Below are 56,447 nucleotides of genomic sequence, written 5' to 3' on the forward strand. Positions count from 1 at the left end.
GCGGCGCCGTGCTCAGGCCGGCCCGGGCCGCGGGCCTGCGAGGGGGCCTGAGCGTGGGGCTGGGAATGCGCTTCGGAGTGGGCCGGGCCGCTGCCCGGCGCGTCGCCGCGGATGTCGATGCGCCAGCCGGTGAGCCGCGCGGCCAGCCGGGCGTTCTGGCCCTCCTTGCCGATGGCCAGTGACAGCTGGAAATCGGGCACCACGACGCGGGCGGCGCGCGCGGCCTGATCGATGATCGACACGGAGACCACCTTCGCCGGCGACAGCGCGTTGGCGACGAACCGGGCCGGGTCGTCGTCGAAGTCGATGATGTCGATCTTCTCCCCGGACAGTTCGCTCATCACGTTGCGTACGCGCTGGCCCATCGGGCCGATGCACGCGCCTTTCGCGTTCAGGCCGGCGACGTTCGACTTCACCGCGATCTTGGAGCGGTGACCGGCCTCGCGGGCCACCGCCACGATCTCCACCGAGCCGTCCGCGATCTCCGGGACTTCGAGCGAGAACAACTTGCGTACCAGGTTGGGGTGGGTCCGCGACAGGGTGATCAGCGGCTCGCGGGTCCCGCGGGTCACCCCGACCACGTAGCAGCGCACGCGGTTGCCGTGTTCGTAGCTCTCACCGGGGACCTGTTCGGCCGCGGGAATCACGCCCTCGGAGGCCTTGGTCTCGGTACCCATCCGGACCACGATCAGACCGCGCGCGTTGGCCCGGCTGTCGCGCTGGATGACGCCCGCGACTATCTCGCCCTCGCGGGTGGAGAACTCGCCGTAGGTGCGTTCGTTCTCGGCGTCGCGGAACCGCTGAAGCATCACCTGGCGCGCGGTGGTCGCGGCGATCCGGCCGAAACCCTCGGGGGTGTCGTCCCATTCGCTGATGACATTGCCGTCTTCGTCGGTCTCCCGGGCGAGCACCCGGACGACTCCCGTCTTGCGATCGATGTCGATGGTCGCGTCGTTCTGGTGGCCTTCGGTGTGCCGGTAGGCGGTCAGCAGCGCCGATTTTATGGTCTCGAGCAACTCGGTGACCGAGATCCCCCGGTCGACCTCGATCGCGTGCAGCGCGGCCATGTCGATGTTCATGCTCCGGCCTCCGTCCTGTCGCCCGACTCCGCGGCCACCCCGGTCGCCAGCTGCAACTCGGCCTGAGATGGCGGCGAAAACTCAACTTGGACAACGGCTTTGGCAATCTCGGCCAGGGGGATCTCGCGGGTCTGCCAGCCCCGGCCCGCACGGACCACCAGCGTGACCGCACGCTCGCCGGTCTCGCCGACGCGGCCGGTGAGCTTCGCACCGTCGGACAACGCGATCTCCACCTTGCGCCCGCGGGCGCGGCGGAAGTGTTTGGTGCTGGTCAGCGGGCGGTCCACCCCCGGCGAGCTGACCTCCAGCACGTAGTCGTCGCGGATGCCGTCGAGGCCGTCGAGCAGGGCCGACGCGGAGCGGGACAGGGCCGCCACCGTATCGAGATCCAGAGCGTCGTCGCCGTCGGCGATCACCGTGATCCGGGGCGGACGGGCCCGGCCGTCGACGACCACGTCCTCGACTTCGTAGCCCGTGCGCGCGAACTCTCGACCGAGTAGCTCGATCACCTGCGTAGGTGAGGGTAGCCCGGTGGTCACGGCGAGCTCCTCATCTTGAGTTGTCCGGTCAGCTGTCGAGGATGTCGCCGCCCGCCCAAACATCCACCGGCTCCCGCGTCCCGGGCCGGAAGCAACAGCCGCTGTTCGGCGAGAGCCAGGTATTCACGATACGCCAGTAATCGCGCGTCACGAGGGGATCGCGTCCTGGCATCTGCGCCCGATGCGCCAATGGCAGGATGTGCTTGTGCTTAGCGCAGGACCCGTCACCAGCAGGCGGGGCGTGCTCGCCGGGGGCGCGGCTCTGGCCGCGTTGGGGGTGGTGGCTTCCGCCTGCGGCGAGGCCCCGCCCAAACCCCCGCAGGTCGAAGAGCTGCTGGGGCCGTTAGACCAGGCCAGACGCGACAGCGCGCTCGCCGGCGCGGCCGCGGCGGCCGTCGGCAACCCGCCGCAGGTCGCCGCCGCGCTGGCGGTCGTCGCGTCGCAACGCGCCGCCCATGCCCGCGCTCTGTCCACGGAGATCTCGCGGGCGGCGGGCAAGCTGACGTCGTCGTCGTCGAGCGAGACGACCACCCCTGCCCCCACCGAGTCGGGTCCGCCGCCACCTCCCCCGCCCCCGCCGCCGCTGGCGGACGTGATCGACGCGCTCCGGGTGTCCGCCGACAGCGCGAGCCGCCTGGTGGCGACCTCGTCGACCTATCGGGCGGGGCTGCTGGCGTCCATCGCCGCCTCCTGCACCGCGTCCTACACCGTCGCGCTGGTGCCCGGGGGCCCGTCGATATGACGTCCGGCAAGGACGCCGACAACGCCGCGTGGTGCGACGCGCTGGCCGTCGAGCACTCGACCATCTACGGGTACGGCATCGTGTCGGCGCTGTCGCCGCCCAGCGTCAACGACCTGGTGGTGGAGGCCCTCGACCAGCACCGCCAGCGCCGCGACGACGTCATCGCGATGCTGGCCGCCCGGAAAGTCACCCCGCCGCCCGCCGCCGCCGGCTACCAGCTGCCCATGCTGGTGGCCAGCCCTGCGGACGCGGCGCGCCTGGCCGCGCGAATGGAGAACGACGGTGCGGCCGCGTGGCGGGCCGTCGTCGAGCGTTCCGAGACCGGGCAGGACCGTTCGTTCGCCTCCACGGCGCTGACGCAGAGCGCGGTGATGGCCGCCCGGTGGAACCGGGTGCTGGGCGCGTGGCCGATCACGACGAGCTTTCCCGGCGGGAACGACTAGCCGCACTCAGCCGGCGAGCGCCGCCGCGACGTCGGTGGCCAGCGCCGGTCCGGCGGCCAGCTCGCGGGTCTCCGAAGTGAAACGGTCGCGCAGCTCGACGACGCCGTTGCCCCAGCCCCGCCCGATCACGACGATCCGCGGCACGCCGAGCAGCTCGGCGTCCTTGAACTTCACCCCGGGCGACGCCTGGCGGTCGTCGAGCAGCACCTCGACCCCCAGGCGGTCCAGGTCGTCGGCCAGCGCGAAAGCCCCGGCGCGGGCGTCGGAGTCCTTGTTGGCGATGACCAGGTGGACGTCGAACGGGGCGGCGGCCGACGGCCAGCGCAGGCCGAGCTCGTCGTGGTGCTGTTCGGCGATGACGGCGACCAGCCGCGACACCCCCAGGCCGTAGGAGCCCATGGTCAGGCGCACCGGCTTGCCGTCCTCGCCGAGCACGTCCACGGCGAACGCGTCGGTGTATTTGCGGCCGAGCTGAAAGATGTGGGCGACCTCGATGCCGCGCGCCGACACCAGCGGGCCCGCGCCGTCGGGCGAGGGGTCTCCGTCGCGCACCTCTGCGGCCTCGATGGTGCCGTCGGCGGTGAAGTCGCGGCCGGCCACCAGCCCCACGACGTGGCGGCCGGGCTGATCCGCCCCGGTGATCCAGCTGGTGCCGTCCACCACCCGCGGGTCGAGCAGGTAGCGCACGCCGTTGTCGCGCAGCGCTTTCGGACCGATGTAGCCCTTCACCAGGAAGGGGTGTCTGGCGAAGTCGGCGTCGTCGAGCATCGCGTATTCGGCCGGCTCCAGCGCCGCGCCCAGCCGCTTGTCGTCGACCTCGCGGTCGCCGGGCAGGCCGATGGCCAGCAGCTCCCAGTCCTTGCCGGGCTCCCGGACCTTGAGCAGGACGTTCTTCAACGTGTCGGCCGCCGTCACCGCGCGTCCCAGGCCCAGGTCCGCCGCGTTGGCCCAGTCGACCAGGGTGGCGATCGTCGGGGTGTCGCCGGTGTCGTGGACCTGGGCGGCCGGCAGCGCGACCACGACTTCCGCGGGCGGCCCCTGCGGGGGCGTGGTCACGACCGCCTCCACGTTGGCCGCGTAGCCGGACTGCAGGCAGCGCACGAAGGTGTCCTCACCGACCGGGCTCTCGGCCAGGAACTCCTCGGAGGCGCTGCCGCCCATGGCCCCCGACACCGCCGACACGATCACGTAGCGCACCCGGAGGCGATCGAAGATGCGCTGGTAGGCGTCGCGGTGCGCGTGATAGGCCGCCTTGAGTCCGGCGTCGTCGATGTCGAACGAGTAGGAGTCCTTCATCACGAATTCCCGGACGCGCAGGATTCCGGCCCGGGGGCGCGCCTCGTCGCGGTATTTGTTCTGGATCTGGAACAGCAGCAGCGGAAACTCCTTGTAGGAGCTGTATTCGCCCTTCACCGTCAAGGTGAACACTTCCTCGTGCGTCGGGCCCAGCAGGTAGTCGTTGCCGCGGCGGTCCTGCAGCTTGAACACGCCGTCGCCGTATTCGGCCCACCGGTTGGTGGTCTCGTACGGCGCGCGCGGCAGCAGCGCCGGGAACAGGATCTCCTGGCCGCCGATGGCGTTCATCTCTTCGCGCACGACGGCTTCGATCTTGCGCAGCACCCGCAGCCCGAGGGGCAGCCAGCTGTACAGTCCCGGCGCGACGGGCCGGATGTATCCGGCGCGGATCAGCAGCTTGTGGCTGGGCACTTCCGCGTCGGCGGGATCGTCGCGCAGGGTGCGCAGGAACAGCTGGGACATCCGGGTGATCACAGCGGGCCAGCCTAGCCGGGCGTCAGGAGCACACCGGGAGGCACGGGTGATTCGCGGATGCGCCGTGGCCGGCGCCGGTTGGTCGAGGGACGGGGCTTAAAGCTCCCCGGCGTCGATCGCTTCCTTGACCTCCTGGGCGTGGGCCACCTGCTCGGGGGTGTAGCCGATGAGCAGCGCCGCACCGCCGACGATGACGGCCACCCCGGCCACCCACAACAGCCCGTAGGTGTAGCCGTGGTCGAGCGCGTGCAGTTGCGCGGCGTTCATGAACTTCACCGGGCCGGTGGTGCCGCCCAGGTACAGCGTGCGCGAGGTGATCACCGCCTGGATGACGGCCAGCACCAGCGGACCGCCCAGGCTCTGCAGCATGAGCGCGATGGCCGACACCGGGCCGATCTGGTCGAATCCGACACCGGCGATCGCCGACAGGGTCAGCGGGACGACGCAGATGCCGATCCCGATTCCCCCGACGATGATCGGCAGCACCAGGTTGGGGAAGTAGGGCACGCCGCGCTGCATGAACAGCGAGCCGTAGATCATCGCCCAGAAGAGCAGGAGGCCGCCCCCGATGGTCAGCACCCGCGGGGAGAACCGCGACACCAGCTGAGACGACAGGCCGAGGCCGATCCCCATCGCGATCACGAACGGGATGAAGCCGACGCCGGCGCGCAGCGCGCTGTAGCCCAGGACGTCCTGCACGTACAGGCCGATGCACACCGTCAGGCTGAACATGAGCCCGCCCGCCAGGAAGATCGCGACGAACGTCACCAGCCGGTTGCGGTCCCGGAACAGCTCGAACGGGACGACGGGGTTCTCCGCGGTGCGCTCGACGATGACGAAGGCCAGGGCCGCACCCAGCGCCACCACCCCCGAGCCGATCGTGGTAACCGAGACCCAGCCCTTTTCCGGACCCATCGAGAAGGCGAACACGGCGGCGGTGCAGGCCAGTGTGGCGAGCATCGCCCCGGTGGCGTCCAGCTTCATCCGCTCGCGGTTGGTCTCACGCAGCGCGGTGCGGGCCAGGTAGATCATCACCAGGCCGATAGGGACGTTGACCAGGAAAGCCAGCCGCCAGGACAGCTCGGTCAGCGCGCCGCCGACCACCAGGCCCATGACCGACCCGATCGCGGTCATGGCCGCGAACACCGCCGTCGCGAAGTTGCGCGCCGGCCCCTTGGGGAACGTGGTCGCGACGAGGGCGAGCCCGGTCGGCGAGGCGATGGCCGACCCGATGCCCTGCAGCAGCCGGGCGGTGACCATGGTCGCGTCGTCCCAGGCGACCGCGCAGAGCACCGACGAGATGGTGAACAGCGTCACGCCGACGATGAAGGTGCGCTTGCGCCCGATGGTGTCGCCGAGGCGCCCACCCAGCAGCATCAGGCCGCCGAAGGTGAGCACGTAGGCGGTGATCACCCAGCTGCGGCCCGCGTCGGACAGGCTCAGCTCGTTCTGGATCTTGGGGAGCGCGACGATGGCCACGGTGCTGTCCATGGTCGCCAGGAGCTGCATGCCGCCGATGGCGATCACGGCCGCGATGAACCGCCGGGAAGGCAGCCACGTGGGGTAGTACTTGCTCAGACGTGTGGGGGCGGTCTCCACCGGGCGCGCCTGGCGCGCCGGGGCCGGACGATCGGGGCGCGCAGAGGTCCAGTTGTGGACCGCGCGCTCACTGTCGTTGAGAGCCGTCATAATGGGTTACCTTACAGTAATCTTAAGAATCGTTTAAAGCCCGAACGCGGCCACCGCCCCGATCACGATGATCGCGGGAGGTCGTATGCCCTCGGCGCGGATCTTCTCCGGCGTGTCGGCCAGCGTCGCCCGCAAAGTATGCTGTGCGGACGTCGTGCCGTGCTGCACCACGAGCACGGGCGTATCCGCAGGTCGGCCGCCTTTCAGTAGCACATCGGCGAACAGCTCGATGCGCTCCACGGCCATCAGCAAAACGATGGTGCCCGACATTGCTGCCAGCGCATCCCAATTCACTAACGATTCGGGATGATCGGGCGCCAGATGCCCGCTGACCACCACGAACTCGTGGTTCATGGCCCGGTGCGTGACCGGAACCCCGGCCAGCGCGGGCACGCCTATGGCACTCGTCACACCCGGCACCACCGTCACCGGGACGCCGGCGTCCGCGCACGCCAGCACCTCCTCGTAGCCGCGCGCGAACACGAACGGGTCGCCGCCCTTGAGGCGGACGACGAACTTTCCCGCCTTGGCGCGTTCGATCATGACGTCGTTGATGGCGTCCTGCGCCATCGCCCGGCCGTACGGGATCTTGGCGGCGTCGATGACCTCCACGTGCGGCGGCAGCTCGGCGAGCAGCTCGGCCGGCGCGAGCCGGTCGGCGACCACGACGTCGGCCTGGGCGAGCAGACGACGCCCACGCACGGTGATCAGTTCGGGGTCGCCGGGGCCGCCGCCGATCAGCGCCACCCCGCCGCGGGCGGCGTCGTGGCTCGCGGAACCCTCCGGGGTGATGAGGCCGGTCTGCAGGGCCTCCCGGATGGCCGAGCGGATGGCGGCCGACCGGCGATGCTCGCCGCCGGCGAGGACGCCGACCGCCAGACCCGCGTAGTTGAAGCTCGCCGGGGTCACCGCGGTTCCCTCCACGGCGACGTCGGCGCGCACGCAGAAGATGTGCCGGGTGTCGGCCTCGGCGACGATCGCCGCGTTCACCTGCGGGTCATCGGTGGCGGCTATGGCGTACCAGGCGCCGGCGAGGTCGCCCTCCCGGTAGTCGCGCAGCGACAACGTGATTCCGGCCATCGCCTCGACCGCGGGCGTGGCGGTGCGCGAGATCACGTGCACGTCGGCCCCGCTGGCGATGAGCAGGGGTAACCGGCGCTGGGCCACCGAGCCGCCGCCGACCACGACGACCTTTTTGCCGGCCAGGCGCAGTCCAACAAGGTAGGAGCTCTCGGTCACCCGGCAAGCCTAGCCGGGCGCCGCGGCCTAACCAGCGGGCCGGGCGGCGGCGTGCGCGACGAAGCGCGCGACCGCCCGAGGCGCCGCGGCCGGGTGGGTGTGCAGGTAAGACGCGTGCACCCCGGCGTGCACGGCCCCGTCCTGCGCCCGGTCTGGGCCGTCGCCCCGATACACCCACGCCGGCGGATAGCCATCGCTGAAGGTGACTGTGGTGCGGTGGAATTCGTGGCCCACCGCCCGCTGGCCGACCGAATACAGCGGCGAGTCGGCGACCGCGACGGCGTCGCGGTAGGCCAGTGTGAGCCGCGAGGTGAACCGGGCCGAGCCGGCCAGCACAGCGCACATCGGATGGCCGTCGAGTTCGGTGGCCAGGTAGATCAGCCCGGCGCATTCGGCGTGGACGGGCGCCCCGGCGGCGGCAAGGGCGTTGATCTGTCGGCGGACGACGTCGTTGGCCGACAGCTCTGCGGCGAACTGCTCGGGGAAGCCCCCGGGTAGCAGCACCGCGTCGGTGCCGTCGGGCAACGGGTCGGCGAGCGGGTCGAACTCGACCACCTCGGCGCCCGCGGCCCGCAGCAGCTCGGGATGTTCGGCGTAGCCGAAGCTGAAGGCCCTGCCGGCGGCCACGGCCACGGTGGCAGGCCCATGCGGCGGCTGCCCGATCGCGGTCGACGGGTCCCACGCCGGTCCGCCGTCGCGGCCCCCGGCCGTCGCGACGACGGCGGCCAGGTCGACGTGGCGGGCGACCAGGGCGGTCATCGCCTCGACCGCGAGCTCAGCGCGTCGCCCGTACTCGACGGCGGTCACCAGCCCGAGATGCCGTGAGGGCACCTCCAATTCGTCGATCCGGGGTATGGCGCCCAGCACCGGCACGCCGGCCTGCTCGCACGCCTGCCGCAGCACCTCCTCGTGCCGGGCCGAACCCACCCGGTTGAGGATCACGCCCGCCACCCGTGTCGCGGTGTCGAACGTCGAAAAGCCGTGCAGCAGTGCGGCCATGCTGTGGCTCTGACCGCGCGCATCGACGACGAGGATCACCGGCGCGCCCAGCAGGCCGGCGACGTGGGCGGTGGAGCCGGTGGCGGGTGCGGTTGCCGAAGAGCCGATTCGGCCGTCGAACAGGCCCATGACACCCTCGACCACCGCGATGTCCGCGCCGCGGGCGCCGTGGGCGTACAGCGGCCCGATCAGCTGCTCGCCCACCAGCACCGGGTCGAGATTGCGGCCGGGGCGCCCCGCCGCGAGGGCGTGATAGCCGGGGTCGATGAAGTCCGGGCCGACCTTGAACGGGGCGACCGCGTGGCCGGCCCGTCGCAACGCGCCGATCAGACCCGTTGCGATCGTGGTTTTTCCGCTGCCGGAGGCCGGCGCGGAGACGACGACGGCGGGAACGCTCACCGGCGGACCCGCGAACGTCCGCAGAATGACAGTGAACACGGCGTGTCGCCGTACAGACACGGGCGCTCGCGGGCGAATCGGGCGGCGTTCACCACTCGATGCCCTTCTGGCCCTTGCGGCCCGCGTCCATCGGGTGCTTGACCTTGGTCATCTCGGTGACCAGGTCGGCGGCCGCGACCAGCCGCGCGGGCGCGTCACGGCCGGTGATCACCACGTGCTGGTGACCGGGCCGCGCGAGCAGGGCGTCGACCACCTCGTCGACATCCATCCAGCCCCACTTCAGCGGGTAGGTGAACTCGTCGAGCACGTAGAAGTCGTGTTGCTGCGCCGAAAGCCGACGTGCGATCTCGGCCCAGCCCTCCGCGGCGGCCGCGGCGTGGTCGGCCTCGCTACCCGCCTTGCGCGACCACGACCAGCCCACTCCCATCTTGTGCCATTCGACGGGCCCGCCGACCCCGTGTTGCCGGTGCAACTCGCCGAGTTGGCGGAAGGCCGCCTCCTCGCCCACCTTCCACTTGGCGCTCTTGACGAACTGGAAGACCGCGACGTCGAGCCCGACGTTCCAGGCGCGCAACGCCATTCCGAACGCGGCCGTCGACTTCCCCTTGCCGGCGCCGGTGTGCACGGCCAGCACCGGGGCGTTGCGCCGGGCCCGGGTGGTCAAACCGTCGTCGGGGACTTGCAGCGGAGTTCCCTGCGGCATGAACGCTCACCTCCCTCCGCCATCAGGCCGCGTCGCGCACGGTCTGCGTCAACGACTCGGCATGCAACTGTTCGAGCCGCACGACCGGCGCGCCCAGCTGGCGCGCCAGCTGCCCGGCCAGCCCGAGGCGCACGTACGACGTCTCGCAGTCGACCACCACCGCGGCCGCCCCCTCGGCGACCAGCCGGGCGGCCGCGGAGCGGCTGCGGCCCAACGGGTCCGGCCCCGCGGTGGCCCGTCCGTCGGTGAGCACCACCACCAGGGGACGGCGGGCCCGGTCGCGCGACTTCTCCCGCACGATCAGCTCGCGCGCGGCGAGGAGGCCCTCGGCCAGCGGCGTCCTGCCGCCGGTGTCGAAGCCCTCCAGCCGCCGCGCGGCGATGTGCGCCGACGACGTCGGCGGCAGCAGCAGCCGAGCCTCCTGCCCGCGGAACGTGATGACCGCGACCTTGTCGCGCCGCTGGTAGGCGTCGCGCAGCAGCGACAGCGTGGCGCCGCCGACCGCGGCCATGCGGTCGCGGGCGGCCATCGAACCCGACGCGTCGACCACGAATATCACCAGGTTGCCTTCGCGCCCTTCGCGGATCGCCCGCCGCACGTCCTGCGGCGCGGGGCGCAGCGGACCGGCGCCGGCGCGGCCGGCGGCCGACAGCAGAGTGGCGAACAGATGCAGCCCGTGCGCGCCCGCGGCGGCCCCTTGGGCGCCGTCGGCGGCCGCCACCACGCTGCCGGAGCTGTTGCGGGCCCGCGACCGCCGCCCCGGGGCGCCGGCGCCCAGCCCGGGCACCGTCAGGGCGCGCGTGCGGAACACCTTCGACGGCGGGGCGCTGGGCCGCGGTGGCGCGGGCTGGCCGGCGGAATTCGAATTGCTCTGCGGGACACCGTCTTGTGCAGCCGGGTCGTGCGCTGATGGGCCGCCGCCCGGCGGATCGGGATCGGCGTCCGGGTCGGGCCCGGCGTCTGCGCGGGCCAGCGCGTCGTCGAGCTGGCCGCGGTCGAGGGCCGGGTCGTCGAACGGGTCGCGCCGGCGCCGGTGCGGCAGCGCCAACTCGGCCGCCACCCGGATGTCCTCCTGGGCAACGCGGTTCGCGCCGCGCCAGGCGGCGTGCGCGGCGGCGGTGCGCGCCACCACCAGGTCGGCTCGCATCCCGTCGACGTCGAAGGCCGCGCACACCGACGCGATCCGCCGTAACTCGTTGTCCGGCAGCACCACGTCGGCGGCGAGCGCCCGGGCCGCGGCGATCCGACCGGCCAGCTCGGCGTCCGCGTCGGCATAGCGGGCGGCGAACCCGTCGGGATCGGCCTCGTAAGCCATCCGCTGCCGGACGACTTCCATGCGCACCTCGACGTCCCGGGAGGCGCGCACCTCGACAGTGAGGCCGAACCGGTCCAGCAGCTGCGGACGCAGCTCTCCCTCCTCGGGATTCATGGTGCCGATGAGCACGAACCGGGCCTCGTGCGTGTGCGAGACCCCGTCACGCTCGACGTGCACCCGCCCCATCGCGGCGGCGTCGAGCAACACGTCGACCAGGTGATCGTGCAGCAGGTTGACCTCGTCGACGTAGAGCACGCCGCCGTGCGCCCGGGCCAACAGCCCGGGCGAGAAGGCGTGCTCGCCGTCGCGCAGCACCCGCTGCAGGTCCAACGACCCGATGACCCGGTCTTCGGTTGCGCCCAAAGGCATTTCGACGAGGCCGCTACCGTCGTTGCCGGTCGCGGCGGACAGCAGCGAGGCCAGCCCGCGCACGGCCGTCGACTTGGCCGTGCCCTTCTCGCCGCGGATCAGCGCGCCGCCGATCTCCGGGCGCACGGCGCACAGCAGCAGCGCGAGCCGCAGCGTGTCTTGCCCGACGATCGCGCTGAACGGGTACGGCCTCACGGCAGCTGCGCCAGACCCGAGCCGGGCCGCAGCATCGGCACGTGCGGGACGCCGCCGTCGAGGAAATCCTCGCCGTCGCGGATGAATCCGTGCTGGGCGTACATCTCGGCCAGATACGTCTGGGCGTCGATCCGGCACGGGCAATTGCCGACCTCGGCCAGCGCCGCCCGCAGCAGGCGGGTGGTGTGGCCCTGCCCGCGCGCGGCGCGCTTGGTGCACAACCGGCCGATCCGGAAGACTTTCTCGCCGCCGGGGTGCTCCTCCATCAGCCGCAGCGTGCAGATCACCTCGCCGTCGGACGTTTCCAGCCAAAAGTGCCGGGTTTCGGCGAGCAGGTCGCGCCCGTCCAGCTCGGGGTACGGCGCCGCCTGCTCGACCACGAACACCTCCACCCGCAGCTTCAGCAGCTCGTAAAGCGTCTTGGCGTCAAGGTCTTTGGCCCAGGCGCGTCGCAAAGCCTCGCTCATGACCGGACCATCCCCAATTGCAGCACCTTGCTCCCCCAAGCCCATACCTCGTCGTAAAGCCCCGGCTCCCGGGACAACTCAACCCCCAGCGACGGCACCATCTCCTTCAGGGCGGGCAGCCAGGAGCGGTAGCGGTCCGGGAAGCACATGCGTAACACGTCGAGCATCGCCGCGACCGACGTCGACGCCCCCGGGGACCCGCCGAGCAGTCCGGCGATGCTGCCGTCGGCGGCGCCCACCAGCGTGGTGTTGAAGTCGAGCACGCCGCCCCGGCGTTTGTCGCGCCGGATCACCTGCACCCGCTGACCGGCGACCGTCAGCTCCCAGTCGGCATCCGCTGCCCGGGGCGCGAATTCGCGCAGCACGTGCAGCCGGTCGGGCTCGGAGAGCCGCAGCTGGCCGATCAGGTAGCTCAGCAGCGTCAGTTGAGTGACGCCGACGCCCACCATCGACGCCAGATTGTGCGGCTTGATCGAGCGGGGCAGGTCGGTGACGCGGCCGTGCTTGAGGAACTTGGGTGACCACCCCGCGTAGGGCCCGAACACCAGCCACGACTTGCCGTTGACGAACCGCAGGTCGAGGTGCAGCGCGCCCAGCGGCGGCGCTCCCGGCGCCGGCATTCCGTAGACCTTGGCCCGGTGCGCGGCGACCAGCGCCGGGTTGTCAGCCCGCAGGAACCGGCCCCCGATCGGGAAACCGGCGAAGCCCCTGACCTCTTCGATGCCGGACTTCTGTAGCAGCGGCAGGGCGTCCCCGCCCGCGCCGACGAACACAAACCGGGCGTTCAGCCGCCGCTTCACGCCGGTGCGCCGATTGCCGATCAACAGCGTCCAGCGGCCGTCGGAGTCCCGCGTGAGGTTGCGGACTTCGTGCCCGAACAGCGCCGTGGCGCCGTGGCGCACGCAGTAGCCGACGAGCTGACGAGACAGCGCGCCGAAATCGACGTCGGTGCCGTGCGGGGCCCAGTTGAGTGCGGTCGGCTCGGACCAGTCGCGCCCGGCGGCCATCAGCGGCAGCCGGCGGACGAACTCGTCGGCGTCGTCGATGAGTTCCGTGCCCGCAAACAGCGGGTTGGCCGCCAGCGCTTGCTGCCGCCGTCGCAGGTAGTCGACGCGGTGGGCGCCGCGCACGAAGCTCACGTGCGGGATCGGGCTGACGAATCCGGCGTCGGTGAGGATGCCATTCTCGACGGCATAGGCCCAGAACTGACGGCTCACCTGGAACTGCTCGTTGATACGCACCGCTTTGGTGATGTCGATGGAGCCGTCGGCGTTCTGCGGGGTGTAGTTCAGCTCGCACAGCGCGGAATGCCCGGTGCCGGCGTTGTTCCAGGGACTGCTGCTCTCGGCGGCGACGGCGTCGAGCCGCTCGATGACGGTGATGGACCAGTCCGGCTGCAGCCGGCGCAGCAGGGCACCGAGCGTGGCGCTCATGATGCCCGCGCCGACCAGCGCGACGTCCGTCCGCGCGGTTTCCGCCACCGATGACACGGGTTTCGTCGGTCCTTCCTGACGTCGTTCGGCGATCCCGCCCGTTTCTCAGGTTATCCCGACGCGACCTGCTCCAACGACCTGTGCCTCCCGGTGATGGGACGCCGCTAAGCTGGCGTCGTGACTGGCTGGCAGCCCGATGTCCTGCCGGGCTACTGGCAGCGCACCATCCCGCTGGGGTCCGACCCGGCCGGCGAGGGCGAGATCGTCGCGACACTGGTGCGGCGAGGCCGCGAGCAGGCGGCGGCTCGCCCCGCCCACGCCGTCCTGGCGGTGCACGGCTACACCGACTACTTCTTCCACACCGCGCTGGCCGACCACTTCGCCGAGCGCGGGTTCGCGTTCTACGCGCTGGACCTGCAAAAGTGCGGCCGGTCGCACCGCGAGGGCCAGACGCCGCACTTCGTCACCGACCTCGCCAACTACGACGCCGAGCTCACCCACGCCCTGCGGATGGTCGCCGAGCAGACCGGTCCGGGCCGGGTGATGGTGTACGGCCATTCCGCCGGCGGGCTCATCGTCTCGCTGTGGCTGGACCGGCTGCGACGACGGGATGCGGCTACGCACGCCTGCATCGGCGGCCTGGTGCTCAACAGCCCGTTTCTGGATCTGCACGGACCGGCGATCCTGCGCCACTGGGTGACCTCGGCGCTGCTGGCCGGGCTGTCGCGGGCGCGATCCAAGGGCGTGGCGCGCACGCCCGGCGTGGGCGGATACGGCACCACTTTGCATCGGGACTACTCCGGCGAGTTCGACTACAACCTGCAGTGGAAACCCGTGGGCGGCTTCCCGATCACGTTCGGCTGGCTGCACGCCGTGCGCCGTGGCCAGGCCCGGCTGCACCGCGGGCTCGACGTCGGCGTACCCAACCTGATCCTGCGGTCGGACCACAGCGTGCGCGAGAGCACCGACCCGGCGGCGATGCAGCGCGGTGATGCGGTGCTCGACGTCACCCAGATCGCCCGGTGGGCGGGCTGCATCGGGAATCGCAGCACCGTCGTCCCGGTCGCCGACGCCAAACACGACGTGTTCCTGTCACTGCCGTGGCCGCGCCGACTGGCCTACCGGCAACTCGACCTCTGGCTGGATCATCACCTCGGCGCCCAGACCGACGCCCCGGCGTTGTCCGAGGACGGGTGACGGGCCGCGCGGGATGCGCGGGATGCAAACCTCAACACCCTGAGCGCTTGAGCGAGCGCGGCCCACGCTGCGCGGCCTGGCACCGCGGGCACAGCCCGTGCAGCGTCAGACCGGCCGCCTCCGACAGCGCGAAGGAACTGCCCGCCATCGCGTGCTCGAGCGCCGCGCTGAGCTGGCGCGCGGGCACCTCGATGATCGACTCGCACTGGGTGCACACCGCATGGTGGTGCGGCGCGATCGCCAGCCCGTAGGTGCAGACGCCACCGTCGAGCGTCAGCGCGTGCAGCACCCCCTGCTCGACCAGCGTGGTCACCGTGCGGTAGATGGTCGCCACGTCGGGCGGCGCGGCGCCCGGCGGCATGCAAGCGCGCACCCGCTGGTGGATCTCCGCCACCGGAAGGTGACCGTTGACCGGCTCGAGCACCGCCAACACCTGGATGCGCGAAGCCATTCGCCGCAGCCCGCGGGAGCGCAGGAATTCGCCGATCCGGTCGGTGACGGCGGGGTCGAGGACCACCGGCTTTGGCTTCACGTGTTCAGTGTTGCTCCCGACCACGGGCGGCGCCAGTTTTCACCGATTCCCGGCGCGGCCATCATGCGACCGAGTTGCATCGGGCCCGGGCCGAACATACAGTCGTCCCGGCCGTCTTCTGCCCGATGCCGGAGGGACCCCAGTGGCCAGTGCCGATCTCGACCGGCGGCTGCCGTTCGTCACGAAGCTGCACGGCGCGCTCACCGCCGCGGAGTGGTGGCGGCTCGCGTCGATGGCGGCGTTCGTCGCCGCGCTGCACGTCGTCGGTTGGTGCACGCTGGTCTTGGTCGTCGAACCCGCGCAGCTGACGGTGGGCGGCAAGGCGTTCGGCGTCGGGATCGGGCTCACCGCCTACACCCTGGGCTTGCGGCACGCGTTCGACGCCGACCACATCGCCGCCATCGACAACACCACGCGCAAGCTGATGAACGACGGGCGGCGGCCCCTGGCCGTCGGGTTCTTCTTCTCCCTGGGCCATTCGACGGTGGTGTTCGGCCTGGCGGTGTTGCTGGCGACGGGCGTCAAGGCGGTCGTCGGGCCGGTCGAAGACGACTCCTCGACGCTGCATCACTACACGGGCCTGATCGGCACGGGCGTCTCTGGCCTCTTCCTCTATCTGATCGCCATTTTCAACGTCGTCGTGCTGGTGGGGATCCTGCGCGTGTTCGCGCGGCTGCGCCGCGGCGAGTTCGATGAGGCGGAGCTGGAGCGGCAGTTGGACAACCGCGGGCTGATGAACCGGTTCCTCGGCCGCCTCACCAAGTCGATCACCCGGTCCTGGCACTGCTACCCCATCGGGTTGTTGTTCGGGCTCGGCTTCGACACCGCCACCGAGATCGCGCTGCTGGTGCTGGCGGGCACCAGCGCCGCGGCCGGGTTGCCGTGGTACGCCATCCTGTGCCTGCCGGTGCTGTTCACCGCCGGCATGTGCCTGTTGGACACCATCGACGGCTCGTTCATGAACTTCGCCTACGGTTGGGCGTTCTCCAACCCGGTGCGAAAGATCTACTACAACATCACCATCACCGCGTTGTCGGTGGCGGTGGCTCTGCTGATCGGCAGCGTGGAGCTGCTGGGGTTGTTCGCCGGGCAGTTCGGCTGGCGGGGCGGATTCTGGGACTGGGTCAGCGGTCTGAACCTCAACGCGGTCGGCTATTTCGTCGTCGGCATGTTCGTCGCCACCTGGGTGGTGGCGCTGCTCGTCTGGCGCTACGGGCGCATCGAGGAGAAGTGGAAGGCGACCGAAACGGCGACCTAGTTCTCACCGCCGGCGATCGGGTGTAGAACAGTGCTCATGCACGAGCTGTCGCTGTGCGAAGCCATCGCCGGTGTGGTCAGGACGCACGCCGACGGCCGGCACGTCGAGGTGGTGCGGGTGCGGATCGGCGCTTTGCGCCAGGTGGTGCCGGAATCGCTGTCCTTCTGCTGGAGCCTCGTGCGGGATTCCGAGGACATGCCGGACGCCGAGCTGGAACTCGAGTGCGTCGGCGCCGAGGTCGGGTGCCGCGCGTGCGGGCGGCGATCGGACATCACCTCGGCGTGGTCGATCTGGTGCCCGCAGTGCGACAGCACCGACGTCGAGGTGCTGCGCGGTAACGAATTCCTGGTGACGTCGCTGGACGTGTCGTGAAAGGCGTTGACCATGGGTAGGTTCCACCGCCACGACGACCAGACGGTGCACGCGCACGACCACGATCACCCCGGTCACCAGCACGGCGACCACGATCGCTACCAGACGGGCAGGCAGCGGGTCGACGTGCTGGAGGCCATCTTCGCCGAGAACGACACCCTGGCCGAAGCCAACCGGGAAGCGTTCGCGACCAACGGCATTCGCGCCCTGAACCTGATGAGCTCACCGGGATCGGGCAAGACGACCATCCTGCAGGCCACACTCGACGAACTCGCGGGTGACCTCTCGATCGGCGTGGTCGAAGGCGACATCGCCACCGACCTGGATGCCGCCAAGCTCCGCGGTCGCGGTGCCCAGATCTCGTTGCTGAACACCAGCAACGGTTTTGGCGGCGAATGCCATCTTGACGCGCCCATGGTCAGCCGCGCGCTGCCCGGCCTCGACCTGCCGGGCCTGGACCTGGTGATCATCGAAAACGTCGGCAACCTGGTCTGTCCGGCCGAGTTCGACGTCGGCGAGCACGCCAAGGCCATGGTGTACTCGGTCACCGAGGGCGAGGACAAGCCGCTCAAGTACCCGGTGATGTTTCGGGCGGTGGATGTGGTGCTGCTCAACAAGATTGACCTGGTGCCCCACCTCGACGTCGACGTCGACACCTACATCGCGAATGTACGCGAGGTGAACGCCGCGGCGCCCATCCTGCCGGTCAGCGCGCGCACCGGTGCGGGCATGGAGGCCTGGTACGGCTGGCTGCGGCGCTTCGCGGGCGGCGCGCAGAACTGAGATTTTGCAACCGATTTGCATGACGATCCGGTCCGGTCGGCCCAACCCGCAACGGGATGCGGCCAAAACCAGTGCAATGCGACGCATGTGCAACTACTGAGGTCGGCCGCAACCGTTGACATTGCACGACGGCGGGAGTAGACCCGGAAATTAGCGCTGCGCAAGTGGGCCGACGGTCGACTCCGGTGGCGCAGGAGCCATTCAGCCCGGCTCCGGAAAGCTGCAGCATGCCAACCGACGCAGCAGTCAAAGCAGAACAAACGTTGATTCATGTTCTCTGGATCAATGCGGGGCTCAGTTGTGACGGCGATTCGGTGGCGTTGACTGCCGCCACCCAGCCCAGCGTCGAGGAGATCGCCCTCGGCGCGCTTCCGGGCCTCCCCCAGGTCGCCGTGCACTGGCCGCTGATCGACTTCGAGTGCGGACCCAACGGTGGGGCCGACGACTTCCTCGAGTGGTTCTTCAAGGCCGATCGTGGTGAATTGGAACCCTTCGTTCTGGTCGTCGAGGGGTCGATCCCCAACGAGAAGATCAAGGACGAGGGCTACTGGTGCGGGTTCGGCAACGACCCGGCCACCGGCCAGCCGATGACCACCAGCGAGTGGCTCGACCGGTTGGCGCCCAAGGCGACCGCGATAGTCGCGGTCGGCACCTGTGCCACCTACGGCGGCATCCACGCCATGGCCGGCAACCCGACCGGCGCGATGGGAGTGCCGGATTACCTGGGCTGGGACTGGAAGAGCAAGGCCGGGATACCGATCGTGTGCGTGCCCGGATGCCCCATCCACCCCGACAACCTCTCGGAGACGCTGACCTACCTGCTGTACATGGCCACCGGCCAGGCACCGATGATTCCGCTCGACGACGCGCTGCGTCCCCAGTGGTTGTTCGGCAAGACCGTGCACGAGGGGTGTGACCGGGCCGGCTATTACGAGCAGGGCGATTTCGCCACCGAGTACGGGTCACCGAAATGCATTGTGAAGCTGGGCTGTTGGGGTCCGGTCGTCAAGTGCAACGTGCCCAAGCGCGGATGGATCAACGGCGTCGGCGGCTGCCCCAACGTGGGCGGGATCTGCATCGGCTGCACCATGCCGGGCTTCCCGGACAAGTTCATGCCGTTCATGGACGAGCCCCCGGGCGGCAGGGTGTCCACCGCCGCGTCGGGCCTGTACGGGAGCGTGATCCGCAACCTGAGGGCCATCACCGGGCGCACCGTCGACAAGGAGCCGCGGTGGCGCCACAACGGCAACCAACTCACCACCGGAGCGCGCCGCACCTGGTAGGTGCCGGCGCGCTTCATTCCTTTTAGCCGTCCAGGCGGAGAGCGGTATCTGCTATGACAACCACCATTCCCGAACCCACCCAAGCCGGGCGCAAACCCGGCCAGCTCGTCGACATGGCCTGGGACCCGATCACCAGGATCGTCGGCAGCCTCGGCATCTACACCAAGATCGACTTCGAGAACAGAGAGGTCGTCGAGTGCCACAGCACCTCGTCGATCTTCCGCGGCTACTCGATCTTCATGAAGGGCAAGGATCCGCGCGACGCCCACTTCATCACCAGCCGGATCTGCGGCATCTGCGGCGACAACCACGCCACCTGCTCGTGCTACGCGCAGAACATGGCCTATCGCGTCAAGCCTCCGCACCTCGGCGAGTGGATCGTCAACCTCGGCGAGGCCGCGGAATACATGTTCGACCACAACATCTTCCAGGAGAACCTGGTCGGGGTGGACTTCTGCGAGAAGATGGTCTCCGAGACCAACCCGAGCGTGCTGTCCCTGGCGGAGAAGACTCAGGCGCCGCACGCCGACGCGCACGGGTATCGCACCATCGCCGACATCATGCGCTCGCTCAACCCGTTCAGCGGCGAGTTCTACCGCGAGGCGCTGGTGGTCAGCCGCTGGACGCGGGAGATGTTCTGCCTCATGGAGGGTCGCCACGTGCACCCGTCCACGCTGTACCCCGGCGGGGTGGGCACCGTCGCGACCATCCAGCTGATGACCGACTACATGACCCGGCTGATGCGCTACGTCGAGTTCATGAAGAAGGTCGTGCCCATGCACGACGACCTGTTCGACTTCTTCTATGACGCACTGCCCGGCTACGAGAAGGTCGGCCTGCGCCGCACCCTGCTGGGCTGCTGGGGCTCCTTCCAGGACCCCGAGGTGTGCAACTTCGAGTACAAGGACATGGAGCGCTGGGGTAACGCGATGTTCGTGACCCCGGGCGTGGTGGTCGACGGCAAGCTGGTCACCCACTCGCTGGTGGACATCAACCTGGGCATCCGAATCCTTTTGGGCAGTTCGTATTACGACGACTGGACCGACCAGGAGATGTTCGTGCAACGCGATCCGCTGGGCAACGCCGTCGACCGCCGGCATCCGTGGAATCAGCACACCAACCCGCACCCGCAGAAGCGGGACATGGAAGGTGGCAAGTACAGCTGGGTGATGTCGCCGCGCTGGTTCGACGGAAAGGACCACCTCGCGCTGGACACCGGCGGCGGCCCGCTCGCGCGGCTGTGGTCCACGGCGCTGGCCGGGCTGGTCGACATCGGCTACGTCAAGGCGACCGGCAACAGCGTCAAGATCAACCTCCCCAAGACCGCCCTGAAGGGTCCGGTGGAGTTCGAGTGGAAGGTGCCCAAGTACGGCAGCAACACGATCGAACGCGACCGTGCGCGCACCTACTTCCAGGCCTATGCGGCCGCGTGCGCGCTGCACTTCGCCGAGAAGGCCCTCGAGGAGATCCGCGCCGGGCGCACCAAGACGTGGGAAAAGTTCGAGGTGCCCGACGAGGCCATCGGCTGCGGCTTCACCGAGGCGGTGCGCGGCGTGCTCAGCCACCACCTGGTGATCCGGGACGGCAAGATCGCCAACTACCACCCGTACCCGCCCACCCCGTGGAACGCCAACCCGCGCGACAGCTACGGAACGCCGGGCCCCTACGAAGACGCGGTGCAGGGCCAACCGATCTTCGAGGAGAACGGCCGGGACAACTTCAAGGGCATCGACGTGATGCGCACGGTGCGCAGCTTCGATCCGTGCCTGCCCTGCGGTGTGCACATGTACCTGGGGAAGGGAAAGACCCTGGACAGATTGCACACACCCACCCAGTCACCCGCCGAGTGACGATCGCAAGCGCGGCGCAGCCGGGCGCAGCGGGTCGTCACACTAAGGGAGGACGCACGGTGGATCGCCCGGAAACCCTTGAGACACAGACGCAGTGGCGTACGGCGGGCGATCGGATCCAGACTCTTCTGGATTCCTGCGCGGCGAGCGGGCCGGCCGCGTACGAACGGGCCCGGCAGCTGGTCGCCGAGGTGGTCGGGCTCTACGGAGCCGGGCTGGAACGGATCGTCGAGATCGGGGAGGGGGGTCTGGCCGAGCGGCTGGCCACCGACGACCTGGTGGCCAGCCTGCTCCTGGTTCACGGCCTGCACCCGCACGACGTGCACCGCCGGGTCTCCGACGCGCTGGAACGGGTGCGTCCCTACCTGGGTTCGCACGGCGGGGACGTCGACCTGCTGGAGGTCCGCGGCGACACGGTGCGGCTCGCTTTCGAAGGCAGCTGCAAGAGTTGCCCCTCGTCGGCGGTGACGCTGGAGCTGGCGGTCGAGGACGCGATCCGCGCGGCCGCGCCGGAGATCGGCTCGATCGAGGTGGTCACCACCGAGCGGACCGGCATGATTCCCGCCGAATCGCTGATGGCACACCTGCATTCGGATGGCCACGGGCCCACCGAGTGGCATCCGGCGCCGGAGCTCGGTGAGCTGAGGGCGGGCGAGGTCGCCGGGTTCGTCATCGGCGGGACCGCGCTGCTGGCCTGCCGGGCCGGTGACCAGACGTTCGTCTACCGGGACCACTGCCCGGTCTGCGACGACACCCTGGCCGGGGCGACGCTGCTGGGCACGCTGCTGCGTTGCCCGCGCTGCGGGGTGGATTTCGACGTCGCGCGCGCCGGCGCCGCCGCCACCGCGGCACCCCTGGTCCCGGTGCCGCTGCTGAGTCGCGACGGTGTGCCTTCGCTGGCTCTGCGCGAAGCGCTGGGGGCGGACGCATGACCACCCCCTTCGACGTGCTCACCCGCATCCGCAGCAACCGGCCGCCGCCCGAACCGGAGTACGAGCGGTGTGAGATGTGCTCGGAGTCGATCGCCGACGAGCACCAGCACGTGGTGAATGTGGGTGCCCGGCAACTGATGTGCGTCTGCCGCGCCTGCTATCTGCTGTTCACCGATCCGCACGCCGAGCTGCGCTACCGCGCGGTGCCCGACCGTTATCTCGCCTTCGCGGACTTCGCGCTGGACCGCCGCGCGTGGGAGTCCCTGCAGATCCCGGTCGGGGTCGCGTTCTTCTTCGCCAACTCGGCGCTGGGCCGCACCGTCGCCTTCTACCCCGGCCCCGCCGGGGCGTGCGAGTCCGAGTTGGACCTCGACGCCTGGGGAGCCATCAGCGACGCCGACCCGCGGGTGAGCCTGCTGGCCGAGGACGTGGAGGCCCTGCTGATCCGGGTTCCCGAGGACTCCGATTCGTCGCCGCCGCAATGCTTCCTGGTCCCGATCGACGCCTGCTACGAATTCGTCGGGCGGTTGCGGATGCTGTGGCGGGGCTTCGACGGCGGCCAGCAGGCGCGCGCGTTCATCGACGACTTCTTCACCCGGGTCGCGGCCCGGGCCGTTCGGACGCTGCCATGACCGACCGGCCACTGGACGTGGACTTCACGGTCACCGACGTGGCGCCCGAGCCCTACACCGTCACCCCCATGCTCACCGCGCGTGTCGGCGTCACGGTCGCAGGTCCCGGTGCCGCGGACCCGGTGCACGCCATCGCGCTGCGCTGCCAGGTCCGCATCGAGCCGCTGCGGCGCTCGTACTCCGACGACGAGGCGGCGGGCCTGACCGATCTGTTCGGACCCCGCGAACGCTGGGCGACCACCCAGCGCACGTTTCTGTGGCAGCACTGCACCGCGATGGTCCCGGGCTTCTCCGGCCACACGTCCGTGGCCCTGCCGCTGGACTGCACCTACGATTTCGAGGTCGCCGCGGCCAAATACCTGCATGCGCTGCGCGGCGGCGCGTTGCCCCTGCAATTCCTGTTCAGCGGAACGATCTTCGTGAAATCGCCGCGCGGGTTCTCGGTCCAGCAGGTGTCATGGGACTGCGAGTCCCGCTACGACATGCCGGTCGCGGCCTGGCGGGATCTGATCGCTCAGCACTATCCGAACAGTGGCTGGGTGCGGCTGAACCACGAGACCATCGCCGCGCTGGCCGGCTACAAGTCGGCGCGCGGGCTGCTCGACCTCGACCACGCGGTCACCTCCCTGCTGGACGCCGAACGGCAGGCTGCTCGATGACGCAGACCCCGAGCCGGGACCGGGCCCGCGCCGTCGCCGACGCGGTGCTCTACGAGGGCTACCTGCTCTACCCCTACCGGGGAACCTCGAGCAAGAATCAATCGCGTTGGCAGTTCGGCGTTCTGGGGCCCGCCGGCGCGGCGGCCGCGGGCCTGGGCGAGGACGACCGCCTGGCCGCGGAGTTCCTGGTCGACCGCGCCGGCGCGGTCACCCTGGTGGTCCGGTTCTTGCAGTTGCAGCGCCGCCGGGCCGAGCGTGCGAGCGCCACCGGTGAGTTCGAGACCGTTCCCGAGCTGACCACACCGGCCGGCTCGTGGCTGACGTGGGACGAGGCCGTCGAATTCGAGAGGTCCTTCGGCCCTATCGCCCTGGACGGTCGGGCAAGGACGCTGTCGATGGTGGCAGAGGCGGCGACCGACATCGAAATGCTCGACGGCGGACGCCTGGTGCGCCAACGAGAGGAGGTTCGGGGCGTGCTGACGGTCGCCAGTGAGAGCGATGGCGACCTTGTCCGGGTGTCGGTGCGGGTCTGCAACCTCAGCGCGCCGGCCGCCGACAAGGACGAGGCGATCGCACGGTCCATGATCGGCACGCATGTGATCGCCGAGGCGGTTGACGGCCGGTTCGTCTCACTGCTCGAGCCCCCACCACCCGCGACCGGGGCGGCAGCGCGGTGCACCCGGCACCGCTGCTTCCCGGTGCTGGCGGGCCCGCCGGGAACCCACGACGTGCTGTTGATCTCCCCGATCATCCTCTACGACCACCCCGAGGTGGCCGAACAGAGCAACACCGCGCTCTACGACTGCACCGAGATCGACGAGATCCTCACCCTGCGCGTGATGACGATGACGGACGAGGAGAAGGCGCAGGCCCGCGCCACCGACCCGCGGGCGGCCCGCATCGTCGACCAGTGCGACGCCATGTCGCCCGAAGCGATGGCCGCGCTGCACGGCGTGCTGCGCGATCCGCACGCTCTCGACGCCTCGGCCGCGCTGATCCCCGAGATCCCCGAGGGCGTCGATTGGTGGGACCCGTTGGCCGACAACGCCGTTCGTCCGGAGATCGACGCGGTCCTGGTGAACGGGGTCAGGGTGGCCCGGGGCAGCCGCGTCCGGTTGCACCCGCGGCGCAACGCCGATGCGCAGGACATCTTCGTCGCCGGCAAGACCGCGCGGGTCACCTCCGTGCACGAGGACGTCGAGGGCGACAAGCACGTCGGGGTGGTCGTCGACGACGACCCCGCGGCCGATCTGCACGACTGGTACGGCCGCTACCTCTACTTCTCCCCCGACGAGGTCGAACCTCTGGAAGACCAACACAGTCCGTTGTGAAAGGAGATCGAAATGGAAGTGATGGGTTGGATATTCGCGGCCATCCTCGCGCTGGTGTTCGCGGTGGGCCTGGTGCTCGGCGTGGCGTCCCTGCCCGATGCGCGCCGCTACCTGAGACTGAGGCGGATGTAGGTCTTCGGGCACCGGCAATGGCAGCACGCATCCTGGTCGCCGGGATCGGCAACATCTTCCTCGGCGACGACGGGTTCGGTTCGGAAGTCGTTCGCAACGCGGATCTCTCGCCGGACGATTCGGGCGTCCGCGTCACCGACTACGGCATCCGCGGCATGCACCTGGCCTACGATCTTCTCGAGGACTGGGACGCGCTGGTGCTCGTCGACGCCGTCCCCAGCCGCGGCAACCCGGGCGCCCTGCACGTCTTCCAGGCCGAACACGACGACCCTGACCATGACTCCGGCTGCGACGCAATGGGAGTGGACGCGCACAGCATGGACCCGCAGGCGGTGTTCGCCAGCCTGCGGGCCTTGGGCGGCAGGCTGCCCTACACGGTCGTCGTGGGATGCGAAGCCGGCAGCGTCGAGGAGGGCATGGGCCTCACCGACCCGGTGGCCAGGGCCGTTCCCCGGGCCGCGCGGGCGGTCGAGGAGATCGTCGCGGCCTTGCGGATTCCGATGGGGCGCGAGCTTTCCCGAGAGGACGGCTAAGCGATGTGCCTTGGCATACCCGGGCAGGTGATCCGGATGCTGGACGGTTACGAGGGGCAGCTGGCGCTGGTCGACGTCACCGGGGAGCCGCGCAGGATCAACGTCGGGATGTTGCCCGAGGAAACGTTCGCGCCCGGGGACTGGGTCATCATCCACATGGGTTTCGCCGTCGAGAGAACGGACCGCGCCGGGGCCGAGCAGGCGATGGCCGGTCTCGAGCTGATGGGTCGGGGCCGCGTCGACTCGGAGGGCGGTTGAGGTGACCGAGTCCCCGCTGACGCTGCTGCGGTCGCGTGAAGTCTTCCGCCGTCGCTTCACCGTGACCGGTGTCGTCCAGGGGGTCGGTTTTCGTCCTTTCGTGCACCGGCTCGCCGGTGAGCTGGGCCTGGCCGGATTCGTCGGCAACGATTCCGGGGCGGTCTTTCTCGAGGTGCAGGGCGAGCGGGCGGCCGTCGGTGAGTTCGGGCGCCGGTTGCGCGCCGAGGCCCCGCCCCTGGCGCGGATCGGCGCGGTCAGCGTGGCCGACGTCGACGCCGTGGACGGCGAGCGCGACTTCCGGATCGTGGCGAGCGAGACCGTCACGGGTGCGCGCACACCGATCCCGCCCGACATCGCGGTCTGCGACGACTGCGTCGCCGAACTGTTCGACCCGCGCGACCGGCGCTACCGGCACCCGTTCGTCACCTGCACCAACTGCGGGCCGCGGTTCACCATCATTCGTGAGCTGCCCTACGACCGGCCCGCGACCACCATGGCGGGGTTCGCCATGTGCCGGCTGTGCGCCGCCGAATACCACGATCCCGCGGACCGCCGGTTCCACGCCCAGCCCATCGCGTGCCCCGATTGCGGTCCGTCGCTGTGGTTTGCCTCGGCCGCCGGGCGGGTGGACGGGCCGGATGCCGCGCTGGCGGCCACCCAACGCGCGCTGGCCGCCGGCGCGGTGGTCGCGATCAAGGGAATCGGTGGTTACCACCTGGCCTGCGCCGTCGACGACGATCGGGCGGTCGGCGCCCTGCGGGCGCGAAAGGCCCGCGGCGCCAAACCCTTCGCCCTGCTCGTCCGCGACCTCGACGTCGCGCGCCGCTACGCGCACATCGACGACGCCGAGGCCGCGGTGCTGGCGGGCCCGGCGCGCCCCATCGTGCTGCTGCACCGCCGCCCCGGCGCCCCGGTCGCCGACGCCGTCGCCCCCGGCAGCCCGCTGCTCGGGCTGATGCTGCCGTACTCAGCCGTGCACCACCTGCTGCTGGCACCGGTGCCCGGCGCGGGTGGGCAGGTGCCTGACGCGCTGGTGCTGACCAGCGCGAACCGTTCCGACGAACCCATCTGCTTCACCGCCGACGATGCGGCGCAACGACTCCCGGCTTTGTGCGACGCGGTCCTCGACCACGACCGGCCCATCCACGTGCCGTGCGACGACTCGGTGGTGCGCGTGCTGGACGGCGGGCAGCTGCCGATCCGCCGCTCGCGCGGCTACGCGCCGCTGCCGGTCGACCTGCCGCTCGCCGGGCCGGCCGTGCTGGCCGTGGGCGGCGAACTGAAGAACACCTTCTGCCTCACCGACGGCCCGCGCGCCTACCTCTCCGGGCACATCGGCGACATGGGCACGCTGGAGACGCTGCGCGCGTTCGAGCGCGCGGTCGGGCAGCTCGGCGGGATCCGCGGCCGGGCGGCACGACTGGCGGCGGACCGCCATCCGGGGTATCACACCAGGAACTGGGCCGAGCGCCACGCGGGCGGCCGGCCCCTGGACCTCGTCCAGCACCACCACGCCCACGTGGTGTCGCTGCTGGCCGAGCACGGTCGCATCGGTGAACCCGTCGTCGGCGTCTCGTTCGACGGCACCGGCTACGGCTGCGACCAGACCATCTGGGGTGGCGAGATTCTCACGCTCGGGACCGACAGCCATCGCTTCGTCCGGGCCGGCCACCTGCGGCCGGTGCCATTGCCGGGCGGGGACGCCGCGGTGCGCAATCCGTGGCGGACGGCCCTGGCCCAGTTGTGGCTGGCCGACATCGACTGGACCCGCGGCCTGGCTCCGGTGGCCGCGGCCAGTCCCGATGAATTGCGTTGCTTGCGTTCGCAATTGGAGTCCGGCACGGGGTGTGTGCCATGTTCGAGCATGGGCCGGCTGTTCGACGCGGTCGCCTCGCTGCTGGGCGTGCGACACCGGATCGGCTACGAAGGCCAGGCCGCCATCGAACTCGAGGCGCTGGCCGAATCGGCCGGCGACTCGCCCGGCCCGTCGCTGCCGCTGGCCGTGCGCGCCGGCGGCGTGATCGACCCGGTCCCCATGGTGCGGGCGCTGGCCTCGGCGCTGGCCGCCGCGACGCCGCCGGCGCTACTCGCCGCGGCCTTCCACCGCGCCGTCGCCGTCGCCGTCGCCGAGGTGGTCGCTCAGGTCGCCGGCCCGGTCCGGCTGGTCGGCCTCACCGGCGGGGTGTTCCAGAACGTGCTGTTGCTCCGCGACTGCCGGGACCGTTTGCGGCGAAACGGTTTCGAGGTGCTGACCCACCGCGTCGTGCCGCCCAACGACGGCGGACTGGCGCTGGGTCAGGCCGCGATCTCGATGCTCACCGCGGCCGAGGGGGACCGCCGATGAGCACCACCACCGCGATCGACCGCGGCCTGGGCGCCGAACTGGCCGAGGACCTCGCCGCCACCGCCTTGACACTGGCCAGGCGGTTCGCCGCCGGTGCGACCATGTGGTCCATCGCGCCGGAGTGGGAACCGCACGCCCAGCACATCGCGGTCGAGTTCGTGCACCCCGTCATCGTGGGCAAACGCGCGCTGCCGGCGGTGGCGCTGACCGGACCCGACGTGGTCGACCTGGCGCGGGTGTCGGTGCGGCCCGGCGACATCGTGATCGCCGTCTCCGGGGCGCACGACGCCGGCGTGCGCTCGGTGATGCGCCGCGGCCCGGCGTGGGGCGCCACCACGATCTGGATCGGCAGCGGCGAGCGCCCCCCGGCCGGCGCGGCCGACCACGTGCTCTGGCTCGACGACCCCGACCCCCGAGTGCCCGCCACCGGCGGCTTCGTCTTGTTCTACCACCTGTTGTGGGAACTGACCCACGTGTGCTTCGAGCACTCCGGTCTGCTCAAACCGCAACGCGCCGAGACGGTTTGCCTCACCTGCAGCGACGAGGGCCGGCTGGGCGAGGTGGTCGCGCCGTCGACCGGCGGGCAGGCCGCGGTGCGCACCGCGCAGGGCGTCGAAAACGTGGTGACCGCACTCGTCGACCCGGTCGGGGCCGGGGACCTGGTGTTGGTGCACGCGGGCACGGCGATAAGCCGCGTCGCCGATGAGGGGGACCCCCGATGACCGACGAGCCGACCAACTTCCTGTATCCGTTCATCGACGCGCAGGAAGACCTCGACGGCCAAGGGGCCACGGCCCTGCTCGCCGACCTGGCCGCGTCGGCGCAGGCGAAGGCCGCCGAGAGCCTGACGCTGCGGCGGCGCACGCTGGAGGCCAACGCCGAACTGCTGGGGGCGGCGGCCGCCGAGATGGCGCGCCGATTTTCCGCGGGTGGCCGGATGTTCACGTTCGGAAACGGTGGCAGCTGCACCGATTCGGCGACACTGGCCGCGCTCTTCGCCCGCCCGCCGCTCGGCAGGCCCCTGCCGGCGTGGTCGTTGACCGCCGATCAGGCCATCCTGACGGCGCTGGGCAACGACGTCGGCTTCGAGCTGGTGTTCGCGCGCCAACTGATCGCCCGGGCCAGAGCCGGCGATATCGCGATCGCCATGTCGACCAGCGGCAATTCGCCCAACCTGCTGACCGCGCTGGCCGAGGCGCGCCGAGGCGGCCTGTACACCGTCGGTTTCGCCGGATACGACGGCGGCGCCTTCGCCACCGACCCCGACGTGGACACCTGCTTCGTCGTCGGTTCCCAGAGTGTGCACCGGATCCAGGAGTCACAGGCACTGCTGGGCTATCGGCTGTGGGTGGCCGTGCACGACCGGTTGAGCGGACAAGGCCGGGGGGCCGCATGAGCACGTCAGCGGGCGACTACCTGTCGTCGGGGCCGCGCTTCGCCGAGGGCGAGGTGATCGAGCGGATCGAGTCGTTCCGCCGGCGCCGGCCCCGCCTGCTCGACGACCACGTGACCCTGGCCCACGGGGCGGGCGGCAAGGCGTCGGCGGCGCTCATCGACGCGGTGTTCGTCGAGGCGTTCCGCAACCCGCTGCTCGAGACGCTGGGTGACGCCGCCGTCCTGACGCTGCCCGGCGGTGAGCGCCTGGCGATGTCCACCGACTCGTTCGTGGTGGCGCCCAGGCGTTTTCCCGGAGGGTCCATCGGCCGGCTCGCCGTGCACGGAACCTGCAACGACCTGGCCATGGCCGGCGCCGTGCCCGCGTGGCTGTCGGCGGCGTTCGTCCTGGAAGAGGGCTTTGCGATCGGCGAACTGAAGGAGATCGTCGCCGACATGGCGGCCGCGGCCGCGGAGGCGGGCGTGCAGATCGCCACCGGCGACACCAAGGTGGTGCCCAGGGGCGCGGCCGACGGCCTGTTCATCAACACCACCGGCGCCGGCGTGATCCCCGCGGGCCGTGCGCTCCGGGCGCACTCGGTGCGCGCCGGCGACAAAGTCCTGTTGTCGGGCTCGATGGGCGACCACGGCATGGCGGTCATGCTCGCGCGCGGCGACCTGGACATCGAGGCCGACATCCGTTCCGACACGGCGTCATTGAGCCCGCTGGTCGAGTTGCTGCTGGCGGCCGCGCCGTCGACCCGCTGGTTGCGCGACGCCACCCGCGGCGGGGTGGGCACGGTGTGCAACGAACTGGCCCAGGCCTGCGGGCTGGGGGTGCTGCTCACCGAGGACCGGCTGCCGGTGGCGCCCATGGTGAACGGGGCGTGCGAGCTGCTCGGCATCGACCCGCTCTACGTGGCCAACGAGGGCAAGTTCGTCGCGGTCGTCGGGCCCGACGAAGCACCGGCGGGACTGGCCGCGCTGCGCTCACATCCGTTGGGCGCGCGGGCGGCCGAGGTCGGGGAGATCGTCACCGAGCCGGCCGAAACCGTGGTGCTGCGAACCGGTTTCGGCGGCACCCGGATTGTCGACATGCTCGTCGGCGACCCGCTGCCACGGATCTGTTGAGCTGGATCGAGGACGGAGGGAACGCACATGTGTCTGGGGATTCCGGGGCGGATCGTCGAGATCACCGACGCGGCCAACTACCTGGCGAGGGTGGACGTCAGCGGGGTGCAGCGCACCATCAGCGTGCGGCTTCTCGAGGACGACCTGCCCCAACCCGACGACTGGGTGCTGGTCCACGTCGGGTTCGCGATGGCCAAGATCGACGAGACCGAGGCCCTGCTCACGCTGGCCGCCATTCAGAAACTCGGGGAAGCCTACACCAGCGAGCTGGCCGCGTTCGACTCCTCGGCGATACTCTGAAAGGAGTTGACGCATAATGAAATTCGTTGACGAGTTCCGCGACCCCGCCGCTGCCCGCAGACTGCTCGGCGCGATCGAGCACCTGGCCGGCGACCCGGACCGTTCGGGGGACCACTTCAAGTTCATGGAGGTGTGCGGCGGGCACACCCACACCATCTACCGGCACGGCATCGAACACCTGCTGCCCGACAATGTCGAACTGGTGCACGGGCCCGGCTGCCCGGTCTGCGTGATCCCGATGGGCCGCATCGACGACGCCATGTGGCTGGCCGCCCAACCCGGCGTGATCTTCACGTGCTTCGGCGACATGATGCGCGTGCCCGGCTCGAACGGCAGCCTGCTCGACGCCAAGGCCAAGGGCGCCGACGTGCGGTTCGTCTACTCCCCGCTGGACGCGCTCAAGATCGCGGTGGAAAACCCCGACAAGCAGGTGGTGTTCTTCGCGATCGGCTTCGAGACGACCGCACCCTCGACGGCGGTGACCCTCGTGCGCGCCCGCGACCTCGGGCTGGCCAACTTCAGCGTGTTCTGCAACCACGTGACGATCGTGCCACCGATCAAGGCCATCCTGGAATCACCCGATCTGCGCCTGTCGGGCTTCATCGGCCCGGGCCACGTCTCCACCGTCGTCGGCAACCGGCCCTACCGCTTCGTTCCGGACGTGTACCGAAAGCCGTTGGTCGTGGCCGGGTTCGAGCCGCTGGACATCCTCGCGGCCGTCGCGATGCTGCTACGCCAGATCCGCGAGGGCCGCTGCGAGGTGGAGAACCAGTACAAGCGGGTGGTGCCCGAGCACGGCAACCCCGCCGCGCTGGCGCTGATGGGCAGGGTGTTCGCGCTGCGGCCTCACTTCGAGTGGCGCGGCCTGGGATTCATCTCCCAAAGCGCGTTGCGGTTGCACGACGACTACGCCGGGTTCGACGCCGAGCTGCGGTTCGCGATGCCCGGCGTTCGGGTCGCCGACCCGAAGGCCTGCCAGTGCGGCGAGGTGCTCAAGGGCGTGCTGAAGCCCTGGGAGTGCAAGGTGTTCGGCACCGCGTGCACGCCCGAGACCCCGATCGGAACCTGCATGGTCTCCCCCGAGGGCGCCTGCGCCGCGTACTACAACTTCGGCCGGATGCACCGCGACGCGGCCAAACTGGTGTCGCGCACTTGACCGTCAGCGACACCGCCGGTGTCGAGATGTTCGCGCGCTACGCGTATGCCCCCAACGCGCTGGGCTATTGCGGTCCGCCGCTGGGCGCCACCCTGCGGGACGGGTCGGTCGACGAGGTGCGCCGCGCGGCGGCGGGGTTCTCCGGGGCCTGGCCCTACCTGCGGGTGCTGTCGCGGCTGACGGGGATCGACGACCCGCTCGATTACCGCCTGGTCGAATCGTACTGGCTGGGCACCGGTCTCGGTGCCGACCTGGACCCCCACGAGTTCTACGACGCGTTGCTGGCCATCATCGGCCCGCAGGCGGGGCGCTACTGGTCGCATTTGACGGCGGACCTGGCCGGCGAGGCGGCCGGAAATCACTGCTTCCACGTCTTCGGTGTCTACCCGTGGACGCGGTTCCTCGGTCGCGGGATGGACGAACACCCGCTGAGCGTGCTGGACAATTGCCGGATCTCCTGGGCGACGGTCGTCTCCCGGGCCGGCGACGACGTCGAGGTGCGCGGCAGCCGGCTGGCCTGGGATGGCCGGGCGCTCACGCTGGCGGCGCCCTCGGCGCGGGTGCTGGACGTCTGGGCCGACGGATACAGCGCGGTACCCGATGCGACCCCCGGCGACCGCGTCGCGGTGCACTGGGGGCGGTTGTGCGGGCGGCTGTCCCCGCCGCAGGTGCGTGGGCTCGCGGAATGCACGAACCGTCAGCTCCGGGTGACGAGTCAACGGCTCGCGCAGACTTTTTCGGGCTAGCTCGTGTCAGACTGGTCGCGTGGCCGGTTCCCTGTGCGACGTGTTGCCGGCCGCGGCCGCGTTGCTCGGCGCGCCCGCAGCCGCCGACAGGCTGGGGGTGACCCGCGGGGCGGGTGACGTCGACCGCGTCGCCGTCGTGCTGGTCGACGGCATGGGCTGGCACCTGCTGCCCGAGCTGGCCGGCAGCGCGCCGCTGCTCGCCTCCGTGCTGGCCGGCGCGACCGGAACGCTGACCGAACTGGCCTGCACCTTTCCGTCGACCACACCCACCAGCCTGGTGTCGCTGGCCACCGGCGCGCGACCCGGTGAGCACGGCATCCTGGGCTTCACCCTCAACATCCCCGGCACCGACCGGGTGCTCAACCACATCCACTGGCGCGGCGACCCGCCGCACACCGTTTGGCAACCGCTGCCGACGTGGTTCGAGCGGCTGCAGCGCGCCGGCATCCGTGCGCGCGCGGTGCTGCCCGCGGCGTTCTTGGGCAGCGGGCTGACCGGCGCGGCATACCGCGGCGCCGAGATCCGTCCGACCCACCCGACCGACGACTATGCGCGACTGTTCGCCGACGAGCTGGGGGCGGCGCCCGGCCTGGTGTACGGCTACACCCCCGGGCTGGACAGCGCGGCGCACCTGTTCGGCATCGGGTCACCCGAGTGGCACGCGGCGGCGGCCGCCGTCGACGCGCTGCTGACGCGCCTGGTCGATACGTTGCCCCGCACCGCGGCTTTGCTGGTGACCGCGGATCACGGCGGCCTGAACGTCCCGCCTGCGGCGCGCATCGACCTGGACACCGCACCGCCGCTGGGCGAAGGGGTGCGCGTCGTCGCGGGTGAGGCGCGGGTGCGCTACCTGCATACCGAGCCCGGGGCCGCCGCGGATGTGCAGGCCACCTGGAGCGGGGCGCTGGACGGCCGCGCAACCGTCCACACCCGCGAGCAGGCGGTCGCTACGGGGATGTTCGGGCCGGTCGATGAGAGGTTCATGGCGAGGATCGGCGACGTCGTGGTCACCTGCACCGGTGACGCGGCCGTGCTGGCGACGGCCCACGAACCACCGGAAACGGCCGGGCTCATCGCATTTCACGGTGCGGCCACCGCCGCCGAGATGGCCATCCCCCTGATCGTCTTTCCGTAGCGCCGGGGTGACTGAACGCGAACGCACACCGGACTTTGACCGTACTCACAGGTCGCTCAGGGTGCGGGCCCCGTTTGGTGTTGTACGGTCGGGGCACTGTGAACCTTCTGGGCAGCGGTGCACCGCGGCGATGGCCCCCGGCCGTCGGGATCGTGGCCGCGCTCAGCGTGTTCGTGGCCCTGATCGCGGGTTCCTCGCTGCGGCCCAAGTATTCCGCGGCCGAGCTCCCGGAGCCGGCCGCGTGGTCGCAGGCGACGACGGGTTCCGGCGCAACCGGCGCCGTCGGCTACCAACTCCGCCCCCAAGCGGCGGCCCGCAACGACCACGGCCTGCTGTCGGGCGCAACACCGTTGTCCGCGAAGCCGTTTCACAGCATGTGGATGACGCACGACCGGCCCGCGATGTGGCCCCGCCTGCCGGGCGACCACGCCTGGCCGGCGCCACCGGCTTCGTTCACCTCATCGGCCCGTCGACCGGGGATTGCCGTCTCGGCTTGGCCCCCGAGCGGAGCCGCCCGGGACCCGTTGAGCCGGTTCTGCGTAGCGCGCTGCTGAGTTCTGCCCGATCCGACGTCCGATCGGACCCGCATCATCGGCCGCCCAGGCGCCGTATCGGCGCACGAGCCGGGTCCTCGAGCACAATTCGCACCGTCTTCGAATGAGATAGCAATGCAATTCGCGACACTGCCGCCGGAGGTCAACTCCGGGCGCATCTACGCCGGCGCGGGAGCCGGGCCACTGCAATCGGCCGGGGTGGCCTGGGGGGCGCTCGCCGCCCGATTGCGCGACGCGGCGGCGCACTACCGGTCGGCGATCGCGGAATCCGGCGATCGTGACGCCGCGGCGCCGGCCCGGATCCAGTGGCTCAACGGCGTCGCCGCCGGGGCCGAGCGCGCCGCCATCCAGGCCGCCGCGGCCGCTGCCGCTGCGCGAACCGCGCTGGCCGCCGTGGTGCCGCCACCGGTCATCGACGCGAACCGCGCGCGACTCATGGCGTTGACCGGCGAGAACCACCTCGGCCAGGCGGCTCCGGCGATCGCGGGCACCGAGGCCGAGTACGAACGGATGTGGGCCGAGGATGTCCGGGCCATGTACACCTATGCCGAGGCCGCGGCGGGTGCCGCACGGCTGACACCCTTCGCGTCGCCGCCCTCGGACGGCCGGACCGCGTCGGGCGGTTGGAAGGTGACCGCGGCGCCGGAGGTGCTGGATGCGGGTCGTCAGGTGGTGTCGACCATCCCGCAAGCGTTGCTCGCGATGGCGTCCTCGCCGGTGGCGTCCCTGGCCGATTGCCTGGCGTCGCTGACGGCGTCGCTGTCCAAGCTCAGTTCGCTCAGTGCGCCGTCGGACCGCGCCATCAGGCATCTGAGTTCGCTGAACAAGAGGGCGTCGCTGGCGGCGTTCGCCCAGGCACCACGTCGCGCCTCCGGCACATCGATCACCGCCCGGATGGGCCGGTCTGCGCCGGTCGGCAGACTGTCGGCGCCGCCGGCGTGGGCCGGCGGCACAGCGCCCCAACCCGGCGCCGCCGATACAATTCCCGCCTGCTGGGGGTACGGGCCGATTCGGCTCGTCACAGCGGCGTCACGTACGCCGAGCTGATGCCGCCGTCGACCAGGAACGTGGACCCGGTGATGAACGACGCGTCGTCGCTCGCCAAAAACGCGACTGCCGCGGCGATTTCATCCGGCTCGGCGAACCGCCCCATTGGCACGTGCACCAGCCGGCGGGCGGCCCGCTCGGGATCCTTGGCGAACAGCTCCCGCAGCAGCGGCGTGTTCACCGGCCCTGGGCACAGCGCGTTGACCCTGATGCCCTGCCGCGCGAACTGCACGCCCAGCTCGCGCGACATCGCCAGCACCCCGCCCTTGGAGGCGGTGTAGGAGATCTGCGAGGTGGCCGACCCCAGCACCGCGACGAACGACGCCGTGTTGATGATCGATCCCCTCCCGGCGGGCACCATGTGCCGCAGCGCGGCCCGGCAGCACAGGTACACCGAGGTGAGGTTGACGTCCTGAACGCGTTGCCATGCGGGCAGTTCGGTGTTCTCGATCAGGTCGTCGTCGGGTGGCGAGATGCCCGCGTTGTTGAACGCGATATCCACCGAGCCGTAGGACCGCGCCGCGGCGTCGAACAGCGCGTTGACCGCATCCTCGTCTGAGACGTCGGTCGGCACGAACAGGCCGCGGAGTTCCTCGGCCGCCGCGGCGCCCGCGTCGGCGTCGACGTCGCCGACGACGACGGTCGCGCCTTCGGCGTACATCCGCCGGCCCGCGGCCAGTCCGATGCCGCCGCCGCCGCCGGTGACGACTGCCACGCGGCCGGCCAGCCGCCGGGTGAGGTCGATCACGGAGCCTCCTTGATCGCGATGAACACGTTCTTGGTTTCGGTGAAACTCAGCGGCGCGTCCGGGCCGAGCTCACGGCCCAGGCCGGACTGTTTGAAGCCGCCGAACGGTGTGCTGTAGCGGACGGACGAGTGCGAGTTCACCGACAGGTTGCCGGCTTCGATCGCGCGGGTGACGCGCAGCGCGCGGGACAGGTCGTCGGTCCAGACCGATCCCGACAGGCCGTAGGCGGTGTCGTTGGCCAGCGTGACGGCGTCGTGCTCGTCGTCGAACGCCAGCACCGTGACCACCGGACCGAAGATCTCGTCGGTCACGGCGCGATCGGTGCGCTGCGGGGTCAAAACGGTTGGCGGGAACCAGAATCCGCGCCCGGTGGGCGCGGTTCCCCGAAACGCCACGGGCGCGTCGTCGGGCACGTAGGACGCGACCTTGTCGCGGTGCGCGGCCGACACCAGCGGGCCCATCTCGGTGTCGCGGGCTGCCGGGTCGCCGACGACGACCCGGCGCACGGCCGGCTCGAGCAGCTCCATGAAACGGTCGAAGACGTTGCGCTGCACCAGGATCCGGCTTCGGGCACAACAGTCCTGCCCGGCGTTGTCGAAAACCCCGGCCGGCGCGGTCGCCGCCGCGAGCTCCAGGTCGCAGTCGTCGAAGACGATGTTGGCGCTCTTGCCGCCGAGCTCGAGCGTCACCCGCTTGACGTGGCCGGCCGCGCCGGCCATCACCTTCCTGCCGGTCGCGGTGGAGCCGGTGAACACGACCTTGCGGACGCCCGGGTGGCTGACGAACCTCTCCCCGACCACCGCCCCCTCGCCCGGCAGCACCTGCAGCAGGTCCTCGTCGAATCCCGCCTCCACCGCGAGTTCGGCGAGCCGCAGCGTGGTCAGCGGCGTCCACTCGGCGGGCTTGACCAGCACGGCGTTTCCCGCCGCCAGCGCGGGGGCGATCCCCCACGACGCGATCATCATCGGGAAGTTCCACGGCGTGATCACGCCCACCACGCCCAGGGGCTCGTTGAACGTGACGTCGAGTCCACCCGCGACCGGAATCTGCTTGCCGGACAAGCGCTCCGGACCGGCGGCGTAGTAGTGCAGGACGTCGCGGACGTGGCCCGCCTCCCATTCGGCAGAGGAGATCGGGTGCCCCGAATTGGCCACCTCGAGCGCGGCGAGTTCGCCCGCGTGGGCGTCGACGACGGCCGCGAAAGCCCGCAGGGCCGCCGCGCGCTCGGCCGGGGCCAGCGCCGCCCACCGCCGCTGGGCCGCTTGCGCGCGCCGCACCGCGTCGTCGACGGCCGCGGCGTCGAGGTGGTCGACCGAGCGCAGCACCTCCTCGGTCGCGGGGTTGATCAGTTCGGTCATCGGGTGGCCGCGTAAGACCGGGCGGCGTCGACGATCGCGGCGAACAGCCGCAGATCGTCCAGAGACTGTTCCGGATGCCATTGCACCGCAAGGGCGAACCCGTCCCCGGGCAGCTCCAGCGCCTCCACCACGCCGTCGGGGTCCCGGGCGCTGACCACGAGGCCCTCGCCGACCCTGTCGATGGCCTGGTGGTGGTAGCAGGGCGCATTCGCGGACTCCCCCAGCAACCCGGCCAGCCGCGTGCCCGCCACGGTGCGCACCGGCAACCGCGTGAACACGCCGTTGCCCGCCCGGTGCCCGTTGTGCCCGAGCACGTCGGGCAGGTGCTGGTGCAGGGTGCCCCCGCAGGCGACGTTGAGCACCTGGGCGCCCCGGCAGATTCCCAGCACCGGCAGGCCCCGCCGCAGGGCCGCGCGCAGCAGCGCCAATTCCCATGCGTCGCGATCGGTGCGGGGCTGATCGGTCATCGGATGCGGTTGCTGGCCGTACGCGGCGGGGTCGAGATCGTATCCCCCGGTGATCACCAGGGCGTGCAGGCTGTTCAGCGCGGAGTCGACAGCGCCGGGGTCCGCGGGCTGCGGGGGCAGCAGCACCGCGGTGCCGCCGGCGTTGATCACGCCCCGGAAGTAGTCGGCCGGCAGATAGGCCGCGGGCATGTCCCAGATCCCGGTCTGGATCCGCTCCAGGTACGTCGTCAGGCCGACCACCGGCCTCGCGGGCAGACCGTCAGACCTACAGCCGTTCAAAGCCGCGTATCCTCTCCCAGTCGGTGACCGCCGCGTTGAACGCCGCCAGCTCGACGCGCGCGTTGTTCAGGTAGTGCGCGACCACGTCGTCGCCGAACGCCTCCCGCGCGAGCGCCGAGCGGCCGAACAACGCGGCGGCCTCGGCGAGCGTGGCGGGCAGCCGCTCGACATCGGTTGCCGCGTAAGCGTTCCCCACGCACGCATCGGGAAGCGGCAATCCCTTTTCGACACCGTACAGGCCGCCGGCGATCAGCGCCGCCACGCCCAGGTAGGGGTTGACGTCGCCGCCGGGCACCCGGCACTCGACCCGGGTGCCGGGCCCGTGCCCCACTACCCGCAGCGCACAGGTGCGGTTGTCCGGCCCCCAGGCCACGGCCGTGGGCGCGAAGCTGCCGTCGGCAAAACGCTTGTAGGAGTTGATGTTCGGCGCGTAGAACAGCGTGTACTCGCGCAGGGTGGCCAGCACGCCGGCGACGAAGCTGCCGAACAACGCCGACATGCCGCGCGGCCGGGACCCGTCGGCGAACACCGCCGCGCCGTCGGCGTCGCGCAGCGACAGGTGAATGTGGCAGCTGTTGCCTTCGCGCGCATCGTATTTCGCCATGAACGTCAGGCTCTTACCGTGCCGGTCGGCGATCTCCTTGGCGCCGTTCTTGTAGATGGCGTGGTTGTCGCAGGTGACCAGCGCCTCGGCGTAGCGGAAACCGATCTCCTGCTGTCCCCGGTTGCATTCGCCCTTGACGGCCTCGAAGTGCAGGCCCGCACCAGCCATCCCGTGCCGGATGTCGCGCAGCAGCGGCTCCATGCGCGACGACGCCAGGATCGCGTAGTCGATGTTGTAGTCGCTGGCCGGGGTCAGTCCGCGATAGCCCAGGGCCCACGCCTGACGGTAGGGCTCGTCGAACACGATGAACTCCAGCTCGGTGGCAACGTCGGCGAACAGGCCGCGCTCGGCGAGCCGGTCGAGCTGGCGGCGCAGCACCGCGCGCGGCGCGACGGCGACCGCGGTGGCGCCGGCGGCCAGGTCGGCCAGCACCAGCGCCGTGCCGGGATGCCACGGGACGAGCCGCAGGGTGGACAGGTCGGGCACCATCACCATGTCGCCGTAGCCGGTGTCCCAACTCGACATCGCGTAACCGTCGACCGTGTTCATGTCGACGTCGACCGCGAGCAGATAGTTGCAGCACTCGGCCCCGTGGGCGGCCACCTCCTCGAGGAAGACCCGCGCCGCGACCCGTTTGCCCACGAGCCGGCCCTGCATGTCGGCGAACGCCACGATGACGGTGTCGACGCGGCCGATTCCCACGAGTTGTTCCAGCGCGGCCGGCGACAGCATCGGCGATTCCGGCTCGGTCACAGCGCTTCCTCGACTGCCATGGCCGCTAGTCAACCAGGCCTTACCAGGTGCTGGCGCGCAATACGATCTCGGCGGCCAGCTGAGCCGTCGACTCCTGCACCGCGCGGCGTCCCAGCGGGACGACGCGGTACTCGGCGTAGACGAACCGCTGGGTGTCACGAGCCACGGCGCGGGCGGACGGGGAGCTGACCAGCATCGTGGTGCCGATCTCCACCGGCGGGCAGTGTTCGTCGGGGGCCGCGCCGTCGGGCCCGGCGACCCGGGGGTGCCCGCGGTCGATCACGACCAGGCCGGTGAACCGGCCCAACCGGGTGGCCGCCAGTTCCCAGGCGAGCGCCCCGCCGGCCCGGTCGCCGACCACCACGGCCCACGCGATGCCCAGCGCGTCGAGGATGCCGACCACCGACTTGGCCGTCAGCCGCGGGTCGAAGCCGATCACCACCGTCCGCAGCGACGCGGTGTGCAGGCGCTCGCAGATGGCGTCGTAGGCGGCCGGCGAACGCTGCTCGTCGCCGATCATGAGGACGACGACGCCCTTGTCCGCTCCGGTGACGGCAACCGGGACGGGAAACCCGTCCAGCGTGGTCATCATTGAGGTCACCTCCGCACGCTACAGCGGATCGGCCCCCGTGCGCGATGCCCTGTCCGCATGTCCCGGGCTGGTTATGGGCGCAGCGCGCTGGCGATGCGCGGTCGCTTCGGCGGCGGGCCGTCGAGCAGGCCGCAGACGGCTTCGAGGTCGAGGTGGGCGGCCAGCAGATCGGCGATCACGTCGAGTTGGGCGTCCCGCCGCGCCGCGACGTCGGTCTCGGCGGCGACGAAGCCGCCGCGGCCGGCCGCGGCCGCCACGTGGGCGAGCCAGGCGCGGCGGAAGTCGTCGTTGTCCAGCAGGCCGTGCCAGTGCGTGCCGAAGACGGCGCCGCGCACGACGCCCTGCGGCTCGGCGTCGGTCCCCGCGCCGAACCACGTCTGCTCGGCGCACCGGGACAGCTGCCCGTGATGGATCTCGTAACCGGCGAGTGGCCCGTCGCGCGGGGCTTGCCAGCGGCGCAGCGTCTTGGCGTCGGCGAATGCGATGTCGGCGTCCAGCAACCCCAAACCGGCGACCTCCCCCGCGCCGGACTCGACCGGGTCGTCGATGCGCCGGCACAGCATCTGGAAGCCCCCGCAGATGCCCAGCACCGGCCGGCCGGCCGCCGCATGCCCGGCTATCGCGGCGGCCAGGCCGCGCTCACGCAGCCAGGCCAGGTCGGCGACGGTGGCCTTGCTGCCCGGGATGACGACCAGGTCGGTGTCGGCCAGGTCGGCCGGGTCGGTGACCCAGCGGACCAGCACGCCCGGCTCGCACGCGAGGGCCTCGACGTCGGTGGAGTTGGAGATCCGCGGTAGCCGGACCGCGGCGACCCGCAGCCACTCGTCCCCGCGCGGGGGCGCGGGCGTGCCGACCACGCGGTGCGCGACCACCGACAGCGAGTCCTCGGCGTCCAGCCAGAGTTCGTCGGCGAAGGGCAGCACGCCGTAGGTGGGCCGGCCCGTCAGCGCGCGCAGCTGCTCTATGCCCGGCGCCAGCAGCCCGGGGTCGCCGCGGAACTTGTTGACGACGAAGCCGGCGATCAGCGCCTGGTCGTCCGGCTTGAGCACCGCGACCGTCCCGAACAGGTGGGCGAGCAGGCCGCCGCGGTCGATGTCACCGACCAGGATCACCGGCAGGCCCGCGGCCCTGGCCAGGCCCATGTTGGCCAGATCGGTCGCCCGCAGGTTGATCTCGGCGGGGGAACCGGCCCCCTCACAGATTACCGCGTCGAATTCGCTTCGCAGGCAATTCAATTCGTCGAGGACGATGCCGGCGAGCCGGTCGCGGTGCCGCATGTAGCCGGTCGCCGTCACCGAGTCGGCGACCCGGCCGCGGATCACCAGCTGCGAGGTCCGGTCGCTGCCCGGCTTGAGCAGGATGGGGTTGAACCGGACGCTGGGCTCCAGCCCCGCCGCCCGCGCCTGCGTCGCCTGCGCCCGGCCGATTTCGCCGCCCTCGACGGTGACCACCGAGTTGTTGGACATGTTCTGCGCCTTGAACGGCGCCACCCGGACCCCGCGGCGCGCCAGCAACCGGCACAGGCCGGCTACCACCACCGATTTGCCGGCGTCGGAACTGGTGCCGGCGACCAGCAGGGCGCCGCTCACCGGCGGGCCGCGAACCTCATGGGAGGGTGAGGATCTCGGCGCCGGTCTCGGTGACCAGCAGGGTGTGCTCGAACTGCGCGGTCCACTTGCGGTCCTTGGTGACCACCGTCCAGCCGTCGTCCCAGATCTCGTAGTCCAGGCCGCCGAGGTTGATCATCGGCTCGATGGTGAACGTCATGCCCGTCTGGATGACGGTCTCGACGGCGGGCTGGTCGTAGTGGAGCACGACGAGCCCGTTGTGGAAGGTGGTGCCGATGCCGTGCCCGGTGAAGTCGCGAACGACGTTGTAGCCGAACCGGTGCGCGTACGCCTCGATGACGCGGCCGACGACCGAGAGCGCGCGGCCCGGTTTGACGGCGTTGATCGCCCGCATCGTCGCCTCGCGGGTCCGCTCGACCAGCAGCCGGTGCTCCTCGGAGACGTCACCGGCGAGAAAGGTCGCGTTGGTGTCGCCGTGCACCCCGTCGATGTAGGCGGTCACGTCGATGTTGACGATGTCGCCGTCGGCGATCAGCGTGGAGTCCGGGATGCCGTGGCAGATGACCTCGTTGAGCGACGTGCAGCACGACTTCGGGAAGCCCCGGTAGCCCAGCGTCGACGGATAGGCGCCGTGGTCGATCATGTACTCGTGGGCGATCTTGTCCAGCTCGTCGGTGCTGACCCCGGGGGCGACGGCCTTGCCCGCCTCGGCCAGAGCGCCCGCGGCGATCCGGCCGGCGACGCGCATCTTCTCGATCACCTCGGGCGTCTGCACCCACGGCTCGCTGCCCTCCTGGGCCGTCGGCCTGCCGACGTACTCCGGCCGCGGGATGCGGCCGGGCACCGCCAGCGTCGGGGACAACACTCCGGGGGAAAGGGCACTGCGAACAGGCATAGAGCCAGCTTAATCAAGCCCGCCCGCGGCAGGCGTGCCGCGCCGGGGTGAGGTCAGGCACCGCGCCTGCGCCACAGCGAGCGGCGCGGCCCGCGGATCCTGACCGAGCCGCACACCACGCGGCCGGTCAGCACGACGTGGGGCCGGCCCTCCCCCGGCGCGTCCCTGCGACGGTCGCTGGCGCTGCCGCCATAGACCGCGACGTCGTCGATCGAGGCGCTGGCGCCCTCGGGCAACCGGATCTCCACCGAGCCGAACCGCATGTCCAGCTCGACGACCACCACCGGCCCGGCAAAGCGGGCCCGGGTGAGGTCGAGTTGCACCGAACCAAGGCGGCGCACCAGCGCCAGCCGGGTGGGCACGGTCCACTCGCCGTGGCGTTTCAGCGAGCCGGCCCATCCCCGAAGTTCCACCCGGTCGGCGGCCGACGTGACGATGGCCCCCGGACCGGGCAGGTCGCCGACCAGCCCGTCCAGCTCGCCGCGGGTGCGCGCGTAGGACACCTGCGAGGAGCGCTGCTCGAACTCGTGGATGTCGATGAGCCCGAGCGCGACGGCGTTGTGCAGTCGCCGCATCGTGCCGTTGCGGTCGGCGTCGGACACGCGTAGCGCCGGCATGTCTGCGCCGGTCTGGTCCACCCTCGCAACTTACCGCCGCGGACGGCGGAAAGGCTCAGGCCAGGTATCCCGGCGGCATCGACTCGAACATGACCTTGGTCATCCGGACGGCGTATTCCGAGCTGCCGCCCCCGACGATCAGCGACGCGAACGCCAGGTCGCCGCGGTAGCCGGCGAACCAGGAGTGCGAGCCGCCGGGGAACTCGGCCTCACCGGTCTTGCCGTAGACCTCGCCGCAGCCGTTGATCTCCTTGGCCGTGCCGTTGGTGACCACCAGCCGCATCATCGGCCGCAGCGCGTCGACCATTTTCGGGGAGATCGGCGTGCCGTCGCCGTCGACCATCGTCGGCTTCCCGGCGATCAGCTGCGGCACCGGGGTCTTACCCGCGGCCACGGTCGCCGCGACCAGCGCCATCCCGAACGGGCTGGCCAGCACCTTGCCCTGGCCGAACCCGTCCTCGGTGCGCTCGGCGAGGTCGACCGTCGGCGGCACCGAGCCGGTCACCGTGGTGATGCCCTCGACCTGATAGTCGAGCCCGATCCCGTACTCCGAGGCCGCCTGGGTCAGCCCGCGCGGCGGCAACTTGCTGCTGAGCTCTGCGAACGTGGTGTTGCAGGAGCTGGCGAACGCGCGCGACATCGACACCACGCCCAGGTCGAAGCCCCCGTAGTTGGGGATGGTGCGATGCCCGATGTCGAGGTGACCCGGGCAGCCCAGCATCGTGTTGGGCGTGGCCATGTCGCGGTCGACGGCGGCGCCCGCGGTGACCATCTTGAAGGTCGACCCGGGCGGATACAGGCCGGTGGTGGCAAGCAGGCCGTCGGCGTCGGCCCCGCCGTTCTGCGCGATCGCGAGGATCTCCCCGGTCGACGGCTTGATGACGACCATCATGGCCTTTCCGCCGCGGGTGTCGACGGCGTGCTGCGCGGCGTTCTGCACCGTCCGGTCCAGCGTGATCGACACGGACGGCGCCGGCGACCCCTCGACCTCGTGCAGCACCGCGACGTCGACGCCGTTCTGGTTGACACTGACAACCCGCCAGCCCGCCTGGCCGTCGAGCTGGTCGATCACCGCCTTCTTGACCGCGGCGACGACGGCCGGCGCGAAGTGCGGGTCGGTGGGCAGCATGTCGGCCTGCGGCGTCACCACAATCCCCGGCAGCCTGCCGATCGCCGGGAACACCTTGTCGTTCTCGTCGGGGAGCAGGGTGGCCAGGTCCACCGGCTCGGTCGCCGAGCTGGCCTGCTCGGCCAGCAGCTGCGGGTCGGCGAGGGCGTTGTTGTAGGGGTGCAGGACGTCGACCAGCGCCTGCACGGTCGAGATCAGGATGGATCCGGAGCCGGCCCGGGTGGCGTCGAGCGTGTAGTGATAACGGTAACCGGGCGCGAGCACGTCGCTGCCGCCCAGTTCGTTGACCGAGGCGCGGCGCGGCGGGTCGGCCCGCAGCGCGAACGTCTGATGCTCGCCCAGCCGGGCATGCAGATCGGTGGTGGCCCACCGGACCTCCCAGTGGCCCTCGTCGCGGGCCATCCTGATCTGTCCGTCGTAGCTCCAGATCCGGTTCTTGGGCAGATGCCAGGTGAAGCGGTAGCCGATCGTGCCGGTGTCCTCGGCGTATTTGGAGTTGAGGATCTGCGCGTCGAGGTGCGTCGCCTGCAGCCCGGCCCAGGCCGCGTTGAGCGCCTCGCGGGCCTCGGCGGGATTGTCGCTGAGTTTCGCGGCCGTGGCGGTGTCGCCGGTAGACAGGGCGTGCAAGAACTTCTCCGCCGCCGGGGTGGGGCCCTCCGGCCGCGGCGTGCAGCCGGCCAGTGCGGCGGCCACGACGAGCAACGAGCCCGCGGCCGCTGAAACAGCTGATACTGGTGAGGTTTTTGTGACCATCGGTGCTGATGTTAAGAACTGCGGCCCGAAGTGGGGCGCCGACACACCGAGACGGAACCGTTACACGAATGAGTCGGACAACCGATGCGGGACCGTCAGTCCAGCAGCACCGTCGCGAAGGTGCCCAGCTCGGTGAAGCCCACCCGGGCGTATGCGGCGCGCGCGACGCTGTTGAAGCTGTTCACGTACAGGCTGGCGATGCGGCCGCTGCCGACGATCACCGCGGCCACCGTCGCGGTGCCCGCGGTCCCCAGGCCCAGGCCGCGCCACTCCGGGTGGACCCACACGCCCTGGATCTGACCGACCTTCGGGGACTGCGACCCCACTTCGGCTTTGAACACCACCTGGCCCTGCTCGAAACGCGCCCATGCGCGGCCGGCCGCGATGAGGCTGGCCACCCGGCGGCGGTAACCGCGACCGCCGTCGCCCAGCCGCGGGTCGACGCCCACCTCGCCGATGAACATGTCGACCGCGGCCACCAGGTAGGCGTCCAGCTCGTCGGGGCGCACCTGGCGCACCCCGGGGTCGATGTCGCAGGAGGGATGGCTGGACAGCGCCAGCAGAGGCTGGCGGTCACGCACGTCGCGCGCCGGGCCCCAGGCCGGTTCCAGCCGCTCCCACATCGGCATCACCAGCCCCGCCCGGCCGACCAGCGACGAGCAGCGCCGCGTGGCGCTCATCGCCTCGTCGGCGAAGGCGTTCAGGTCGGCCTGCGCGCCGCGCAGCGGGATCAGGTTGGCGCCGGCAAAGCACATCGACTCGTCGGCGCCCCGGCGGGTCCACAACTCGCCGCCGATCGAGTTGGGGTCGATGCCGTGGTCGGCCACGCGGGCCGCGACCATGCACGACCCCACCGGATCGTCGTCGAGCACCCGCCACACGGCCGCGGCGTCGCGCACCACGGCCACCCGGCGCTCGCCGACGAGGCGGAAGATGGGCGGAGCCGACATGTGACGAACTCTCTAGGGTGCTAAACGGGGTCGAAAATCGGGACGGCTCTATCAGCTTACGGTCACAATCGGCGAACCGCTCGATGTTGTTTGCGGACCGTCGCCCATTTCCGAGGCGATGCGCATGGCCTCCTCGATCAGCGTCTCGACGATCTGTGATTCCGGCACGGTCTTGATCACTTCGCCCCGAACGAAGATCTGGCCCTTGCCATTTCCCGATGCGACCCCCAGATCGGCCTCGCGGGCCTCGCCCGGGCCGTTGACGACACAGCCCATCACGGCGACCCGCAGCGGCACGTCGAGACCGTCGAGCCCGGCGGTCACCTCGTTCGCCAGTGTGTAGACGTCGACCTGCGCGCGGCCGCACGAGGGGCACGACACGATCTCGAGCGAGCGCGGCCGCAGGTTCAGCGACTCGAGGATCTGGGTGCCGACCTTGACCTCCTCGACCGGGGGCGCCGACAGCGACACCCGGATGGTGTCGCCGATGCCCCGCGACAGCAGCGCGCCGAAGGCGACGGCGGACTTGATGGTGCCCTGGAACGCGGGACCGGCCTCGGTGACCCCGAGGTGCAGCGGGTAGTCGCACTGCGCGGCCAGCAACTCGTAGGCGGCCACCATCACCACCGGGTCGTTGTGCTTGACGCTGATCTTGATGTCGGAAAAGCCGTGCTCCTCGAACAGTGAGGCCTCCCACAGCGCCGACTCCACCAGCGCCTCGGGCGTGGCCTTGCCGTACTTGGACATGATCCGCTTGTCCAGCGACCCGGCGTTGACGCCGATGCGGATGGGGATGCCGGCCTGCCCGGCGGCCTTGGCGACCTCGCCCACCCGGCCGTCGAATTCCTTGATGTTGCCGGGGTTCACCCGCACCGCGGCGCAGCCGGCGTCGATGGCGGCGAAGATGTACTTCGGCTGGAAGTGGATGTCGGCGATCACCGGGATCTGACTCTTCTTGGCGATCGTGGCCAGCGCGTCGGCGTCCTCCTGCCGCGGGCAGGCGACGCGCACGATGTCACAACCGGCCGTGGTCAATTCGGCGATCTGCTGCAGCGTCGAGTTGATGTCGTGGGTCTTGGTGGTGCACATCGACTGCACCGAGACCGGATAGTCGCTGCCCACCCCGACGTCGCGGACCATCAGCTGGCGCGTGGGCCGCCGGGGAGCGAGCGTGGGCGCCGGGGCGTCCGGCATCCCCAGGCCAATCGTCATGTGCGCCACCCCTCCTCGTCGGTTCGGTTCACATCGCCGCCGGCGCGGGTCACCTTCGCTGAATTCCTCCGGCCGATCACTGGAAGAGCCTGATCGGGTTGACCAGATCGGCGGTGACGGTCAGCAGCATGTACCCGACGACGAACACCAGCACCACGTAGGTCGCGGGCATCAGCTTGAGATAGTTCACCGGCGCGGCCGCCACCATGCCGCGCGCCGAGCGGATCACGTTGCGGACCTTCTCGAACACCGCGATGGCGATGTGACCGCCGTCGAACGGCAGCAGCGGCACCAGGTTGATGGCACCCAGGATGAGGTTCAGCTGAGCCAGGAAGAACCAGAACGCCACCCAGAGCCCGTGGTCGACGGTGTCGCCGCCGATGATGCTGGCACCGACCACGCTCATCGGGGTCTGTGGGTCGCGCTGTCCGCCGCCGATGGCATGGACCAGCGCGCCGACCTTGGTCGGGATCGCCACCAGCGACTTGCCCACCTCGACGGTCAGATCGCCGGTGAACGCCAGGGTGCCCGGCACGGCGCTCAGCACGCCGTAATGGGTGGGAGCGGGCCGCAGCGCGCCGACACCGATGGCGCCGACCGTGGCGGGCTGCGGCTGGCTGTTCTGGCCGCTGGACAGGTAGCGCTGGGTGGGCGTGACGTCGACGTAGGTGGTGATCGGGGTGCCGTCGCGCTCGACGACCACCGGCACGATGCCGTGCAGCTTGCGCACCGCGGCCGCCATGTCCTCGAACGTGTTCACCGGGGTGTCACCGACCTTGACGACGACGTCGCCGGCGCGGATCCCGGCCAGTGCCGCCGGACCCGGACCGGTGCAGTCGCCGATCTTGCCGGGGCTCACTTCCGGTGCGACACAAGCGGTTTCGCCGACGACCGCCTTGGTGGGCGGGTGCAGGTTGGGCAGCCCCCAGACCAGTGCGATGCCGTAGATCAGCACCAGGCAGATGACGAAGTTCATGCCCGGGCCCGCGAACAACACCGCGATGCGCTTCCAGGCCGCCTGCTTGTACATCGCGCGGTCCTGCTCGTCGGGCGCCAACTCCTCCACCGAGGTCATGCCGGCGATGTCGCAGAAGCCACCGAGCGGCACGGCTTTGACGCCGTACTCGGTTTCCCCGCGCCGGGTGGACCACAAGGTGGGGCCGAAGCCGACGAAATAGCGGCGCACCTTCATCCCGGTGGCGCGCGCAACCCACATGTGCCCGCACTCGTGCAGCGCCACCGATATCAGGATGGCGAGGGCGAACAGCACAATGCCGACGACGAACATCATCTGGGTGCCAAGACCTTTCTCACACCATTCCGGAGACTCGGGTGGGACTTGCGGCAAGCGCTCGGCGCGCCTGCTCCCGTGCCCAGCGCTGCGCCTCGAGTACTTCATCCACGTTAGCCGGTGAAACCGCCCATTGGTCGGCGACGTGCAGCACGTCGGCGATGGTTCTGACGATCGCGGGGAAGCCGATCCGCCCGGCCAGGAACGCCGCCGCGGCCTCCTCGTTGGCGGCGTTGTACACGGCCGTCATGCAGCCTCCGGCCTTACCGGCGTGGCGGGCCAGCTCGACCGCCGGGAAGACGGTGTGGTTCAGCGGCTCGAACTCCCAGGTGGAGGCGGTGCTGAAGTCGCACGACGCGGCCGCGCCGGGCACCCGGTGCGGCCAGCCCAGCGCCAGCGAGATCGGCAGCTTCATGTCCGGGGGGCTGGCCTGGGCGATGGTCGAGCCGTCGACGAAGGTGACCATCGAATGCACAACCGACTGCGGGTGCACGACGACCTCGATGCGGTCGTACGGGATGCCGAACAGCAGGTGCGTCTCGATGAGCTCGAGTCCTTTGTTGACCAGCGACGCCGAGTTCAGTGTGTTCATCGGGCCCATCGACCAGGTGGGGTGCGCGCCCGCCTGCTCGGGCGTGACGCCCTCGAGCGCAGCGGCCGTCCAGCCGCGGAACGGCCCGCCGGACGCGGTCAGCACCAGCTTGGCGATCTCGTCGGGCTCCCCGCCGCGCAGGCATTGGGCCAGCGCGGAGTGCTCGGAGTCGACGGGCACGATCTGACCCGGCCGCGCCGCCCGCAGCACCAGCGGACCCCCGGCGATCAGCGATTCCTTGTTGGCCAGCGCCAGCCGGGCGCCCGACTCCAGCGCGGCCAGCGTGGGCCGCAGCCCCAGCGCCCCGACCAGCGCGTTGAGGACCACGTCGGCGTCGGTCTCCTGGACCAGCCGGGTCACCGCCCCGGGCCCGGTGAAGGGGACGCCCCCGACCTGCTGTGCTGCACGCTCGTCGGCGACCGCGATGTTGGCGACGCCCGTCTCGGCGCGTTGTCGCCGCAGCAGATCCGGCTTGCCGCCGCCGGCGGCGAGCCCGACCACCTCGAAGCGGTCCGGGTGGGCCGCGATGACCTCCAGCGCCTGGGTGCCGATCGACCCGGTGCTGCCGAGCAGGACGACACGCAGCCTGCCCTCGGCCTGCCCGTCGGTCGTCGGATTGCTCACCCCCTCATTGTGCCGCCCGGCGGCGACCCGGGCCATCAACCGGCCGGTGTGCCAGAATCGGGAAGCCCCGTCCGATACGAAAGGGACTCCCCGTGGCCAGTACCGAGGTGGAACACTTCACCGGCGTCGACAACGTCGAGGTGCCGTCAGCAGCGTGGGGTTGGAGCAGGATCAATCACCGCACCTGGCACGGCCTCGGCGTGTTCATCGTCATTTTCCTGCTCGCGATGCTGCGCGGTAACCACGTCGGGCACATCGAGGACCTCTGGTTGATCGGTTTCGCCGCGGTGACGCTGTTCTTCCTCGTCCGCGACCTGTGGGGCCGTCGGCGCGGCTGGCTCCGGTAGCCGCCGCCCCCGCCCTCGCCAACCGGCGGCGAAAGCACCGGCCGCCAGGACGAACAGGCCCGCCGCCCACGGCAGCGCGCCGTATCGGTGTACCCAGCCGGCCAGCGCGCCCTGCAGGCGACCGGCCGACATGATCACCGCGTCGCGGGGATCCGCGTTCGCGGTGAACAGCCGCAACTCGTAGGCGCCGTAGTAGCCCACGTAAAGGCCGACCAGGACCAGCAGCACGCCGCCCGTCCGGTTGACGAACGGCAGGACGCGCCGCAGGCGATCGGCCAGCGCGCAGCCGGCCGTCCCCGCCGCGACGGCCAGGGCCCCCACGACCAGGGTCAGGCCCGCTACGTACGCGAGGTAGATCGCGACGCCCGTGACGACCGATCCTTTGAGGCCCGCGGCGGTGACCGCCAGGAACGGCCCGATGGTGCACGACAGCGAGGCGATGGCGTAGCTGACGCCATACGAATACATGGACCCCAGCCGCACGCCCGGCGCCCACCGCGGCCCGAGCGCGCGGGGTGTCAGCGCCGTCAACTCCCGGCCGGCCAGCAGCCAAATCCCAAGCGCGACAATCACAACGCCGATCGCCACCGTCGCGTACGGCAGGTAGCGCTCCACGGTCGAGGCCACCGAAATGGTCAGCGCGCCGAACACCCCGAACACCGTCAGAAAGCCGAGGGCCATCCCGGCGGTCGCCGCGAGCGCGCGGCCGAGCTTGCCGATGGGGCTCGTCGCGGACCGTGCGCCGAGCGTGCCGATGGGGCTCGTCGCGGACCGTGCGCCGAGCGTGCACTGGCGGCGAGATTTCGGCGATTTTTCCGCAGTGAGTGCACGCTCGGCGGGCTGCTGCCCGCGCACCACGAGGAGCAGGTAGGCGGGCAGCATGGCAAACCCGCACGGGTTCAGGGCCGCGACCAACCCGGCCGCGAAGGCCAGGCCGATCAGAGCGCGATCCATGGGTTCAGCGCAGCGCGGCCACCCGGCCGGCCAGCTCGGTCTGGGGCATGGCCGCCGTGGGGTTGTTGACGAACGTGGAGCTCCCGTCGGCCCGGTAGAACACGTACGCCGGTTGCCAGGGGACGTTGTAGCGGGCCCAGATCGAGCCGTCGGCGTCGTTGAGGTTGGTGAAGTTCAGGTTGTACTTGGCGACGAAGTTCTGCATGTCCGCGACGTCCGAATGCGCCGCGACGCCGACGAACGTGACGCCGGGATTGGCGGCTGCGACTTGGCTGACGCCGGGTGCCTCGGCGTTGCAGAACGGGCACCATGGCGTCCAGAACCACAGCACCGCCGGTTTGCCCTGCAGGCCGGCCCCGTTGAACGGCGCGCCGCCGAGCGTCGTCGCGCTGAATTGCAGGCGGTCGTCGGCGGCCTCCGAGCGCGGGGCCTCGGACAGGCCGAGGATCACGGCGGCGGCGAGCACGGCCGCCGCAATCAACCTGATCGGCGAGAACAAGCGCACCATCACGACATCCCCTCGTTTGCTGGTGTCCTGCCCTGAAGGACGGTGGCGCCGCCCCCCTGGTTCATCGCCCGCGCTCCAGCTACCCGCCTTCGGCGGCCAGCTGTCCGCAGGCACCTGCCGATTCGCCTGCGCTCCAGCTACCCGCCTTCGGCGGCCAGCTGTCCGCAGGCGGCACTGATCTCTCGCCCGCGGGTGTCCCGCACCGTGCACGACACCCCCTGCGACCGGACCCGCCGCACGAACTCGCGTTCCACCGGCTTGGGGCTGGCGTCCCACTGGCTGCCCGGGGTCGGGTTGAGCGGGATCAGGTTGACGTGCACCAGCGGCCCGAGCGCGCGGTGCAGCCGCTTGCCGAGCAGATCGGCCCGCCACGGCTGGTCGTTGACGTCCCGGATCAGCGCGTACTCGACGGACACCCGGCGCCCGGTCGCGTCGGCGTAGTAGCGGGCGGCGTCCAGCGCCTCGGCGACCTTCCAGCGGTTGTTCACCGGAACCAGGGTGTCGCGCAGTTCGTCGTCGGGCGCGTGCAACGACAGCGCGAGCGTCACGCCCAGGCGTTCGTCGGCGAGTTTGCGCATCGCCGGGGCCAGGCCGACGGTCGACACCGTCACCGAGCGGGCCGAGATGCCGAAACCCTGTGGCGGCTGGGCGGTGATGCGCCGCACCGCGGCCACCACCCGGGCGTAGTTGGCCAGCGGCTCCCCCATGCCCATGAAGACGACGTTGGACAGCCGGTCCCCGAAGTCGTCGCGCAGGGCGGCGGCGCCGGCGCGCACCTGCTCGAGGATCTCGGCGGTCGACAGGTTGCGGCTCAGCCCGCCCTGACCGGTCGCGCAGAACGGGCAGGCCATGCCGCAGCCGGCCTGCGACGAGATGCACACGGTGTTGCGCTGCGGGTAGCGCATCAGCACCGACTCGACGGTGACGCCGTCGAGGGCCCGCCACAGCGTCTTGCGCGTCTGGCCGCCGTCGCAGGCGACGTCGGAAGCCGCCGTCAGCAGCCGCGGGAAGACCGCCTCCGCGATCAGTTCGCGCACCGCCGCCGGCAGATCGGTCATCTCGCGCGGATCGGCGATCAGCCGCCCGTAATACTGGTGCGCGAGTTGCTTGGCGCGAAACGGGGGCAGGCCCAGCTCGGCGACGACGGACGCTCGCCCGGCCTCGTCGAGGTCGGCCAGGTGGCGCGGCGGCCGGCCGGGGCGCGGCTCATCGAAGATCAACTGTCGGGTCATGACCAGTCCAGTATGGGGCCGGTCAGGGCAGCAGGGTCAGCACCGTCCAGGCGGCGACCGCCGACGGCAGCACGCCGTCCAGCCGGTCCATCAGCCCGCCGTGGCCGGGCAGCAGCCTGCCCATGTCCTTGATGCCGAGGTCACGCTTGACCTGGGACTCCACCAGATCGCCCAGCGTGCAGGTGAGCACCAGCACCACGCCGAGCAGCACACCCACCCACGGCGATTTGCCCGCCAGGAAAGTCGCGGTGAGCACCGCGGCGGTGATCCCGAACACCAGCGAGCCGGCGAAGCCCTCCCAGGACTTCTTCGGGCTGATCGCCGGGACCATCGGATGCTTGCCCAGCAGCACGCCCACGGCGTAGCCGCCCACGTCGGAGGCGACCACGGTGATCATCAGGCAGAACACCCGTCCCGCGCCGTCGTGCGGATACACCAGCAGCGCGGCGAACGACGCGAACAGCGGGACCCAGGCGGCCAGGAACACCGTCGCCGAAGCGTCCCTCAGGTAGTTCGCCGACGGCGAACCGTCGAACGGCTCGGGCCGCTTGCTGTTGTCCTGCATGAACAGCCGCCAGATCATGCAGATCATGACGGTGGCCCCGAAACCGGCCAGCGCACCCGCGGCGTGGAACGGCCACGTCAGCCACACGGTGAGCTGGCCGCCGGCCAGCAACGGGACGACAGGGATGAGATAGCCGGCTTCGCGTAGCCGGCGCACCACCTCATGGCTGGCGACGAAGATGGCCGCCGCGACGAGGACCACCCAGTAGCGCGGCGCGAAGATCAGCGTCGCGATGAGGACCCCGCCGATGCTCGCGCCCACGACGATGGCCGCGGGCAGGTCGCGCCCCGCCCGGGAGGTCCTCTTCGCCGGCTGCTGCATCGTTTTCTCGGTCTGGCGCGCGGGCCTCTCGGGCGGGTCGCCTGCGCCGGTCTCGGTAGCTGCCACGGAAGTGAACGGACTTCAGGTGCTGAGCGGCCGCTAGACCTCCAGCAGCTCGCCTTCTTTGTGCTTGACCAGCTCGTCGATCTGGGTGATGTAGGCGTGCGTCGACTTGTCCAGGTCCTTCTCGGCGCGCCCGACCTCGTCCTCGCCGGCCTCGCCGTCCTTCCGGATGCGATGCAGCTCCTCCATGGCCTTGCGGCGGATGTTGCGCACCGAGACCTTGGCGTCCTCTCCCTTGCCCTTGGCCTGCTTGACGAGTTCCCGGCGGCGCTCCTCGGTGAGCTGCTGCACCGCCACGCGGATGATGGTGCCGTCGTTGGAGGGATTCACGCCGAGATCGGAGTTGCGGATCGCCGTCTCGATGGCGCCGAGCTGGCTGGCCTCGTAAGGCTTGATCACCACAAGCCGCGCCTCGGGGACGTTGATGCTCGCCAGCTGCGTGATCGGGGTGGTGGCGCCGTAGTAATCGATCGCGATGCGGGAGAACATGCCGGGATTGGCGCGACCGGTGCGAATCGTCGACAGGTCGTCACGGGCGACGCCCACGGCCTTCTCCATCTTCTCTTCTGCATCGAAGAGCGCCTCGTCAATCATTGCGCCGCTCCTTGTCATCGCCGCGTTCCCGGCCGGCGGGTGGTGCCCCCACTGCATCGTCGCAAGCGCGGATCATTGTCTTCCCCTCAGGTGGTGACCAGAGTCCCGATCTTCTCACCGGCGACCGCACGGGCGATATTGCCATTGGTCAGCAGGTTGAAAACCAGGATCGGCATGCCATTGTCCATGCACAGGCTGAACGCGGTGGCATCGGCCACGCGCAGGCCACGGTCGATGACCTCCCGATGGGTGATGGCGGTGATCAGCTCCGCCTCGGGGTTGATCCGCGGGTCGGCGGAGAACACCCCGTCGACCGCCTTAGCCATCAGGACCACCTCCGCGCCGATCTCCAGCGCCCGCTGGGCGGCCGTGGTGTCGGTGGAGAAGTACGGCAGGCCCATGCCGGCCCCGAAGATGACGACCCGGCCCTTCTCCAGGTGCCGGACCGCGCGCAGCGGTAGATAGGGCTCGGCAACCTGGCCCATCGTGATGGCAGTCTGGACCCGGGTGACGATCCCCTCCTTCTCCAGGAAGTCCTGCAGTGCCAGGCTGTTCATCACGGTGCCGAGCATGCCCATGTAATCCGAGCGGGTGCGCTCCATCCCGCGCTGCTGAAGTTGGGCGCCCCGGAAGAAGTTGCCGCCGCCGATCACGACGGCGACTTGGACGCCACCGCGAACCACCTCCGCGATCTGGCGGGCGACTTGCGCGACGACGTCGGGGTCCAGCCCCACCTGACCGCCGCCGAACATCTCGCCGCCGAGCTTCAGCAGCACCCTCGAGTATTGGTAAAGGTTCGTCGGCCGGCCGTTGCTGGCGTCCACCGGCTCCGGGTTCGGAGTTGCCGGGCCGGCGATATCGGACTCCGTCATCAGACTCCTCGCATGAGAGCGCCATCCCGGGGTGAACCCCTCCGGAACGGCCCTTCACATCCTGCCTCATCGCAGCACACGGTGGGGTCGGCGGGGTGCTTTATCTGCACATCGCATGTTTGAGGGGACGGCGTCGGGGGGAATCCGCTGCTTCGCGGCGGGACATCCCGAGGCCTTGAGAAGAAGGGCCTGCGTGTCGCCGCGTGACCGGCCCGATCGCTGTTGGATCGGGATTGAGCACCTATGTGCTGAACGCCAACTAGGAGGATATCCATGGCGGACAACAACTCTGGACCTGCCGAAGCCGTCAAGGGCGTCGTCGAGGACGCCAAGGGCAAAGTGAAGGAAGCCGTCGGCGCAGTCGCCGGCCGCGACGACCTGACCCGCGAGGGCCAGGCGCAGCAGGACAAGGCGGAGGCCCAGCGCGACGCTGCCAAGAAGGAGGCCGAGGCCGAGGCGGCCCGCGCCGGCGCCGAAGCTGCCGAGGAGCGCCAGAAGTCCAACCAATAGCTTGGTGGTAAAGATGGGTCCGGTCTGTGCACAACAGACCGGACCCGTCGACTTTTTCCGGGCCTAGGCCCGTACTCGCGGCCCGGGTCGGGCCCGTCGACGGTTGTGCATGGCACCGAATTTGCATAGTTTCCTCTGATTCGGGTATTCGCCGCTTCGCTGGCAGACATCTCCCCGTGGGGTGCCTACGGGCCGGGGGGGCGATAGCGAAACCTGACCAGGGTTGGAGATGTCGTTGGACGTGCTACTCCTCACCGACGAGGACGATTTCGGATCCGCGCTGCCCGCGCTCGACTCGGTTGCGCAGACGGTGCGGCGCGCCGCGCTTTCCGGCCCCGACGACACCAGCGGCGGCGCCCCGCATGCCGTCGACGTCGCGATCATCGATGCCCGCACGAATCTCGTTGCGGCACGCGCGGTTTGCCGCCGCCTGACCGCCGGGTCTCCGGCCCTCGCCGTCGTCGCCGTGGTCGCGCCGGCCGATTTCTCCGCCGTGGACGTCGACTGGAATTTCGACGACGTGATGTTGCCCGCCGCGGGACGAGACGAACTGCAGGCACGGCTGAGGCTGGCGATCAGCCGGCGCCGCAGTGTCGTCAACGGCGTGCTGAAGTTCGGCGACCTGATGCTTCACCCGGCCAGCTTCACCGCAACGCTCGGCGGCCACGAATTGCACCTCACCCTCACCGAATTCAAGCTGTTGAGTTTCCTCGTGCAGAATGCCGGCCGGGCGTTCAGCCGCACCCGGCTGATGCACGAGGCGTGGGGATACGACTGCACCGGCCGGGTCCGCACGGTCGACGTCCACGTCCGGCGCCTGCGCGCCAAGCTCGGCGCCGAACACGGCGCCATAGTCGAGACCGTCCGGGGTGTGGGCTACATGGTTTCGACGCCGCCCCAGCCGGAATGGGTCCTCGAGGAGTCGGCGCCGACGCCGTTGTGGACGTCGGTTCCGACGCTCGCGTCGGAATCCGTGACGCTCGAGCCGCATTGAGTTGATAGGTCAGCCGAACAGCGGGAACGCGCGCTTGCGGGCCAGTGCGTCCATTCCTTCCTGGATGGCGTCCTGCACCTCGTGATATTTGCTGTCGACGTAGCGGTCGTCGTCGGCGCGCTCGGGATCGTGGTC

58 protein-coding genes and 1 pseudogene (2 of these 59 cut by a window edge) are annotated in these 56,447 nt (G+C 70.6%); 28 read left to right on the top strand and 31 right to left on the bottom strand.

Going from position 1 to position 56,447, the window contains the following annotated elements:
* Positions 1-1,079, bottom strand: partial view of a transcription termination factor NusA gene (gene nusA / locus G6N48_RS11095; protein WP_085267425.1) — the 5' portion only. 25 nt of this gene lie to the left of the window's left edge; only the first 1,079 of its 1,104 coding nucleotides appear in the window; its start codon is at positions 1,077-1,079; the stop codon falls past the left edge of the window.
* Complete coding sequence (gene rimP / locus G6N48_RS11100; RefSeq protein ID WP_085267426.1) at positions 1,076-1,618, bottom strand: ribosome maturation factor RimP; 543 nt, start codon at positions 1,616-1,618, stop codon at positions 1,076-1,078. Before rimP ends, nusA begins: the two co-directional genes overlap by 4 nt.
* 205 nt (positions 1,619-1,823) lie before the next feature.
* On the opposite strand from rimP, the gene G6N48_RS11105 reads away from it, so the two are divergent.
* Both G6N48_RS11105 and G6N48_RS11110 read left to right on the top strand, forming a co-directional pair.
* Positions 1,824-2,360 (top strand): twin-arginine translocation signal domain-containing protein, encoded by a 537-nt coding sequence (locus G6N48_RS11105; protein ID WP_372511290.1) that lies wholly within the window; start codon positions 1,824-1,826, stop codon positions 2,358-2,360.
* Positions 2,357-2,803, top strand: a complete 447-nt coding sequence (locus G6N48_RS11110) for a ferritin-like domain-containing protein (RefSeq protein ID WP_085269242.1) — start codon at positions 2,357-2,359, stop codon at positions 2,801-2,803. The genes G6N48_RS11105 and G6N48_RS11110 overlap by 4 nt, the downstream gene beginning before the upstream one ends.
* A gap of 6 nt (positions 2,804-2,809) precedes the next feature.
* On the opposite strand, the gene G6N48_RS11115 is transcribed toward G6N48_RS11110, so the two are convergent.
* From G6N48_RS11115 to mqo, 8 genes are all read right to left on the bottom strand, one after another.
* Positions 2,810-4,573 carry a proline--tRNA ligase gene (locus G6N48_RS11115; RefSeq protein WP_085269241.1) on the bottom strand — a complete coding sequence of 588 codons (1,764 nt, stop codon included), beginning with the start codon at positions 4,571-4,573 and terminating at the stop codon, positions 2,810-2,812.
* Between the two features lie 96 nt (positions 4,574-4,669).
* Positions 4,670-6,262 carry an MFS transporter gene (locus G6N48_RS11120; protein WP_085269240.1) on the bottom strand — a complete coding sequence of 531 codons (1,593 nt, stop codon included), beginning with the start codon at positions 6,260-6,262 and terminating at the stop codon, positions 4,670-4,672.
* A gap of 33 nt (positions 6,263-6,295) precedes the next feature.
* On the bottom strand, positions 6,296-7,501 hold the full coding sequence (cobA, locus tag G6N48_RS11125; protein ID WP_085269239.1) for a uroporphyrinogen-III C-methyltransferase: 1,206 nt from the start codon (positions 7,499-7,501) through the stop codon (positions 6,296-6,298).
* Between the two features lie 27 nt (positions 7,502-7,528).
* Positions 7,529-8,899, bottom strand: coding sequence for a cobyrinate a,c-diamide synthase (locus G6N48_RS11130; RefSeq protein ID WP_085269255.1), 1,371 nt, complete (start codon positions 8,897-8,899; stop codon positions 7,529-7,531).
* Positions 8,900-8,987: 88 nt separating this feature from the next.
* Positions 8,988-9,602: a cob(I)yrinic acid a,c-diamide adenosyltransferase gene (cobO, locus tag G6N48_RS11135; RefSeq protein ID WP_085269238.1), complete on the bottom strand. Its 615-nt coding sequence runs from the start codon at positions 9,600-9,602 to the stop codon at positions 8,988-8,990.
* Positions 9,603-9,624: 22 nt separating this feature from the next.
* Entirely contained in the window at positions 9,625-11,481 is a 1,857-nt protein-coding gene (locus G6N48_RS11140; protein ID WP_085269237.1) for a magnesium chelatase subunit D family protein, read from the bottom strand.
* Entirely contained in the window at positions 11,478-11,948 is a 471-nt protein-coding gene (locus tag G6N48_RS11145) for a GNAT family N-acetyltransferase (RefSeq protein ID WP_085269236.1), read from the bottom strand. Before G6N48_RS11145 ends, G6N48_RS11140 begins: the two co-directional genes overlap by 4 nt.
* Positions 11,945-13,429, bottom strand: coding sequence for a malate dehydrogenase (quinone) (gene mqo / locus G6N48_RS11150; RefSeq protein WP_139825773.1), 1,485 nt, complete (start codon positions 13,427-13,429; stop codon positions 11,945-11,947). Before mqo ends, G6N48_RS11145 begins: the two co-directional genes overlap by 4 nt.
* A gap of 129 nt (positions 13,430-13,558) precedes the next feature.
* On the opposite strand from mqo, the gene G6N48_RS11155 reads away from it, so the two are divergent.
* Positions 13,559-14,578, top strand: coding sequence for an alpha/beta hydrolase (locus tag G6N48_RS11155; RefSeq protein WP_085269234.1), 1,020 nt, complete (start codon positions 13,559-13,561; stop codon positions 14,576-14,578).
* 31 nt (positions 14,579-14,609) lie between these two features.
* Here the strand turns inward: G6N48_RS11155 and G6N48_RS11160 are convergent, their stop codons facing one another.
* Positions 14,610-15,110 carry a Fur family transcriptional regulator gene (locus G6N48_RS11160; RefSeq protein WP_232066598.1) on the bottom strand — a complete coding sequence of 167 codons (501 nt, stop codon included), beginning with the start codon at positions 15,108-15,110 and terminating at the stop codon, positions 14,610-14,612.
* A gap of 142 nt (positions 15,111-15,252) precedes the next feature.
* On the opposite strand from G6N48_RS11160, the gene nicT reads away from it, so the two are divergent.
* The 22 genes from nicT to G6N48_RS11265 all read left to right on the top strand — a co-directional run bounded on the left by nicT (position 15,253) and on the right by G6N48_RS11265 (position 34,920).
* Positions 15,253-16,368, top strand: a complete 1,116-nt coding sequence (gene nicT, locus G6N48_RS11165) for a Nickel transporter NicT (RefSeq protein ID WP_085269233.1) — start codon at positions 15,253-15,255, stop codon at positions 16,366-16,368.
* Between the two features lie 36 nt (positions 16,369-16,404).
* Positions 16,405-16,740 (top strand): hydrogenase maturation nickel metallochaperone HypA, encoded by a 336-nt coding sequence (locus G6N48_RS11170; protein WP_085269232.1) that lies wholly within the window; start codon positions 16,405-16,407, stop codon positions 16,738-16,740.
* Between the two features lie 12 nt (positions 16,741-16,752).
* The gene (gene hypB / locus G6N48_RS11175; RefSeq protein ID WP_085269231.1) at positions 16,753-17,523 is read left to right on the top strand and encodes a hydrogenase nickel incorporation protein HypB; all 771 of its coding nucleotides are present in this window, start codon (positions 16,753-16,755) and stop codon (positions 17,521-17,523) included.
* A gap of 227 nt (positions 17,524-17,750) precedes the next feature.
* On the top strand, positions 17,751-18,806 hold the full coding sequence (locus G6N48_RS11180; protein WP_085269253.1) for an NADH-quinone oxidoreductase subunit B family protein: 1,056 nt from the start codon (positions 17,751-17,753) through the stop codon (positions 18,804-18,806).
* 53 nt (positions 18,807-18,859) lie between these two features.
* Positions 18,860-20,656, top strand: coding sequence for a nickel-dependent hydrogenase large subunit (locus G6N48_RS11185; protein ID WP_085269230.1), 1,797 nt, complete (start codon positions 18,860-18,862; stop codon positions 20,654-20,656).
* Positions 20,657-20,715: 59 nt separating this feature from the next.
* A complete protein-coding gene (locus G6N48_RS11190; protein ID WP_085269229.1) occupies positions 20,716-21,588 on the top strand; it encodes a NifU family protein in 873 nt (290 codons plus the stop codon).
* Entirely contained in the window at positions 21,585-22,220 is a 636-nt protein-coding gene (locus G6N48_RS11195; RefSeq protein WP_085269228.1) for a DUF5947 family protein, read from the top strand. The genes G6N48_RS11190 and G6N48_RS11195 overlap by 4 nt, the downstream gene beginning before the upstream one ends.
* Complete coding sequence (locus G6N48_RS11200; protein ID WP_085269227.1) at positions 22,217-22,879, top strand: DUF6084 family protein; 663 nt, start codon at positions 22,217-22,219, stop codon at positions 22,877-22,879. Before G6N48_RS11195 ends, G6N48_RS11200 begins: the two co-directional genes overlap by 4 nt.
* Positions 22,876-24,210 carry a hypothetical protein gene (locus tag G6N48_RS11205; RefSeq protein WP_085269226.1) on the top strand — a complete coding sequence of 445 codons (1,335 nt, stop codon included), beginning with the start codon at positions 22,876-22,878 and terminating at the stop codon, positions 24,208-24,210. Before G6N48_RS11200 ends, G6N48_RS11205 begins: the two co-directional genes overlap by 4 nt.
* Before the next feature lie 12 nt (positions 24,211-24,222).
* Entirely contained in the window at positions 24,223-24,342 is a 120-nt protein-coding gene (locus tag G6N48_RS28900) for a DUF6893 family small protein (protein WP_372511289.1), read from the top strand.
* Positions 24,343-24,359: 17 nt separating this feature from the next.
* Positions 24,360-24,875, top strand: a complete 516-nt coding sequence (locus G6N48_RS11210; protein ID WP_085269225.1) for a hydrogenase maturation protease — start codon at positions 24,360-24,362, stop codon at positions 24,873-24,875.
* Positions 24,876-24,878: 3 nt separating this feature from the next.
* Complete coding sequence (locus G6N48_RS11215; protein ID WP_085269224.1) at positions 24,879-25,133, top strand: HypC/HybG/HupF family hydrogenase formation chaperone; 255 nt, start codon at positions 24,879-24,881, stop codon at positions 25,131-25,133.
* A gap of 1 nt (position 25,134) precedes the next feature.
* The gene (gene hypF / locus G6N48_RS11220; RefSeq protein ID WP_085269223.1) at positions 25,135-27,477 is read left to right on the top strand and encodes a carbamoyltransferase HypF; all 2,343 of its coding nucleotides are present in this window, start codon (positions 25,135-25,137) and stop codon (positions 27,475-27,477) included.
* Entirely contained in the window at positions 27,474-28,199 is a 726-nt protein-coding gene (locus G6N48_RS11225) for a HypC/HybG/HupF family hydrogenase formation chaperone (RefSeq protein ID WP_085269222.1), read from the top strand. The genes hypF and G6N48_RS11225 overlap by 4 nt, the downstream gene beginning before the upstream one ends.
* Positions 28,196-28,873 carry a D-sedoheptulose-7-phosphate isomerase gene (locus G6N48_RS11230; protein WP_085269221.1) on the top strand — a complete coding sequence of 226 codons (678 nt, stop codon included), beginning with the start codon at positions 28,196-28,198 and terminating at the stop codon, positions 28,871-28,873. The genes G6N48_RS11225 and G6N48_RS11230 overlap by 4 nt, the downstream gene beginning before the upstream one ends.
* Positions 28,870-29,982, top strand: coding sequence for a hydrogenase expression/formation protein HypE (hypE, locus tag G6N48_RS11235; protein WP_085269220.1), 1,113 nt, complete (start codon positions 28,870-28,872; stop codon positions 29,980-29,982). Before G6N48_RS11230 ends, hypE begins: the two co-directional genes overlap by 4 nt.
* A 27-nt stretch (positions 29,983-30,009) precedes the next feature.
* A complete protein-coding gene (locus G6N48_RS11240; RefSeq protein ID WP_085269219.1) occupies positions 30,010-30,282 on the top strand; it encodes a HypC/HybG/HupF family hydrogenase formation chaperone in 273 nt (90 codons plus the stop codon).
* Between the two features lie 16 nt (positions 30,283-30,298).
* Complete coding sequence (gene hypD / locus G6N48_RS11245; RefSeq protein WP_085269218.1) at positions 30,299-31,438, top strand: hydrogenase formation protein HypD; 1,140 nt, start codon at positions 30,299-30,301, stop codon at positions 31,436-31,438.
* Positions 31,435-32,184 carry a DUF6390 family protein gene (locus tag G6N48_RS11250; RefSeq protein WP_085269217.1) on the top strand — a complete coding sequence of 250 codons (750 nt, stop codon included), beginning with the start codon at positions 31,435-31,437 and terminating at the stop codon, positions 32,182-32,184. Before hypD ends, G6N48_RS11250 begins: the two co-directional genes overlap by 4 nt.
* 19 nt (positions 32,185-32,203) lie before the next feature.
* Positions 32,204-33,319 (top strand): alkaline phosphatase family protein, encoded by a 1,116-nt coding sequence (locus G6N48_RS11255; protein WP_085269216.1) that lies wholly within the window; start codon positions 32,204-32,206, stop codon positions 33,317-33,319.
* Positions 33,320-33,417: 98 nt separating this feature from the next.
* Positions 33,418-33,873 carry a hypothetical protein gene (locus G6N48_RS11260; RefSeq protein ID WP_085269215.1) on the top strand — a complete coding sequence of 152 codons (456 nt, stop codon included), beginning with the start codon at positions 33,418-33,420 and terminating at the stop codon, positions 33,871-33,873.
* 114 nt (positions 33,874-33,987) lie between these two features.
* The gene (locus tag G6N48_RS11265; protein ID WP_085269214.1) at positions 33,988-34,920 is read left to right on the top strand and encodes a PPE family protein; all 933 of its coding nucleotides are present in this window, start codon (positions 33,988-33,990) and stop codon (positions 34,918-34,920) included.
* Here G6N48_RS11265 and G6N48_RS11270 read toward each other — a convergent pair.
* The 13 genes from G6N48_RS11270 to dxr form a co-directional block, all read right to left on the bottom strand.
* Entirely contained in the window at positions 34,892-35,668 is a 777-nt protein-coding gene (locus G6N48_RS11270) for a 3-oxoacyl-ACP reductase (RefSeq protein ID WP_139825771.1), read from the bottom strand. The genes G6N48_RS11265 and G6N48_RS11270 overlap by 29 nt on opposite strands.
* The gene (locus G6N48_RS11275) at positions 35,665-37,026 is read right to left on the bottom strand and encodes an aldehyde dehydrogenase family protein (RefSeq protein ID WP_085269213.1); all 1,362 of its coding nucleotides are present in this window, start codon (positions 37,024-37,026) and stop codon (positions 35,665-35,667) included. The genes G6N48_RS11270 and G6N48_RS11275 overlap by 4 nt, the downstream gene beginning before the upstream one ends.
* The gene (locus tag G6N48_RS11280) at positions 37,023-37,772 is read right to left on the bottom strand and encodes a gamma-glutamyl-gamma-aminobutyrate hydrolase family protein (protein ID WP_232066599.1); all 750 of its coding nucleotides are present in this window, start codon (positions 37,770-37,772) and stop codon (positions 37,023-37,025) included. The genes G6N48_RS11275 and G6N48_RS11280 overlap by 4 nt, the downstream gene beginning before the upstream one ends.
* Positions 37,759-39,129 (bottom strand): glutamine synthetase family protein, encoded by a 1,371-nt coding sequence (locus G6N48_RS11285; protein ID WP_139825770.1) that lies wholly within the window; start codon positions 39,127-39,129, stop codon positions 37,759-37,761. The genes G6N48_RS11280 and G6N48_RS11285 overlap by 14 nt, the downstream gene beginning before the upstream one ends.
* A 40-nt stretch (positions 39,130-39,169) precedes the next feature.
* Positions 39,170-39,721, bottom strand: coding sequence for an alpha/beta fold hydrolase (locus G6N48_RS11290; protein ID WP_085269211.1), 552 nt, complete (start codon positions 39,719-39,721; stop codon positions 39,170-39,172).
* A 71-nt stretch (positions 39,722-39,792) separates the two neighbouring features.
* Positions 39,793-41,310, bottom strand: coding sequence for a cobyric acid synthase (locus G6N48_RS11295; protein WP_085269210.1), 1,518 nt, complete (start codon positions 41,308-41,310; stop codon positions 39,793-39,795).
* A gap of 16 nt (positions 41,311-41,326) precedes the next feature.
* The gene (gene map, locus G6N48_RS11300; protein ID WP_085269209.1) at positions 41,327-42,184 is read right to left on the bottom strand and encodes a type I methionyl aminopeptidase; all 858 of its coding nucleotides are present in this window, start codon (positions 42,182-42,184) and stop codon (positions 41,327-41,329) included.
* A gap of 53 nt (positions 42,185-42,237) precedes the next feature.
* Complete coding sequence (locus G6N48_RS11305; RefSeq protein ID WP_139825769.1) at positions 42,238-42,822, bottom strand: DUF1707 SHOCT-like domain-containing protein; 585 nt, start codon at positions 42,820-42,822, stop codon at positions 42,238-42,240.
* A gap of 34 nt (positions 42,823-42,856) precedes the next feature.
* Complete coding sequence (locus G6N48_RS11310) at positions 42,857-44,683, bottom strand: penicillin-binding transpeptidase domain-containing protein (RefSeq protein WP_085269208.1); 1,827 nt, start codon at positions 44,681-44,683, stop codon at positions 42,857-42,859.
* A gap of 95 nt (positions 44,684-44,778) precedes the next feature.
* Positions 44,779-45,633: a GNAT family N-acetyltransferase gene (locus G6N48_RS11315; RefSeq protein ID WP_085269207.1), complete on the bottom strand. Its 855-nt coding sequence runs from the start codon at positions 45,631-45,633 to the stop codon at positions 44,779-44,781.
* A gap of 51 nt (positions 45,634-45,684) precedes the next feature.
* Positions 45,685-46,845, bottom strand: a complete 1,161-nt coding sequence (gene ispG / locus G6N48_RS11320; protein ID WP_085269206.1) for a flavodoxin-dependent (E)-4-hydroxy-3-methylbut-2-enyl-diphosphate synthase — start codon at positions 46,843-46,845, stop codon at positions 45,685-45,687.
* Between the two features lie 76 nt (positions 46,846-46,921).
* Positions 46,922-48,136 carry a M50 family metallopeptidase gene (locus tag G6N48_RS11325; protein ID WP_085269205.1) on the bottom strand — a complete coding sequence of 405 codons (1,215 nt, stop codon included), beginning with the start codon at positions 48,134-48,136 and terminating at the stop codon, positions 46,922-46,924.
* 19 nt (positions 48,137-48,155) lie between these two features.
* Complete coding sequence (gene dxr / locus G6N48_RS11330; RefSeq protein ID WP_085269204.1) at positions 48,156-49,388, bottom strand: 1-deoxy-D-xylulose-5-phosphate reductoisomerase; 1,233 nt, start codon at positions 49,386-49,388, stop codon at positions 48,156-48,158.
* Positions 49,389-49,444: 56 nt separating this feature from the next.
* Between dxr and G6N48_RS28210 the strand changes: the two genes are divergently transcribed.
* Positions 49,445-49,699, top strand: a complete 255-nt coding sequence (locus G6N48_RS28210) for a DUF2631 domain-containing protein (RefSeq protein ID WP_085269203.1) — start codon at positions 49,445-49,447, stop codon at positions 49,697-49,699.
* Here G6N48_RS28210 and G6N48_RS11340 read toward each other — a convergent pair.
* The 6 genes and pseudogenes from G6N48_RS11340 to pyrH form a co-directional block, all read right to left on the bottom strand.
* Positions 49,700-50,653: pseudogene (locus G6N48_RS11340) on the bottom strand (cytochrome c biogenesis CcdA family protein); the annotation flags it as partial.
* Positions 50,654-50,657: 4 nt separating this feature from the next.
* Positions 50,658-51,161 carry a protein disulfide oxidoreductase gene (locus G6N48_RS11345; RefSeq protein WP_085269202.1) on the bottom strand — a complete coding sequence of 168 codons (504 nt, stop codon included), beginning with the start codon at positions 51,159-51,161 and terminating at the stop codon, positions 50,658-50,660.
* A 137-nt stretch (positions 51,162-51,298) separates the two neighbouring features.
* A complete protein-coding gene (gene rlmN, locus G6N48_RS11350) occupies positions 51,299-52,393 on the bottom strand; it encodes a 23S rRNA (adenine(2503)-C(2))-methyltransferase RlmN (RefSeq protein ID WP_085269201.1) in 1,095 nt (364 codons plus the stop codon).
* A 22-nt stretch (positions 52,394-52,415) separates the two neighbouring features.
* Positions 52,416-53,279 carry a phosphatidate cytidylyltransferase gene (locus G6N48_RS11355; protein WP_085269200.1) on the bottom strand — a complete coding sequence of 288 codons (864 nt, stop codon included), beginning with the start codon at positions 53,277-53,279 and terminating at the stop codon, positions 52,416-52,418.
* Positions 53,280-53,378: 99 nt separating this feature from the next.
* Entirely contained in the window at positions 53,379-53,936 is a 558-nt protein-coding gene (gene frr / locus G6N48_RS11360; RefSeq protein WP_085269199.1) for a ribosome recycling factor, read from the bottom strand.
* Between the two features lie 86 nt (positions 53,937-54,022).
* Positions 54,023-54,808, bottom strand: coding sequence for a UMP kinase (pyrH, locus tag G6N48_RS11365; RefSeq protein ID WP_085269198.1), 786 nt, complete (start codon positions 54,806-54,808; stop codon positions 54,023-54,025).
* 273 nt (positions 54,809-55,081) lie between these two features.
* On the opposite strand from pyrH, the gene mbp1 reads away from it, so the two are divergent.
* Positions 55,082-55,318 carry a microaggregate-binding protein 1 gene (mbp1, locus tag G6N48_RS11370; protein ID WP_085269197.1) on the top strand — a complete coding sequence of 79 codons (237 nt, stop codon included), beginning with the start codon at positions 55,082-55,084 and terminating at the stop codon, positions 55,316-55,318.
* 229 nt (positions 55,319-55,547) lie between these two features.
* The gene (locus G6N48_RS11375; RefSeq protein ID WP_085269196.1) at positions 55,548-56,312 is read left to right on the top strand and encodes a winged helix-turn-helix domain-containing protein; all 765 of its coding nucleotides are present in this window, start codon (positions 55,548-55,550) and stop codon (positions 56,310-56,312) included.
* Between the two features lie 9 nt (positions 56,313-56,321).
* Here the strand turns inward: G6N48_RS11375 and G6N48_RS11380 are convergent, their stop codons facing one another.
* Positions 56,322-56,447, bottom strand: partial view of a lysophospholipid acyltransferase family protein gene (locus G6N48_RS11380; RefSeq protein ID WP_085269195.1) — the 3' end only. Its footprint extends 810 nt past the window's final position; the window shows 126 of its 936 coding nt (coding positions 811-936); the start codon falls outside the window, past its right edge; the stop codon is at positions 56,322-56,324.

This window comes from Mycobacterium parmense (assembly GCF_010730575.1).
In the GTDB taxonomy this organism is placed as follows: domain Bacteria; phylum Actinomycetota; class Actinomycetes; order Mycobacteriales; family Mycobacteriaceae; genus Mycobacterium; species Mycobacterium parmense.

Coding starts and splice junctions, on each gene's coding strand:
- G6N48_RS11110 (WP_085269242.1), top strand. CDS start 2,357: ATGACGTCCGGCAAGGACGCCGACAACGCCGCGTGGTGCGACGCGCTG.
- G6N48_RS11120 (WP_085269240.1), bottom strand. CDS start 6,262: ATGACGGCTCTCAACGACAGTGAGCGCGCGGTCCACAACTGGACCTCT.
- cobO (WP_085269238.1), bottom strand. CDS start 9,602: ATGCCGCAGGGAACTCCGCTGCAAGTCCCCGACGACGGTTTGACCACC.
- G6N48_RS11145 (WP_085269236.1), bottom strand. CDS start 11,948: ATGAGCGAGGCTTTGCGACGCGCCTGGGCCAAAGACCTTGACGCCAAG.
- G6N48_RS11170 (WP_085269232.1), top strand. CDS start 16,405: ATGCACGAGCTGTCGCTGTGCGAAGCCATCGCCGGTGTGGTCAGGACG.
- hypB (WP_085269231.1), top strand. CDS start 16,753: ATGGGTAGGTTCCACCGCCACGACGACCAGACGGTGCACGCGCACGAC.
- G6N48_RS11180 (WP_085269253.1), top strand. CDS start 17,751: ATGCCAACCGACGCAGCAGTCAAAGCAGAACAAACGTTGATTCATGTT.
- G6N48_RS11185 (WP_085269230.1), top strand. CDS start 18,860: ATGACAACCACCATTCCCGAACCCACCCAAGCCGGGCGCAAACCCGGC.
- G6N48_RS11195 (WP_085269228.1), top strand. CDS start 21,585: ATGACCACCCCCTTCGACGTGCTCACCCGCATCCGCAGCAACCGGCCG.
- G6N48_RS11200 (WP_085269227.1), top strand. CDS start 22,217: ATGACCGACCGGCCACTGGACGTGGACTTCACGGTCACCGACGTGGCG.
- G6N48_RS11205 (WP_085269226.1), top strand. CDS start 22,876: ATGACGCAGACCCCGAGCCGGGACCGGGCCCGCGCCGTCGCCGACGCG.
- G6N48_RS28900 (WP_372511289.1), top strand. CDS start 24,223: ATGGAAGTGATGGGTTGGATATTCGCGGCCATCCTCGCGCTGGTGTTC.
- G6N48_RS11210 (WP_085269225.1), top strand. CDS start 24,360: ATGGCAGCACGCATCCTGGTCGCCGGGATCGGCAACATCTTCCTCGGC.
- G6N48_RS11215 (WP_085269224.1), top strand. CDS start 24,879: ATGTGCCTTGGCATACCCGGGCAGGTGATCCGGATGCTGGACGGTTAC.
- G6N48_RS11225 (WP_085269222.1), top strand. CDS start 27,474: ATGAGCACCACCACCGCGATCGACCGCGGCCTGGGCGCCGAACTGGCC.
- G6N48_RS11230 (WP_085269221.1), top strand. CDS start 28,196: ATGACCGACGAGCCGACCAACTTCCTGTATCCGTTCATCGACGCGCAG.
- hypE (WP_085269220.1), top strand. CDS start 28,870: ATGAGCACGTCAGCGGGCGACTACCTGTCGTCGGGGCCGCGCTTCGCC.
- G6N48_RS11240 (WP_085269219.1), top strand. CDS start 30,010: ATGTGTCTGGGGATTCCGGGGCGGATCGTCGAGATCACCGACGCGGCC.
- hypD (WP_085269218.1), top strand. CDS start 30,299: ATGAAATTCGTTGACGAGTTCCGCGACCCCGCCGCTGCCCGCAGACTG.
- G6N48_RS11265 (WP_085269214.1), top strand. CDS start 33,988: ATGCAATTCGCGACACTGCCGCCGGAGGTCAACTCCGGGCGCATCTAC.
- G6N48_RS11275 (WP_085269213.1), bottom strand. CDS start 37,026: ATGACCGAACTGATCAACCCCGCGACCGAGGAGGTGCTGCGCTCGGTC.
- G6N48_RS11290 (WP_085269211.1), bottom strand. CDS start 39,721: ATGATGACCACGCTGGACGGGTTTCCCGTCCCGGTTGCCGTCACCGGA.
- map (WP_085269209.1), bottom strand. CDS start 42,184: ATGCCTGTTCGCAGTGCCCTTTCCCCCGGAGTGTTGTCCCCGACGCTG.
- G6N48_RS11310 (WP_085269208.1), bottom strand. CDS start 44,683: ATGGTCACAAAAACCTCACCAGTATCAGCTGTTTCAGCGGCCGCGGGC.
- G6N48_RS11315 (WP_085269207.1), bottom strand. CDS start 45,633: ATGTCGGCTCCGCCCATCTTCCGCCTCGTCGGCGAGCGCCGGGTGGCC.
- ispG (WP_085269206.1), bottom strand. CDS start 46,845: ATGACGATTGGCCTGGGGATGCCGGACGCCCCGGCGCCCACGCTCGCT.
- G6N48_RS11325 (WP_085269205.1), bottom strand. CDS start 48,136: ATGATGTTCGTCGTCGGCATTGTGCTGTTCGCCCTCGCCATCCTGATA.
- dxr (WP_085269204.1), bottom strand. CDS start 49,388: ATGGCCCGGGTCGCCGCCGGGCGGCACAATGAGGGGGTGAGCAATCCG.
- G6N48_RS11345 (WP_085269202.1), bottom strand. CDS start 51,161: ATGGTGCGCTTGTTCTCGCCGATCAGGTTGATTGCGGCGGCCGTGCTC.
- rlmN (WP_085269201.1), bottom strand. CDS start 52,393: ATGACCCGACAGTTGATCTTCGATGAGCCGCGCCCCGGCCGGCCGCCG.
- G6N48_RS11355 (WP_085269200.1), bottom strand. CDS start 53,279: ATGCAGCAGCCGGCGAAGAGGACCTCCCGGGCGGGGCGCGACCTGCCC.
- frr (WP_085269199.1), bottom strand. CDS start 53,936: ATGATTGACGAGGCGCTCTTCGATGCAGAAGAGAAGATGGAGAAGGCC.
- pyrH (WP_085269198.1), bottom strand. CDS start 54,808: ATGACGGAGTCCGATATCGCCGGCCCGGCAACTCCGAACCCGGAGCCG.
- mbp1 (WP_085269197.1), top strand. CDS start 55,082: ATGGCGGACAACAACTCTGGACCTGCCGAAGCCGTCAAGGGCGTCGTC.
- G6N48_RS11375 (WP_085269196.1), top strand. CDS start 55,548: ATGTCGTTGGACGTGCTACTCCTCACCGACGAGGACGATTTCGGATCC.